The organism is Kaistia defluvii, from assembly GCF_026343955.1.
GTDB classification, from domain to species: domain Bacteria; phylum Pseudomonadota; class Alphaproteobacteria; order Rhizobiales; family Kaistiaceae; genus Kaistia; species Kaistia defluvii.
The window spans coordinates 1-57,093 of the sequence record NZ_JAPKNI010000002.1 but is presented as its reverse complement, the minus strand read 5'-3'; the positions used below and the strand labels follow the sequence as shown (position 1 = coordinate 57,093).

Genomic DNA, 57,093 nt, shown 5'->3' with positions numbered 1-57,093 from the left:
TCGCCGGAGTCACGCGCTCGGGCGTCTCGAACCGTGGATCGACGCCGCCGAAGAACACGTCATGCGGATGCTCTCGCAGCCCCTTGACCACTGCCTCCAGCCAACCTGGCGCCAGTTCCTCGTCGTCGTCGATGAAGGCGATGAAGGGCGAGGTGGTGGCGCGAATGCCGGCATTGCGCGCCACCGAGATGTTGGCGGGATGGGCCGCGACATAGCGGACCTCGAACGGGCTCGCCGCGTCCGCCGCCGCCACCACGGAGGCGGCCGAGCCGTCATCGCTGTTGTCGGCCACGACCACGGTGAGCCGGGTCCCGGAGGGTATGGCCTGCGCGCGGATGCTCGCCAGCGCCTTGCCGAGAAGGTCCTCGCGCCGATAGGTGCAGAGGACGATCGAGAGATCGATCGCCCCCGCCTCGGTCGTCCTCATGTTTTCCAAACCTGCTGCCCCCGCCATTGGCGCCTTCCTAGACCAACGCACTCAGCACGACCAGCATCGGTTGCGAAATCCCGCCCCCGCGACAGGACGAACAGGCAGAGCACCGCAACGTTGGAAAGCACCGTGCCGCGCATGAACAGGGTTGCCTCGGTCAGGTTGTGCAACAGATAGAGCCAGAGCAGCATCGCCAGGAAACCGATGGCGGCGCGCGCCGGCCGGCCCAGCGGCCCGGCGATCGCCTGCGCCGTGCCGGAGAGAGCCCCGGCGGCGACGATCAGCGCGGCCGCGATGGTCGCCGGCAGGCCGACATGCAGCCAGAGTTCCAGATAGCCGTTATGCGCCTGGTTGATCGTGCCGATCTCGACATCGCCGAGCCAGGTGCCCGGCTCCAGCCGCTGCAGCGGATCGGCGGCGAGGCCGACATCCCAGAACGCGCCATAGCCGTGTCCGAGCCAGAAGCGCTCCTTTGCCGAGCGCAGCGCGAAGGCCCAGAGCTCGTCGCGCCCGGTGAAGGAAGCGTCGCCCAGCGTGGCGGTCAACAGCGCATCGAGGTTGAAGTCGAAGACCGCGAATAGGCCAAGCATCGCGGTGACGGCGAGGAGCCCCAGCGCGATCATCAGCAGAACGAAGCGCGCGCCCAGCCATTCGGCACAGGCAAGCAAGGCCATCATCATCACCGCGACACCGGTCAATCCGATCGATGTCTTGGATTTGGTGACGACCAGGAAGAGCAGCGCCGGCAAAAGCATCAGAAGGCCGAGGCCAACGGAACGGGCCCGCGTCGCCCCCAATATCCAGGTCGCGCCGCAGACGACCGTGATCATGGCCACCAGCCCGGCGACGTTCTTCTGGGTATAGAGGCCGCGAACGCCGATATCGGTGATCGCGACGCCGGGCCAGAGCGCCGTGCCCACCAGATTGACCAGCATCACGCCGGTCAATCCGAGGAACCACCAGGTGTGAAACCGGCGAATATCCTGAAGGCTGGCCGCGATTCCGGCGGCGATCGTGGTCAGGAAGACAAGGAGCAGCGCCCGGCGGAGCGTCAGGCCGGGATAGTCTGACCAGGCCATGCTGGCCATGCAGAAGCCGGTGAAAGCGACAAGTGGCAGGTTGCGGATGAAGAGCCCGACTGCGGCCCGGTAATGAACGACGAGCGTGACAGTCGCGAGCAGGAAAAGCCCGAGGACGGCAAGGCGGTCGAGCGGGCTGCCCTCGACGCGATCGGCAACCGATGCATCGGCAAAGGGGCGGGTGCCGATGAAGGTGTAGAGCATGAAGCCAGCCAGCAGCACGCCGTGCAGGCTGTCGCCGGCCGCGCGGACCAGGCCGCGCGCATCCGCCGGATCTCGCAGGCTGGCCGGCATCGGCGCATCGCTCATCTCATCGGCTCCGAAACGCCAAGGTCGCACCCGTCACGCGGGCTTTGGACGTGGCTTCGGCCACGCCTGCATCGCCCGGTATGGACGGTGCGGCAAGTTCGTCTACCATGACCATCCGCTTGCCTTGCAATCATAGATTCGTAGGATCGGCGTCCAACAGTAAAGATCGCCCTACGGCGTGCCATACGGCCGGCCCGGACGCGATATCCATGCAGCGCAAGAAGGCTTCCGGGTGGGTAGTGTTTCCATCGTCATTCCCACCTTGAACCGGCCGAAGGCACTGCAGCGCGCCGTCGCGAGCGCGCTTGCCCAGTCGGATCTGGCCGAGATCGAGGTCGAGATCCTGGTGATCGACAATTCTTCCGATGGCAATGCGCGCGAGCTGGTGGAGGCGATGGCCGCCGGCGTCAACCAGCCATTGCGCTATATCTCCATGCCCGTGCCCGGCGTCGCGAATGCGCGCAATGCCGGCGTGGGCGCCGCGCAGGGGCGCTGGGTCGCCTTCCTCGACGACGACGAGGAAGCATCCGGGATCTGGCTCAGCCAGCATGTCGAGATCGCGCGCCGCAGCGGTGCCCAGGCGGTGTTCGGTCCTGTGTCGGCGAAGGCCGAAGGGGATCGCGAGATCGGGCCATTGGCGCCCTATTTCTCGCGCCATTTCGACCGGATGGATGGTGAGGACGTCACCGATCTCGCGCCCTATCTCGGCACCAACAATTCGATGTTCGAGCGCGCCAGCTGCCTGCAAGGCGAAGGCGGCCCGTTCGACACCAGCCTGAACGAGACGGGCGGCGAGGATACGCTGCTGCTGAAGCGCCTGGTCGACGAGGGCAAGCGCTTCGCCTGGTCGGCCGAGGCGAACGTGACCGAATGGGTGCCCGAACGCCGGCTCAACTGGGCCTATGTCCGCAAGCGCAAGTTCCTGAGCGGCCAGATCCGCGTGCTGACGCACCACAAGGCACAGCCGGTCGAGTGGAGCCGCATCGCCTTCTGGATGTGCGCCGGCATGGCGCAGATCGTCCTGCACGGCATCGCCGCCATCGCCACCGCGCCTTTCGATCGGATCCGGTCGGAAAAGGCGCGGGTGAAGGTGCGCGGCGGGCTGGGCAAAGTGTTGTGGATGCAGCGATTCCGACCGGCACTCTATGGATCGGGCCTGGTCTCGTGAGCCGACGGCACCGTGCAGGACCGACGCGGCGAACCCTGATGGCCGGCGGTCTGGCGGCCGGGCTGCTGGGCGCCTTGCCGGCCAGGGCCCAATCCGGCGGGCGATGGATGGTCCGCGTACAGGATGGCGGGCCGGGAACGCCGATCAACCCGCTGATCTACGGCTCGAACGAGATCGGCACGATGGACGGGGGCGCCCCCTCGTCCGAACTGGACCGGGCGGCCGGGGTGACCGCGCGCCGGCTCGGCGGCAATTTGATGACGACCTATAACTGGGTCAACAACGCCGCCAATTCCGGCAAGGACTACCATCAGGCCAATGGCCCCTTTTTGCTCAACGCCCTTGGCCTGGCGCAGAGCGAATGGCAGAAGCCGGCCGTGCTGATCGAGACGATGCACGAGACGTCGCTCGCCATGGGGGCGAAGAGCCTCGTCACCGTGCCGCTCGCCGGCTATGTCGCCGCCGACTTCGAGGGTCCGGTGCCGCCAGAGGCGAGCGCGCCCTCATCCCGTTTCGTGCCGACCCGCTGGGAGCCCGGCGCCAAGGCCGGCGATCCGGTGGTGCCGGCCGTCGCCGACATTCCACAACTGCTCGCCCGGCTGGTGGCGCGCTATGGCAGCGCCGCCAGCGAACGCGGCATCCATGCCTATGCGCTCGACAACGAACCCGGCCTCTGGGCGGAGACACATCCGCGTGTCGTCACCGCCAAGCCGACGATCCGAGCCTTTCTCGAACGCTCTCTGGCGGCGGCGCGCGCGATCAAGCGGGCCGATCCTGCGGCGCGCGTGTTCGGCCCGGTCAGTTGGGGCGCGTCCGAGATGGTCTCGTTCCAGGATGCGCCGGACTGGAACGACTACCGGCGTCATGGCAGCTTCCTCGCTGCCTATCTGGATGCGTTTCGCACGGCTTCCGAACAGGACGGCATCCGCCTGCTCGATGCGCTCGACGTCCACTGGTACCCCTACAGCAACCGGGGCGACCTGTTCCGCTCCGAAGATCCGGCATTGGCTGCAGCCCTGCTCGATGCCCCTCGATCGCTGACCGAAGCGGGCTTTCGCGAGGATAGCTGGGTCGTGCGGGCACTGGCCGATGCCGGCGGCGATCGCGAGGTCGGCCTGCCGCTGCTGCCGAGCCTGCGGCGCATCGCCGATCATGTTTTCCCCGGCACCGAACTGGCCGTGACCGAGTTCAACTATGGTGGCGCCGGCCAGATCGCGTCGGGACTGGCGCTGGCCGATGTGCTGGGCCGTTTCGGCCAGCAGGGCGTTTCCTTCGCCACCCACTGGGGCAGCCTCGACGGTTCGCTCGGTGACGCTTACCGGCTGTTTCGCAGCACCGATGCGACAGGCCGGCGCTTCGGCGACCGGGCGCTTCCCGTGACGATCGAAGGCACGCCGGATCTGGTCGCCTACGCCTCCAGCTTCCAAGACGGCAAGCCGGGCCTGCAGTTGATCGTCATCAACAAGTCGGATGCGTCCGCGACGGTCGATCTGCGCTTCGAAGTGGCGGAAACCCCGAACTGCCTGTCAGTCCTCGGCTTCGACGCGGCCAATCCCGCGACAATTGTCCTGACAGAAATCCCGATCCACTTCGATGGCGGCCTGCAGGTACTGCTGCCAGCGCGCTCGGCCCGCCGCTACAGCTTCGGCTGAGCGAACACCGTCCGCGCCAGGCCGTCCTCAAGCCCGATGCGGGCCTCGAGGCCAAGATTCGAAGCCGCCTGCGTGCTGTACACCGCATCGCGGCCAAAGATCGCCATCTCGGCGCGCGTCGGCGCGAGGGCCGTGCGCTTCGATCCCGCCAGGCCCAGGCGACGGCCGATCTTCGCCGCGACCGCCAGGAACTGGCGCAGGGCCAGCCCCGTCCCGCCAACCGCCGGCAGAGCGGGCGCGCCGATCCGCCGTGCGACAGCCGCGAAATAGTCATTCCAGGTTGGCGTCTCGGGACCGACGACGTTCAGCACCGTCAGCGGCGGCCAGCCGATGCTGGCGCCGGCGAGCAACGCATGCCCCGCCTCGACCACCAGCGCGCCGACATCCCCGACATGCACCAGCGGCGCCGGGCCGTCGGCCGCGCGGCCAAAATTGCCCCAGGCGCCGGCGGCGATCCGCTCGGCGAGCTTGTCGGTCCAGAACCGACTTCCGGTGCCATAGACGATGCCGGGCCGGAGAATCAGCACGCGCCGCTGCGGATGGGCCGGATCGCGCGCCCAGGCTCGAACCAGCGACTCGCACTGGACCTTGGCCCGCGCATAGGCGCCGAGCGAACCGATCGCCGGCATGCTTTCATCAATGACGCCCGTGCGGTCGCCATAGACGGCGATCGAGCTGAAATAGACCAGCGCCGGGACGTTGGCCTCGGTCATCGCCTGAAGCAGCAAACGGCATTGCGTCACCATGCCCGCCTCGTCGCCATAGGCGGCATGCACGACCATTTCGACATCGGCCACGGCGCCGCGGGTCTGTGCGAGATCGTCGAGGTCGCAGGGCGTGGGCACGATGCCTTCCGGCGAGGCCGCGCTGGAGGGAGATCGCCGCGTACCGGCGCGCACAGCATAGCCCCCCGCTGCCATGGAAGCGGTGACGACCGACCCGATGAAGCCCGTCGCGCCGGTTACCAGGGCGGAACGGCGCGTATCGGGATAAAGGGTCATCGGTTCAGGACTCCACGGTCGGGACTATGCGGGTGCTTGGCCGGACGATCGCCAGCAGGTTCCGGAATGCCGGACGAGCGAAGACGGCCAGGAGCACGGCATAGCAGACAACGCCGATCCCGATGGAAATAACCAGCGCGAGCGGACGATTTAGCCCCTGCAGGATGAGGTCGCTTCCGGCCACCACGAGGCCCATCGCCCCTGCCAGGCTCCATGCCGGCAGCAGGGCCCGAAAGCGCTCGCGCTGCGGCCAGGCCAGGTTGGGTGCGGGCAACCCTATCGCCAGGATCGACTGCACGGCATCGCCGACCAGGCGGGAGAGGCCGACGCTGATCGGACCGAGCGGGCTGGCAAGGACAAGTAGCAGCAGGGTTGCCCCGAAGCCGGACAGAGAGCCGAACAGGCTGAATTCCGGCCGCGCGCTGGCGGAAAGCGCCGTATAGACCAGCCGCGCCGGCAGCAGGATGGCGGCGCCGAGCGCCAAGCAGATGGCGATGTCGATCGCCCCGTCCCAGCCCGGTCCGGCGACGATCGGCAGCAGGATCGGCGTCACCGCCGCCATGCCGACAAACAGCGGCGCGATGACGAAGGCGGCGTTGGCGACGACGGGTTCGACCCGGTCGCGCAGCCGGCGCGGATCCGAACCGGCGCCGGCAAAATAGGAAAAGGCGAGGTTGTGCGACGTCGCGACGATGGCGCCGCGGATCGGTTCGATCAGCCGCATCGCCATGTTCACATAGCCGAGCACCGTGACGCCATAGAGCGCGCCCACGACGTTGTTGAAGGCGAGATAGGTGAGGTTATCAGCCAGCCGATCGAAGAAGGAGATGCGCGCGAAGCGGCCGATATGACCGAGATGCTCGAGCGACCAGCGCGGCAGGATCAGGAAGCCGAGCCGCCATTGCAGCAGGATGGCGCGGGCGACGACGACGAGCAGGCGCTGCCCGATCAGCGCCCAGACGCCGCCACCGGCAAAGGCGATCGCCAGCGACAGCGCGATTCCGATCGCGTGCCCGCCCAGGGTGGCGATGGCGACGTCGTTGAAGCGATGCAGCCGCCGCGCCAGCGCGGTAGCGATATCCGAATGGCCGCTGAAGAAGATCGACAGCATCGCGACCGGCAGCAGAACCCGCATCTCCGGCTCGCCATAGGCGTGCCCCAACCAGAATCCGCCCACCACGGACAGGGCGAACAGCCCCAGCGCCACCAGCCAGGCTACCGCCAGGGCCGCGCCGAGATGGAATTTTCGCAAGCCACGCCTTTGCGCCAGCGCCTCCTCGAACGGCGCCCCGACACAGACCGAGGCGACCGCGACGAGGGTCAGGACCAGTGCGCTGACGCCAAAATCGCGCGGCTCCAGCATGCGCGAAAGAATGACGGTACTGCCGGTGAGAAGCGCAAGCCGCCCGATCGCGTCGGCTCCCGCCCATCCGATCCAGCCGAGCAGACGCGGAGGCTTGGCAGACCCCTTGCCTTGGCTCATTGCAGGGCTCGTGGGGGCGAATGGCGCAGACGCAGGCTCATCGCGTCAGGACGGGAGCACGATTCCACCGGAAGCACCGGTGGAGCGACGAGAGAGGAAACGATCCGGATCGTCGCCAGGCGCTCTTGCCAAGGGCCCGAGCCGCCACATCGCCCGAAGAAGGATCCACGCCGCCGCAAGCATCATGCCCATCAAGGCGCCGAAAACCGCCCATGCCAACTGCCCCGTCAAGGATCTGCGCGCCTGGGGCGGCTGCGCAACGGAGACGATCCGGACCGAGCCAGGATCGATGCGCCCGAATTCGCTCGCCTGCAAGGCGCGCGTCTTGAAGGATTCGAGCAGCGTGCGGTTCGCCTCCACTTCCTGCTCCAGAGTCCGCATCTCGATCTTCGCCTGCTGCGTCTTGGCAACGGCATCGGAAAGCGAGGCGACCGAACGGGCGACGGCCTGCTCGGTCGTGCGGGCGCGCTCCAGATCGGCGCGCGCGGCGAAGCGGATGCGGTCGAGCTCGATCCGGATGCGCCGGCGGATAGCCTCGACCCTACCCTGCGCTTCAGTCAGCGCCGGATGGCGGTCGCCAAGGCGCGCGGCCAGCGCCGCCAGTTCGTCCTGCGCGGCGTTCTGCCGTTCGATCAGCAGGGTCAGCGACCGCGTGTCGTCATTGGCCCCCAGCATGGACAGATCGCCGCCGGAGGAATCGAGCTGTGCCGCCCGCGAGGTCGCCTGATCTAGGCGGATCTGCGCCGCACTCACCGCGTTGACCGCGTCGGCCAGTTTCTGTTCCACCACCAGCCGGTCACCGGTGCTGATCAGGCCATTGTCGATACGGAAAGCGTTGGCCCGGGTTTCGGCATCGCTCAGCCGCTTGCGCAGCGTGTCGAGGCGGGAAGTCAGTTCTTCGGTCAGGCGACGGGCGGCGGCCGCGCGGTTGGCTGAGTCTTCCTCGATATAGGCCTTGACCACCGCATTGGCCAAACGAGCCGCCGCGGCGGGCGTCCGGGCGGTCGCGGTAACGTCGATGACGAAGCTGCGCTCGGCGCGCTGGACGGTGATGGAACGCTGCAGCGCGGCCAGGGCGGCGGCATTGCCACCCTCCGCGTCCAGGCTCGGGCGCAGTGGCATCGGCTCGACCGGAATCGCTCCTGGTTCCGCCGCATCCTCCTCCGGCGCCAGCTCGTTCATCAGGCTTTCGTCACGCAGGACCTTCGACAGCACCCGCTCCGACGTCAGGATACGCATCTGGCTTTCCACGACGCCGATCTGGCTGTTCGCATCGAACTGCGCCGTCGAGAGATCGCCCGGAAAAACCGGTACGCCGCGCGGGTCGAGCAGGAACTGGGCGGTGGCGGAATAGCGCGGCGGCAGGAAGGACTTCGCAACAAAGCCGAGGCCGCCGAACACGATACCGGCGAGCAGGATCCACCCGATGCCACGACGTAAAGAGGCTGCCAGGACGGCAAGCGCCATCGGCCAGGGCCCCGCTTCGCTTGCCGAAGCCCCGTTGGCTGTTGCGTGGATACGGGGACCGTCAGCCATGAGTGCGGCGGCTCTTCCTCTGGGTTAGTCAGTCCGGCGCTCCGATCCGTCCCAGGGGACCGCCGAACTGCCGTGAAAACGCGAAGACGGACCATCGCCGGTTCCCTAGGGAGCAGCGATGCGAGCGCGCAGGGTAATTGGCGGGCGATTAATTTTCGGTTCAGGCACGGGCATAGCCTGCCCCGGCGCCGGCCAGTGCAGCCTCGACGTGTGCAGGGAAGCGCTTGCAATTCCGCCCGAGCACTATTTCAATAGAATACGCAGATTCCAGACAATTTCCGGCCATTCTCCGCCAGCCGAAGCGGGCGGAACCAGCAGCCTCTGCCACAGACCATACAGACGACCGCAAGCCAGTATTCGCATCGCATCTCGTGACGGCACGTCCCGCCGTCCGATGACGCGATACCGGGGGGCCATGGCAATGACAGGTCATCGCATCCGCATCCTGATCACCGGTGGATCCGGCTTCGTCGGCCGCCCGCTGGTTCGCCTGCTTTCTCGCGACCATGACGTTCTGGTGTATGACGCCCTGCGTTTCGGGCGAGACCGGTTCACCGAGCGCGAACGAGCCCGGATCGACCTGGTGGAGGGCGATGTCCGCGACCCTTCCGCCGTCGAACGAGCCGTCGGCGTCTTTGCGCCCGACGTGATCATCCATCTCGCCGCCGTCCATTTCATTCCGCACTGCGAACAGGACCCCGTCACGGCCATCACGGTCAACATCGCGGGCACGGTCAACCTGCTGTCGGCAGCGCCCAGGGGCTGCCGCTTCGTGCTGGCCAGCAGCGGCGCGGTCTATGGGCCCGACGATGTGCCGCATCGAGAGGATGTCTCGGTGCTGGAACCCAGCGATGTCTACGGACTGACCAAACTTCATGCGGAGGGATATCTGCAGCACTTCACGCGCGCCAAGGGTCTGGCCGGCGTGGCGGCGCGCCTGTTCAACGTGGTGGGACCGGGCGAGACCAATCCGCATCTCCTGCCCGAGATCGCATGGCAGCTGAAGGCAGGCCGGCGCGAGGTTCGCCTCGGCAATATCTGGCCGAAGCGCGACTACATCCATGTCGAGGACGCCGCCGCCGGCTTCGCCGCGCTGGCGCTTCAGGGCGACGTGGCGTCTGGCGAAACCCTGGCCGTCAATCTCGGGACCTCACGCCAGCACTCGGTGGCGGAGATCCTGCAATACATGCGTCAGGCGTCCGGTTTCGACTTTCGCGTCGTGACCGACCCTGCCCGCATCCGGGCCGTCGACCGGCCGTTTCTCGCCGCGGATATCGGCCGGATCGAAACACGCTTCGGCTGGCGCCCGAAACGGACGATCCGGGAGGCCGTGGAGGATCTCTGGCGCCACCCGGACATCCGCGCGGGGCTCTTCCTGCCGGACATTCCGGCTGCGGGAACGGCATGATGCGGATCGCACTGCTCACCGAGCTCTATCCGCCGAGCATCGGCGGCCAGGAACTCTTCTTCGAGGGCCTCGGCCGAACGCTGGTCCACCGGGGCCATAGCGTCGATGTCTTCTGCGTCGCCCATGCCGAGGGGCTGCCGGGGCGGGAGGTGGTCGATGGCGTCACCGTGCATCGCTTTCCCTCCGACCCCGACTACAAGACGCCACCAAGAGCCTGGATGAAGCGCGCCTGGCCGACGATTTTCCGCTACGCCATCTGGACGCGGGGCCGCCTGTCGGAGCGCGCGTACCATCTGGTCATCCTCAACCAATGGCCACTCTTGCACGTGGTGACGCTGCCGGCCGAGCATCGCCGCCAAGCCATCCTGCACTGGTGCGAAGTTCGCGACGGCCGCTTCTATGCGATGCTCCAGAAATGGCTGCCACGGCTGGTGCGATACAATGCGGCGATCAGCGACGCGGTCGCGGGCGCGATCGGAACGGCCTCCGGACGGCCCTTCTTCGTCCTGCCGAGCGGCCTCTCACTCGACGACTATCGCCCGGCGCCAAGATCTACCCGGAGCGGGATCCTGTCGCTCGGCCGCATCGTCGAACACAAGAACCTGCCCCTGCTTGTCGCGACCTTTGAACGGCTGAGGCGGGACGGCTATCCGGGCCGGCTGACCATCGCCGGCGATGGACCTGCCATGCCGGAAGTGCGCCGCGTTGTCGCCGCGTCGCCTGTGGCAGACGCTATCGCCCTTCCCGGCCCGGTGAGCGATGCCGAGAAGGCCAGGCTGCTGGCGCAACATGAGCTGTTCGCCATCGTCAGCCGCCGCGAGGGTTTTCCACGCGTGGTCGCCGAGGCCATGGCCAGCGGCCTTCCGGTCGTCACGGCCGGCTTTGCGGGCAACGGGACCAAGGATGTGCTGATGGCGGCAGGATGCGGTCTCGTCGCCGCGCCGGAACCAGCCGCCCTGGCCGACGCGGCCCGACGCGTGCTCGAGCAATGGCACGATCATGCCGACGCCGGTCGTCGTTTTGCCCAGGGCCTCGACTGGAACGCGATTGCCGCGCGGCTCGAAAGGCAGGTCGGATGGCAGGCCACGCCAGCCGGCGCAGCGCGAGAGGTCGCATCCAGCCATGCCAGCGGCTAGCTTCGTTCTGCGACGGCAAGCACTCGTCGTCCCCGCCGCCAATCTTTCGGTGCGAGCCATCGGGCTGGCGATGCGGCTCGGCCTGGTCGTCTATCTCGCCCGCTTTCTCGGCATGACCGAGGTCGGCCAGTTCGGCCTGATCCAGGGCGCGGCCAGCCTGACCCCGGTCGTGCTCGGCTGGGGCATCACTTATTATCTCGGCCGCGAACTGGTCGGCAAAACGCGGCTCGAGGCCGGCCGGCTGGTGCGCGACCGACTGCTGCTGACGATGGCGAGCGTCGCCGCCGCAGGCGCCTTGCTTGCAGCCCTGATGCTGACGGAGACGATCGAGGCGCCGGGCGCGCTGCCCTGGATCGCCGCCATTCTGTTTCTGGAAGCGCTCGCCTTTGATCTGCACTTCGCCCTGATCAGCGTCGGCAGGCCGATCACCGCCAATTTCCTGCTGTTCGTCCGGTCCGGGCTCTGGGTCTTTCCCGCCGCCGGGCTCGGTCTCGCCCTTCCCGCCTTGCGGACGCTCGACTTCGTGCTTCTATGCTGGACGCTGGCGCTGATCGCCAATTTCATCGCCCTGCTGCCGATTCTCGGCGCCTGGCCGCTCGCCGCCATAGCCCGGGCCCCCATCGACCGCGACTGGATCGCGGCACGGATGCGAGGCAGCAAGCTGATCTATCTGAACGATCTCGGCGTCGTCGGCATGGCCTATCTCGACCGCTATATCGTTCACTCGATGCTCGACCTCCGCGCCACCGGGATCTTCGTCCTGCACTGGGCGGTCGCCAACGCCGTGCATGTTCTCGTGACGGCGGCAACAGTGCAGGTTTCTCTCCCGGTGCTGGTGAGTGCCTACCGGCAAGGCGGCGACCGGCGATGGCGAATCGAACTGCGCACGCTGGGACTGCGGGTTTTGGCGATCGGCGCGCCGCTTTCCCTGCTGGTCTTTGCCGTCGCCGTCCTGGGCCTGCCCGGGCTCCCGGCCGAAGCATTGCCGTTCTCTGCGCCGCTGCTGGCGCTGATGCTGGCTTCTGCCGTGATCCGGCTGCTGGCCGACGCGTTGAACTACGGCCTCTACAGCCGCGGCCTCGACCGTTCACTGGCCTGCATCAATATCCTCGGCGCGGTCGTTGCCGTGCTACTCAGCCTCGCCCTTCTGCCCATGCTTGGGCTCGTCGGGGTGGGACTGGCGATGGTGTTGAATTCGACCTTGCTGCTGGTCGCGCGCGCGGTCGCCCTTTCCGCCCGCGACAGGATTCAACACGCGGAGCGCGCCGGTGGCTAACCGGATACGTCAACGCGTTCTTCACATCCTCCCGGATGGCAGCGCGGGCGGCGGCGCCACTGCGGTCCTCGGGCTCTGTCGCGATCTCGTGGCAACCGGAAACTGGGATGTCGGACTGGTTACCGCGCCCCGTTCGCCCGTCGCGGAGCAGGCAGAGAAGAGCGGCATCGCCTGCCTGCCGCTCGACTTCTTCACCTCCCGGCTTGACTTCCGCCTTGCCAGCCACCTGGCGCAGCAGATGGCGTATTTTCGCCCCGACCTTCTCCACGCCCATGGAGCCCGCGCCGGCCTGCCGTTCTGCCTGCCGTCTCTGTCGAAGACGGTGCCGCTCGCCTACACGGTGCATGGCTTTCACCACGCGAGGAAGTCGCTTCCGCTACGCCATCTGGGCCGTCTCGCCGAAAGGCGGATCTTCGCCCGGGCCGATGCCGTGGTGTTCGTGTCGGACGGCGACCAGATCCAGGCGAAGCGGGAACGGATCCTGTGCGCCGAACATGAGCGGCATTCGGTAATCGCCAATGGCATCGATCCCGCGGAATTCGAGGGCCTTGCCCCCTGTGAGGAGCGCTTCGATCTGGTGTTTGCCGGTCGCGCCCACCGGCAGAAGAATCCCTTCTTCATGGTCGAGATCATGGAAGCGTTGCGCGGTTCCGGCATCCGCCTGCGCATGATCTGCGGCGGCGCGCTGGAACCCTCCCTGCGGGCGCGGATCGCCGCCAGCCCGGCGCGCGACAGCATCGCTTTTTCCGGCGCCCTGCCCCGGCGCGACGTGCTGCGGGCGTTCCTGTCGGCCAAGCTCTATGTGCTTCCCTCGCTGTGGGAGGGGCTCCCGATCGCTCCGATCGAGGCGCTGTATTGCGGCTTACCGGTGATCGCCTCGAATGTTGGGGGAACGGACGAGGTGGTGATCGACGGCGTCAACGGGCGACTGATCGACCGGTTCGATGCGGCGACCTACGCGCATGCGATCCGCGACGTGCTGGGAAACGAAGCGCTTCGCATCCGTCTTGCCACGGAAGGAAAAAAGCGCGTGCAGGCCCACTTTCTTCGCGCCACCCATTCGGCCCGTCACCAGGATCTCTACAGATCCCTGATTCATTGCCCCGAGCATTCTGCCAATGGGAGATAGACGGACGACCCGCCTCACGATGGACATGCCATTGTGGCGAAAGACTGGGCCGATTTGATGGGGAGGAAGTACATTCCGCACCTTACGGAAGGTATCCGACAATTGCTCGCTAACGGCATTTCCAATACAGGTTGTGCCGCCTTCCTGTTTTCCGTCCGGAATTTGCCGCCCATGAACAGCAAGACGCCCGACGGCCGCCGGGATGCCACCAAGGCAAGAGGCCGCGACGCAACGCCCCTGCGATTGAGCGACGCCCCCAGGGCCATCGCTCGCACCGCCGTCTATGCCGGCCTGATCGCGGTCAGCATCCTTTTGTGGTGGGCCATCGGCAAGCTTGCCCTCGGCTGATCGTCAGGCGGGTGTCGGCCGTGTCGCGCTTTCGCGCCTGGCCGCCGCCGCCACGTCACAGCGGAAGCCCGCCACCAGACATTCGAGCGCGGCGCGCAAGGTCTCCGCCAGGGTGGCGTCGAACTCATGGCGCAACCAGTTGTCGAGCATGCCCGACATGAAACAGCGCAGCGTCATCGAGGCGGAGCAGGCGGTCCAGCCCCGTCCCAGTTGCCCATCCGCCTCGGCCGCCTCGAAGGCGCGACGGAAATTGGCATCCATGGCCTCATGCATCTCCTGCTGCCAGACCAACGCCTCCTGCATTTCGCCGACATACTCGCAGCGCGTAACGACGATCTTGTAGACCTTCCGGGTGTGATCGTCGGTCGCGAACAGTTCGATGACTTCCATCCCCCAGTCGAGGACGCTCCGGAGCGGCTCCGCACCGCCCTCGAACGCCCGGGCGACAACGGCGTCATGAATGCCGTGGACGCGCCGGATGATGGCGCCCAGCAATTCCTGCTTGTTGGCGAAATGCCAGTAGATCGCGCCCCGGGTGACACCGGCCTCGGCAGCGATCTTCTCCATGGAGGCACGGGAAACGCCGATCTCGACGAAAACGGTTTCGGCGGCATCCATGATGCGTTGCCGAGTTTCCTCAGACTCCGATTTCGTCCGCCTCATTCATACGGCTCCCTTTACATACAATGCTGTTTGTATATATGCTGTGCTGCAATAGATCCAGACATCTCTTTTTGCGGTGCAAAAGCATGCGTTTGTCGTTCCCCTCCCGTCGAACCATAGCCGTGCTGCTCACGGGCGCCAGTCTGCTGGCCCTGCCGGCATCGGCCATTGCCCAGGCGCCGGCCGCCCCGCCGCCGCCCAGCGTCGAACTGACCACCGTGAATGCCCGCGAGGTGCCGCTGCGCTACAGCTATGCCGGGCGCGTCTCCGCTTTCCGCGAAGTCCAGGTCCGGGCCCAGGTCGGCGGCATCCTGATGGAGCGCGCCTATGTCGAAGGCGCCAGGGTGAAGGCTGGCGACGTATTGTTCCGCGTCGACCCCAAGACCTATGAGGCGGAAGTCGCCCGGGCGGACGCGCAGTTGCAGACCGCGCAGGCTCAGCTTGCCCAGGCCACGCGCGACAAGGCCCGTGCGGTGGAACTGTTCGCCCGCCAGGTCGGATCGCAGAAGACGCGCGATGACGCGCTTTCCGCCGTCGACCTCGCCGAGGCCGCCGTGGCCGCCGCCAAGGCGCAGCTGAAGGCCGCCCAGATCAATCTCGACTATGCGACGGTCCGCGCCCCGATCGACGGCGTCACCAGTCTCGACGTGGTCCCGGAAGGTAGCCTGATCGGCGTCGGCACCACCGACAGCCTGCTGACCACCATCAGCCAGCTCGATCCGGTCTATGTGAACTTCTCCTTCACCGATGCGAACGCCGCCGAACTGCGCAGCATCACCGATGCCCAGAAGGCGCAATCGGGCGACGCCAAGCTGACGGCGACCATCACCTTTGGCGATGGCCGGGTCTACGACAAGCCGGGCGAGATAGACTTCACCTCGTCCAGCATCGATGTCCAGACCGGCACGATCCGCTCGCGCGCCGTGTTCCCCAATCCCGATCTCTATCTGATCCCGGGCCAATTCGTGCGGGTCACCATTTCGGGCATGTCGCTTGCCTCGGCGATCGTGGTTCCCGAAATCGCCGTGCTGCAGGGGCCACAGGGCAAGTTCGTCTACACCGTCGACGACAAGAACGTCGCCGCCATGGCGCCGGTCACCCTCGGCCAGTCGGTCGAGGGCGGCTGGATCGTCACCGAAGGGCTGAAATCGGGCGACCACGTCGTCACCTCCGGCGTGATCAAGGTCCGCCCCGGCGCGCCGGTCGCGGCTGCCAAGACGATCGTCCAGACTGCGCAGGCGAACTGATGAACCGCTTCTTCGTCGAACGGCCGGTCTTCGCCGCCGTCATCTCGATCGTCATCGTGCTGGCGGGCATCCTCGCCATGCGCGCGCTGCCGATCGCCCAGTATCCCGAGCTGACGCCGCCGCAGGTGGTCGTCACCGCAACCTATCCCGGCGCCAGCGCCGACGTATTGACCCAGACGGTCGCGGCGCCGCTCGAAGAGCAGATCAACGGCGTCGAAGACATGCTCTACATGCAGTCGATCAATTCGGGCTCCGGCTCGACGCGCCTGATCGTGACCTTCGCAACCGGCACGGATGCCGACCAGGCGACGATCAACGTCAACAACCGCGTCCAGCGCGCGCTTTCGGCGCTGCCCTCGGAGGTGCAGCGTCTGGGCGTCACCGTCAACAAGCAGTCGAGCTCGATCCTCGCGGTCATCGCGCTGACCTCCGACAATCCGCAATACGATTCCGTCTATCTCGCCAATTATGCGCTGCTGAACGTCATCGACGAACTGAAGCGCACGGCGGGTGTTGGCGAGGCGAACCTGTTCAGCCGCGAGAACTATGCCATGCGCGTCTGGCTGCGGCCGGACAAGCTGGCGCAGTTCGGCCTGACGACCGACGACGTCGCCACCGCCATCCGCGAACAGAACCAGCAATATGCCGCCGGCCGCGTCGGCGATCCGCCGACTGAAGGCAAGCTGACCTATTCCTACGCCGTGACCACCGACGGCCGCCTGCCCGATGCCGAAGCGTTCGGCGACATCATCCTGCGCTCGGATTCCAACGGATCGACGCTGCGGCTGCGCGACGTCGCCCGCATCGACCTCGGCGCGCAGGACTATGGCTTCAAGGCCATCCTGAACGGCCAGCCGACCGTGCCGATCGGCATTTATCTACAGCCGGGTGCCAACGCGCTGAACACGATCGAAGCGGTCAGGGCCAAGCTGGACGAGATCCAGACGCGGATGCCGGAAGGCGTCAGCTACAAGATCCCCTATGACACCACGCTGTTCGTGCAGGCCTCGATCGACGAGGTGATCAAGACCTTCATCGAGGCGCTGGTCCTCGTGGTGGTCGTTGTCTTCATCTTCCTGCAGAACTGGCGGGCGACGCTGATCCCGCTGATCGCCGTGCCGGTATCGATCCTCGGCACCTTCGCCGGCATGTATCTGCTCGGCTTCTCGATCAATCTGCTGACCCTGTTCGGCCTGGTGCTGGCGATCGGCATCGTGGTCGACGACGCCATCGTCGTGCTCGAAAACGTCGAGCGCATCATGACGACGGAGAAGCTGCCGCCGCGCGAGGCGACCATCAAGGCGATGGGCGAAGTGACGGGCCCCGTCATCGCCATCGTGCTGGTGCTCGTCTCCGTGTTCGTGCCGGTGGCCTTCATGGGCGGCCTGGCGGGCGAAATGTATCGCCAGTTCGCCATCACCATCGCCGTCTCCGTCACCCTCTCGGGCATCGTCGCCCTGACGCTGACGCCGGCGCTCTGCGCCCTGCTGCTGAAGCCGGGCCATCATGAGCCGATCCTGCCGTTCCGCCTGTTCAACCGCTTCTTCGACTGGCTAACCCGCGGCTACACGGCTGGCGTTCGCTTCTTCCTGAAGCGGGCCCTGCTCGGCATCGCGCTGTTTGCCATCATGGTCGGCGCGATGGGTTATCTGGCCATGAAGATCCCCGGCGCCCTCGTGCCGGAAGAAGACCAGGGCGTCATCCTGACAGTCGGCATCTTGCCTCCGGCAGCGGCGCTGTCGCGCACCAGCGACGTGATGTCGACGGTGAGCGACAACGTGTCGAAGCATCCGGCGGTCCAGAGCATCCTGGCCTTCTCGGGCTTCGACCTGCTCGCCGGCTCCAATTCGCCCAGCGCCGGCGCCGCCTTCGTCAAGCTGAAGGACTGGTCAGAGCGGACGACGCCGGATCTCGACGCCCGCGCCATGCCCGGCCAGGTGATGGGCATGAATGCCGGCATCCAGGACGGCATGGTGCTGGCCTTCAACCCGCCGCCGATCCAGGGTCTCAGCACGACGGGCGGCTTCGAACTCTACGTCCAGGACCGCGCCGGCGCGGGTACGCCGCAGTTGCTGGCGACGACCCAGGCGCTGGTCGAGGCGGCAGCCAAGCGGCCGGAACTCGCCGGTGTGCGCACGACGCTGGCTACCAACGTGCCGCAGTACAAGATCAACGTCGACCGCGAGAAGGCCAAGGCCCTCGGCGTGCCGCTGACCTCGATCTTCGCCACCATGCAGGCGACCTTCGGCAGCCTGTATGTCAACGACTTCACGCTCTATGGCCGCAACTTCCAGGTCAAGCTGCAGTCGGAGGCGAACTTCCGCGAGAAGCCGGAAGACCTGCGCCAGGTCTTCGTCCGGGCCGACAGCGGCAGCATGATCCCGCTTGATGCGCTGGTGCATGTCGACCGCACGATCGGTCCGGACCTGCTGGAACGCTTCAACAACTTCCCGGCGGCGAAGGTAATGGGCAATCCGGCGCCGGGCTATTCCTCCGGCCAGGCGCTCGCCGCCATCCGCGAGGTCGCGGCGGAGGCGCTGCCGCTCAACTATACGGTGGCGTGGACCGGCTCGGCCTATCAGGAAATCGCCACCGGCGGTTCGGGCCAGCAGGCGCTGATCTTCGGCATCATCATGGTGTTCCTGATCCTCGCCGCCCAGTACGAACGCTGGTCGCTGCCGCTCGCGGTCATCCTGGCGGTGCCGTTCGCCCTGTTTGGCGCTCTTCTCGCCATCTGGCTGCGCGGGCTCAGCAACGACGTCTATTTCCAGATCGGCCTGGTTACGCTGATCGGCCTTGCCGCGAAGAACGCGATCCTGATCGTCGAATTCGCGGTCATCAAGCGCGAGGAAGGCATGAGCGCCTTCGACGCGGCGCTGGAGGCGGCGCGCCTGCGCTTCCGTCCGATCATCATGACGTCGCTCGCCTTCATCCTGGGCGTGCTGCCGCTGGCGATCTCGACGGGCGCCGGCTCGGCCAGCCGGCATTCGATCGGCACCGGCGTCATCGGCGGCATGCTGGCGGCGACCTTCATCGCCATCTTCTTCATCCCGCTGTTCTACAAGCTGATCGGCGGCGGCAAGGACAAGAAGGTCGAGGCGACCGCACCCGTGGCTCCCACAGCTGCGCCCCACCAGGCCTGAGGCGTCAACGCCTCAAGCTGCCCAACAAAAAGGGGCGACGCCGTCGGCGTCGCCCCTTTTTCATGCCTGGATGCCGCTCCCATCGCGGCGCGGCGATCGCTCAGATGTAGCGCGGATAGGCGTCCGCGTCGGGCGCGTTGGCCCAACTCATCAGCGTCTGGCCGCCGTCGATCAGCAGTTCCGAGCCGGTGACGTGGCGCGCATCGTCGCTGGCGAGAAAAGCCACCACCGCCGCCACATCCTCCGGCTGGCCGATGCGGCGCAGCGGAATACGGTCGGAGAAGCGCTTGGTGCTCGCCTCGAAGGCGGCCTGGTCGGCGGCCGGCACGCCCAGCGTCGTCTGAATGACGCCCGGGCAGACAGCGTTGACGCGGATGCCATAGGGCGCGCAGTCAAGTGCCGCCACCTTGGTGAGGCCAACCACCGCATGCTTGCTGGCCGTATAGGGCGAACCGCCCGACAGCACATCCCAGCCGGCCATGGACGAGCCCATGTTGACGATCGCGCCGCCCTGCTTCTGGGCGATCATGATGCGAACCACGGCCTGCTGCACGATGAAGATGCCGCGCAGGTTGATGCGCAGCACGCGGTCCCACTCTTCCAGCGCCAGCTCGGGGATCGGCGCGGGGGTGCCGGAGATGCCGGCATTGTTGAACAGGATGTCGATCCGGCCGAAATGCTCGACGACGGCGGCAAGCGCCACGTCGACGGCCGCCGGATCAGTCACGTCCGCCGAAACGGCAAACGCCCGGTCGCCCAGTTCCGCCGCCAGCGCCGACGCGCGCGGGCCGTCCTGGTCGAGGATCGCCACGCCGCGCGCGCCATCCTCCAGGAAGCGTCGAACGGCAGCCTGGCCGATCGCGCCGGCTCCGCCCGTCACCAGGACGATCTTGTCCATGAACCTCGTCATGACGGTCTCCAATCAGCTTGTGGGATAGTCGCGCCAGGAATGACGGGGCTCGTAGCCCAGCGTCCGGCGCGCATTGTCGAGATCGAACGTGCTGGCGAAGCCCGGCATCGGGTTGCGCGTCACGTTCGGGAAGGCGCGCTCGGCCAGTTCCGCCGTCGGCTCGTCCATGTAGCTGTCGGCGGCGCTGATCATGACGCGGGCATGGCCTTCGACGGGCGCCTGCAGCGCCAGCAGGAAGGCTTCCGCCGCGTCGCGTGCGTCGATATAGGACCAGAGATCGCGGCCGGCATCGCCCGAGGCGCGGCGAGGACCGATCTGGCCGGCGAAGCCTTCGGGCGTCTGTACCCAGGGCATCCGCAGGCTGACGGCCGTGAACGCGCCGCGCGCGACCGCCGCCTGCACCATTTCCTCGCCAAGCCACTTCGAAAGCCCATAGGCATCCTGCGGGCCGGCCGGGTGATTGTCGTCGATCGGCAGATAGAGCTGCTTCGGCCAGTGGGTGAAGAACGGGTAGCCGAAAATGCTGAACGAAGAAGCGTAGACGAAGCGGGTCGCGCCCGAGAGCGCCGATGCCTCGATGACGTTGTAGGCCAGCGCCATGTTGGTCTGGAACACCTCCGCCGCCGCGCGCCCGGTCGGGCGCGGAATGGCCGCGATGTGGAAGACGGCGTCGGCATCGCGCACCAGCTGCAACGCGATGCCGAGATCGGTCAGGTCGGCGGTGACATGTCGCCAGCCGCTCCCGGCCGGTGGCGGCACGCTATCGACGCCGAGCACCTCGTAGCCGGCGGCAACGGCAGCCGCGGCGACATGCCGGCCGAGCAGGCCGCTGGAACCCGTGATGACGATCCGCATCAGTTTTGCACCTTCGGACGGGGCGGCAGCGCCTGGATGATGGCCTGCGCCAGCTTCAGATCTTCGAGACCGCCTTCAAGGCCGGTGCGCGGGGCGGTGCCATTCTCGATGCAATCGATGAAGTGGAGCCACTGCTGGCGGAACGCCGTGTCGGGCTTGCCGGGAAGGATGGTCTCGGACGGACCGTTGCCGCGCGGCTCGCGGATGGTCACGGTCGCGGCGGTGTTGCGGATGTACGGATTCTGGAAATCGACCCGCACTTCGTCATGTTTGCCATAGGCCGCGATCCATTCATCCCACCACTCATACTGCGCGCCGAACGAGACCTCTAACACGCACGGTACGCCATTGGCGAAATTGAGCAGCGCGAAAATGTGGTTGGGATCGACCGCCTTGGCGTATTCGACGCTTTCGGCGACGCCGAAGGCACCGCGCAGGACGGCGAGGTTATGGCTGCCGAGCATCAGCAGCATCAGATAGGTGTCCTTGTAGCCGGCATGGTCGGGACCCAGCGACGCCTCGATACGGGCATCCGCCAAAGCGCGACCGGCAGCAAGGCTGGCCGGATCGACGTCGCTGCCGCGAACCTGCGTATAGAGGCTCTGGTAGCGGTCGAAGCGGCCGGCGAAATTGTGCACGTGGATCTGCTTCAGCGCCTCGATCGAAGCCATGCGCTCGATGCCCAGCACATAGCCGGGATCATAGAGCTTCATGTAGCCGACGAGACCCAGCACGCCCTTGGCCCTGGCCTTCTCGACCAGCGGCGCGGCTTCCTCAGCGGTGAAGGCCAGCGGCTTCTCGACGGTGAAGTGCTTGCCGGCGGCGATCACGTCCTCGATGATCGGGCCATGGTCATAGGTGCAGATCACCACGACGTCGACGGCGGGATCGTTGATCAGATCGTGGTGGTCGGTGTAGCGGCCTGCGACGCCATAGGCATCGCCGAGGCTGTCGACCACCTGACGGGAGAGGTCACACAGGGCTGCGATCTCGAGTTCGGGCAGTTCCTTGATGATGGGAAGATGCATGAGCTGGGCAATCTCGCCGCAGCCCACGACGCCGACACCGATCTTACGCTTGGTCATTCTCAGGCCTTCACTGCGCCGGCGGTCAGGCCGGCAATAAACTGCCGCTGCATGAGCACGAACAGGAGGATCACCGGCAGGGTGGTGATCATCAACGCTGCGAAATAGAGGTTCCACAGGGAGTCGTACTGCTGGAAGAAATTGACCAGCCCGAGCGGGATGGTCTGCACCGCCGGCTGCCGCAGCAGCAGGAAGGCGAGGAAGAAGTCGTTCCAGACCTCGATGAAGCCGAAGATGATGATCAGCGCCATGCCGGGACGGGCGAGCGGCAGCATGATCCGCACCAGGATCGCCACCCGCCCTGCCCCGTCGACCCGCGCCGCGTCCTCCAGATCGAACGGCAGCGACAGGAAGAAGCTGCGCATGATGAAGATCGAAAGCGGCATGATCGACGCGGCATAGATGAAGGAAATGCCGATGGTCGAATTGATGATGCCGAGGTCGCGCGCCACCATGAAAAGCGGGATCGCCAGCACCTGCGGCGGCACCAGCATCGAGCCGACCACCAGGCCGGTGACGATGTTCCGACCCGGAAAGCGGAGCCGCGCCAACGCATAGCTGCAGGGCGTCACCACCAGGATCAGGATCGCCAGAGACAGCGCCGTCACCGTGACGCTGTTGACGATGCGCGTCCCCATCTCGGCCATCTGCCAGGCCTGGATGTAGTTGTCTAGAATCGGGCTGGTCGGCGGGCCCCAGACATTGTTGATCAGCTCGGACTTGGTCTTCAGCGAGCCGAAAAGCACCCAGAGCAGCGGGTACAGAGTCTGGAACAGGACGATCGCGAGGGCGGCATAGATGCCTATGCGCTCCAGCGCGGCGGTGAAGGCGCGGGAGGAATCGGGGGGGACGTCACGGGTGGAGGACATAGTCATCAGACCTTGAACCTCGTGCGGCCAAGCCAATAGACGAGAATGGCGCAGATGCCGCCGACCAGGACGAACAGCGCGTAGCCCATCGCCGCCGCATAGCCCATCTGGCTATTGGTGAAGGCCGCCTTGACCATGGCGGTGATCACGACCTCGGTGGCATGGTTGGGGCCGCCCTGCGTCAGCACATGAACGATGTCGAAATTGCGCACGAACGCGCCGGAGAGGCTGAGGATCGTGTTGATGAAGATCACCGGCACCATCAGCGGCAGCGTGATGTGCCAGAGCCGGCGGCGCGCATTGGCGCCATCGATCCGGGCCGCCTCATAGAGCTCGGACGGGATGGTCTGCAGACCGGCCAGATAGATCACGGCGTGGAAGCCGAGCCATTTCCAGACATCGACGACGATGACGGCATAGAGCGCGACATTGGCATCGCCGAGCCAGCTACGCTTCCAGGACGCCAGGCCCACGAATTCCAGCCCGGCATTGAGCAGGCCGAATACCGGATTGTAGATCCAGGCCCAGAGCAGGCCCGCGGCGACGAAGGAGATCGTCACCGGCACGAACACCGAGGCGCGGATGAAGCCTCGCAGGAAGGTGACGCGGTTCAGCAGCAGCGCCAGCGCCAGACCCAGAATGTTCTTGGCCAGGATGCTGACGATGACGAAGATGAAGCTGTTCTTCAGCGCGAGGAGAAAGACACCGTCCTTCATCAGCCGCCAATAGTTGCCGAGGCCGATGAAACGCGGGTCGGAAAAGCCGTCCCAGCGCTGGAACGAAAGCCAGAATCCGCTGACGAAGGGCCAGAGGAAGAACAGCGCGAACAGGATGCCGGCCGGCAACATCATCATCGCCGCGACAAACCCGTCGCTGCGTCCCAGCCGCCTCGCAAGCGAGACGTGCGGGATCGCGGGAGATTTCGAGGTCAACGCTGCCGGCACCGCCATGGCTTAAGCCCGCGCGTCGGGCGTGAGCACGAGGCCGAGCGTGTTCTTGAGATAATCGATGCTTTCGAGCGTGCTCTGCTCGGCGGTCTTCTGCGAGGCATCGAGTTCGACGATGGCGAGGCCAGCATAGTCGGCGTCGAGCAGCTCCTTGACGATCCCCTTCAGGTCGACGACGCCGGCGCCCAGTTCGCAGAAGGCGGCATAGCGGTCATAGCCCTTGAAGGCCGGATCGACCTTGGTGTCCTTCAAATGCATGTAGCGGATGGCGGAGATGTAGGTCTTCACCGCGTCGACCGGGTCGGAATAGGTCTGCGCCAGATGGGCCGGGTCGATGCAGAGGCCGGCGACGGAGGTGTCGAGCACGTCCATCAGGCGATCGAGCTGTTCGCGCGTCTCGACGAAGGTGTCGAGATGTGGGTGGTAGACCGTGTCGATGCCGAGATCCTTGGTGCGACGGCCGATATCCTCGAGCGAGCGGGCGAAATCGCGATAGTCCTGCGCGTCATGCGCATTGCCGGAAGCAACCGACGGTCCGCCGCCCAGCACCAGCACCGGCGCATCGAAACCCTTGAGCAGACGGGCGAGCGACAGCAGGACGTCACGCTCATATTCCCAGGCGACCGGATTGACGAAGACGGCGTTGACGTAGAGCGACGACAGGCGGATGCCGAGTTCGCTCTGCGCCTTCGACAGGATCGCATAGCGGCGCAGGATGTCGGTATCGGTGGTGACACCCATCGGCGCCTGGTGGCCGAGCTGCATGTATTTGCGCGCGAACTGATCCGACAGGCTGGTGAAGGCCAGGATCTCGAACCAGCCAAAGCCCTGATCCGCCAGGAACTTCAAGGCCGGCTGCAGCGGCAGCCCTTCGAGGTCCCAGCTGTTCAGATGATAGCCGATGGAGAAACGCTGCGGCTTGGCGCTCAGGGTGGTCATGATCTTGTCCTTGTCGATGATCCGTTTCGGGCGGCATGCGTCCGATCAACCGGCGAGCCCCGGCTTTCCGATGATGCCGGGGCTCGCTCGCGGGTTGGGAGACTTAGTCCTGCGGCGGCCAGTTGCCCTGGGCGACGAGGTCGTCATAGACGGCCTGCACGGCATCCGCCGCCTGCTGCGGGGTCAACTGCCCGCCCACGACGCCGGCGATCGACGACGAGACGGCCGTGGCGATTTCGGCCGGCCAGACCCAGTCGAGGAACTTGACCGTGTTGGGGAAAGCACTGGCGCGCAGGTCCTTGGCATAGGCGTCCTCGACGACCGGGACCCCCTTGACCGAGGTTGCCAGCGGCTGCTCGGGCTCGAGATAGAGCGTCGCGACCTCGGGCTGGGTCAGGTAGGCCATGAAGGCGACGGCCGGCGCAACCTTCTCGGGCGCAATCGTCGCCGACATGCACATGCCGTTGTCGGCGCCGCCGCCATGCTTCGGATCGCCAGGCGTGCCGGCCATTTTCGGGAAGGCGAAGGTGCCCCACTCGAAGTCATGCACGCTTTCCTGCAGCGACGGGACTTCCCACGTGCCGCCGTAGTACATGGCGCTCTTGCCGCTCGCGAAGGCCGAGCGCATGCCGTCCTGGTCGACGGCGAGCGAGTCCTTGGACAGGATTCCGTCATCCACCCATGTCTTGATCAGGTCGAAGGCGGCAACGCCGTCGGGATCGTTGAACTTCGCCTTGCCGTCCAGGATCGCCGTGGTGCGGCCGATCGGGTCACCGGAGGCCTGGGCGAAGGTCTCGAAGTACCACATCGGCCACATCGGCGTGTTGGAGCCCTGGTGCAGCAGCGGGATCATCCCGGCCGCGGCAAGCTTCGGCGCAGCGGCCTTCAGGTCCTCATAGCTCGGCGGCACCGGAATGCTGAGATCGGCGAAGACCTTCTTGTTGTAGAAGATCGCCGAGGTCGACATCGTCGTGATCGGCACGGCGTAGACTTCGCCGCGCACGGTGAAGGCGCCGATCGCCGGCTGGTCGAGATTGGCGGAAAACGCCTCGATCTCCTTGGTGATCGGACGAACCAGGCCGCGGCGGACATAGGCGCCGTTGGTGTAGAAGGCCGAGCACGCGATCAGGTCCATTTCCTGATTGGCGAGACGCGCGGTCATCAGGCGCTGGACATCGTTGGCCTGCGGGCCCTGGGCGTCCCACTCGACGGCCTTGACCTCGGGATGCGCCGCGAGGAAGCCAGAAATCACCTTGTCCTGGATGGCCTTCTGCACGTCGGGCGTCTGACGCGGGGCCAATTTATTGAGCGCCGAGCCGCCGAACACCTTGAGGGTGACACCCTCGGCGCTGGCAATCGACGGAGACAAGGCAGCCAGAACGGTCATGGCACTGGCTAGCATCAGGCGCGAAACGGTTAGCTTGCGAATGAGCATGGAAGTCCCTCCGATCAATGACGAGAACCGGTCCCCTCGACCGCTCCATTCATTGATAGTCATACAATAATCAGATCGAATCCCGGCCTTTGTCAATGCATCTGGAGGTGCGCAGCTCATTTTCGGAATCTGCATTAAAATCAGTCAGATAAGGTTTGGAGTTGATCGCATTTTGCCCAACTTGCCTTGGTTGACACGACGGGAGTAATATACTTACTAGCCAAATAAAGTTCTTGGAGCTGAGGGCTGGATGGATCGCTGCATGAACGCCGGCGATGCAGCGAAACCCGCATGGAGGATCATATGAGTGCTGACGTTTTCTCGGATCATCGCCATGGCGAGACCCTGACCCTCGACCCGGCCCGCACGGCGGTCATCGTCGTCGACATGATCAACGAATTCTGCAAGCCGGGCGGCGCCATGGTGCTGCCGGGCTACGAAAGACTGGTGCCGCAGCAACTCGAGGTGATCGAAGCTGCGCGTGCCGTCGGCGCACCGGTCTTCTGGGTCCATGACGTGCACCGCGCCAACATGCGCCGCGACCGCGAATGGGTGAAACGCACCCCGCATTGCGTCGAAGGCACGTGGGGCACGGAGATCATCGAGGACCTTGGCGCTCGCGCCGACGAGATCCACATCATCAAGCGCCGCTATTCGGCCTTCTTCCAGACCGATCTCGACATGACCCTGAAGGACATGCAGATCTCGCAGCTCGTCGTGTTCGGCGTCGTGACCAATATCTGCGTCCGCTCGACCGTGCATGACGCCTTCTTCATCGGCTATGACGTCGCCGTCCCGCAGGATTGCTGCGCCGCAACCGGCGCGCGCGAGCAGGAAAGCTCGCTCTATGATATCGCGACCCATTTCGGCGTTGTGACGAACGCCGCCGACGTGGTTGCATCCCTCAAGGATGGTCTTGCGCTGCGTCAGGTTTAAGGATTTTCTGAACGCCAAAGTGGCAAGGGGCTACACCTATTGATTGAAAACACGAGCCAGGACAGCGAGGCCAGTGACGAGCCCGTTGCAGGCACAAGCTATAGCCGGGCGCAGATCGACGACATGATCGCCGCGACCGGCTACGATCTGGATCACCATCCGGCCCATATCATCCGGAAGGTGCACCAGCGCGCCACGACCTGCTTCCAGCAGATCATGGCAGGCGAGGACCTGACGCCGACGCAGTTCGCAGCACTTGCCACCATTCTGCGGCACGGCGACGTTTCGCAGAACCATCTCGGCCGGTTGACCGCCATGGACCCGTCGACGATCAGCCTGGTGGTGCGCAAGCTCCGCAAGCTGGGGCTGGTGACGCGCGGCACGTCGAGTACCGACCAGCGGATGGTGATCATCACGCTGACGGACAAGGGCGTCGACTACACGCTCGACCGGCTGAGCAAGAGCAAGGAAGCCGGCACCCGGCTTCTGGCGCCGCTTTCCGCGGCCGAACAGGCGCTGCTGCTCGAATTGCTGCAGCGCATCAGCGACGACTGATCGACGCCTCGTCCCCGACCTGTTGCAGCAGCCAGCCGCGAAAGCGCATGAAGCCCTCTCTCTGCTGGCTGCGATGGGGATAAATCAGCGTGTAGGGTTGGTCGCCGACCAGGCGCCGCTCCGAAGCCAGCACCAGATCCCCGGCCGCCAGGGCGGCGCGGGCGAGGACTTCCGGCACCAGGGCGACGCCGAGACCGGCGATCGCCGCCTGGACCACCATGTCGAAATGCTGGAAGCGCGCGCCACGCAGGATGGCGCGGCTGTCAAGGCCGGCGTCGCGGAACCAGTCGAGCCAGAGCGTCGGCCGCGTCGATTGCTGCAGTAGCGGCATGTGCGACAATTCGGCGTCCTCGAGGACGCTCCTGCCCTCCAGAAGCGACGGCGCGGCGAGAACGACGAGTTGCTCCTCCATCAGCATGTCGGCATGGGCCCCCGGCGGGCGATGATCGCCACGCTGGATGGCAGCATCGAAGCCATCCGCCTCGAAATCGACCACGTCCAGCCGGGCGGAGATGTCGAAGGTGAGATTGGGCGCGACGCTTCGATAGGCCGCAAGTCGGGGCACCAGCCAGGTGCTGCCGAACGTCGGCAGCACGGCCAGCCGCAGCACGTCGGCATGGCCGCCGAACGCCATCACCGTCATCGCCGCCTGCTGCAGATCCTCCAGCAGCCGGTCGACATCCCGATGCAGCGCGCGGCCTGCGTCGGAGAGGACCAGCCTTTGCTTGACGCGGTGAAACAGGCGAACGCCGAGCCGCTCCTCCAGCGTACCGACCGAACGGCTGACGGCGCTTTGTGTCAGGTTGAGCGCATGCGCGGCACGCGTGGTTGCCCCCAGCCGCGCACAGGTCGAAAAGGCCTGAAGCTCTGTGATCGTAGGGATATAGCCTTCGCGCATGGCCACCGTTCGTCCTCTGGTTATGATCGGTACTCATCAACTTCGCTGAAAGCCTTGTTATCCCGCCAGGCCGCGATTTGCTAGTTTTTGGGAAACGCGCGGCGCCCTCGCCCCGCATGCCCCGACTGCAGAGGTGACAGCATGTCCGCATCGAACCCCACCCTGAAGGCCAAGGATCAACCGGCGCTGTCGCGCTTCGCCTGGGAAGACCCGTTCCATTTCGAGTCCCAGCTCGACGACGAGGAGCGGATGATCCGCGATACGGCCAAGGCCTTTGCCGTCGACCGGCTGATGCCCCGTGTGGAAAAAGCCTATCTGGACGAGGTTACCGACCCCGAGATCTTCCGCGAGATGGGCGAGATGGGCCTGCTGGGGGTCACCGTGCCGGCCGAATATGGCGGCGTCGGCGCCTCCTACGTTTCCTACGGGCTGGTGGCGCGCGAGGTCGAGCGGGTCGATTCCGGCTATCGCTCGATGATGAGCGTACAGTCGTCGCTGGTGATGTATCCGATCTATGCCTATGGCAGCGAAGCGCAGCGGCAGAAATACCTGCCGAAGCTCGCAACCGGCGAATGGATCGGCTGCTTCGGCCTGACCGAGCCCGACGCCGGCTCCGATCCCGGCGGCATGATCACCAATGCCCGGAAGACCGAGGGCGGCTACGTCCTGAACGGCGCCAAGACCTGGATCTCCAACTCGCCGATCGCCGACGTTTTCATCGTCTGGGCGAAGTCGGAAGCGCATGACGGCGCCATTCGCGGCTTCGTCCTGGAAAAGGGCATGAAGGGCCTCTCCGCCCCGAAGATCGGCGGCAAGCTCTCGCTGCGCGCCTCGATCACCGGCGAGATCGTGCTGGCCGATGTCGAGGTTTCCGAAGAGGCGCTTCTCCCCAACGTATCCGGACTGAAGGGGCCGTTCGGCTGCCTCAACCGCGCCCGCTACGGCATCTCCTGGGGCGTTCTGGGCGCTGCCGAGGATTGCTGGTTCCGCGCCCGCCAGTATGGCCTCGATCGCAAGCAGTTCGGCAAGCCGCTGGCCGGGATGCAGCTCTTCCAGAAGAAGCTCGCCGACATGCAGACGGAGATCGCGCTGGGCCTGCAGGCTTCGCTGCGCGTCGGCCGGCTATTCGACGAGGGCCAGGCGGCGCCCGAGATGGTGTCGCTGGTCAAGCGCAACAACTGCGGCAAGGCGCTCGACATCGCCCGCCAGGCGCGCGACATGCATGGCGGCAACGGCATCCAGATCGAGTACCACGTCATGCGCCACGCGCAGAACCTCGAGACCGTCAACACCTATGAGGGCACGCATGACGTGCACGCGCTGATCCTCGGCCGCGCCCAGACCGGCATCCAGGCCTTCTTCTGATGCAGGCGCTCGCGGGACTGAAGGTCATCGAACTGGCGCGCATCCTGGCTGGCCCCTGGGCCGGCCAAACGCTGGCCGATCTCGGCGCCGACGTCATCAAGGTCGAGAGCCCCGAGGGCGACGACACGCGCAGCTGGGGCCCGCCCTTCATCGAGAACGGCGGCGAGACGTCGGCCGCCTATTTCCATGCCTGCAATCGCGGCAAGCGCTCGATCGTCGCCGATTTCCGCACCCAGGAAGGCGCCGACCTCGTCCGCGCGCTGATCGCCGATGCCGACGTCGTCATCGAGAATTTCAAGGTCGGCGGCCTGCAAAAATACGGGCTCGACTATGCGAGCCTGAAGGCGATCAATCCGCGCCTCGTCTATTGCTCGATCACCGGTTTCGGCCAGACCGGGCCGTATCGCGAGCGCGCCGGCTACGACTTCCTCATCCAGGGCATGGCCGGGATCATGGATCTGACCGGCGATCCCGCCGGCGAGCCGCAGAAGATCGGCGTCGCCTTCTCCGACATTTTCACCGGCCTCTACAGCGTCATCGCCATCCAGGCGGCCTTGGCCCAGCGGGCGCGTACCGGGCTTGGCCAGCACATCGACATGGCGCTGCTCGACACCTCGGTCGGCGTGCTCGCCAACCAGGCGATGAACTTCCTCGCCACCGGCAAGCCGCCGCACCGGCTTGGCAACGCCCACCCCAACATTGCGCCCTACCAGACCTTTGCCGTCGCCGACGGCCATCTGATCCTGGCGGTCGGCAATGACGGCCAGTTCGGCCGTTTCGCCACCGTGATCGGCAAGCCGGAACTGGCCACCGACGCCCGCTTCCTGACCAATTCTCTCCGCGTCGCCAATCGCGCGGCGCTGACGGCGCTGATCGCGGACGAGCTTGCAAACTGGCAGCGCGATCCGCTGCTGGCGAAGCTCGACGTGGCGCATGTGCCGGCCGGCCCGATCAACACGCTCGAAGACGTGTTCACCGACGCGCAGGTCCTGGCGCGGGGCATGCAGATCGATATCGACGGAATTCCGGGCGTGCGTTCGCCGATCACCATGTCTGGCTCGGAACTGGCGCTGACCCGGCGCTCGCCGCGCCTGGGCGAACATGGCGACGAGATCCGGGCGGAGATCTCGGCAAAGGCCTGAGCCAGGCTCGGCCCCAAGCAAGACCCTCACCCAACCCTCTCCCGCCAGCGGGCGAGGGCGAGGGTCTAAACGAGCTGCGGACAGATCCGAGGGCGTCAGAAACGAGAAAGGCCGCTGTCGAAACAGCGGCCTTTCTCGTTTGGGAGCGATATCGGACCTTACTGGCCGATGTCTTCCTTGCGCATGCCGCCGACGCGGGCCAGCGGCCGGCCGGAATCGGTGACGGCGATCGCGACGACCATCTCGTGCTTCTTGGGAGCATCCGGAATGCGGACTTCCATGGCATCAAAGTGGCTGCGCACGCGCGCGTGGTCCTTGTGGCCGAGCGGGACGTCGATGACGGCGCCGATATTGGCGCGCTTCTTCGCCGACGGGATCAGCGCGTCGCCCTTGCCCAGCACCGCGCGGAACGGAGCGCCGAGCTTCGGGTGCATGATCGCCGCCGCATGCTCGAATTCGCCCTCTGCACCGACGATCACCGCCTTGCCGAAGCTCTCGACCTGGTCGCCGGGAATGCCCAGAAGCGCCACGGCCCGCCGGGGCAGGATGTCGCCGAGTTGCTCGCCCAGATCCATCAGTTCGCTCAGATCCTCGACATAGCGGCCCGAGGCTGAATTCGAGACGACCGCGACGGCCGACACCTTGCGGAAGGGCTGCGGCAGGACGACGTCGCCCTCGATCAGCGTCTCTTCCAGCGTCGTGACGATCTTGCGGATGACGGTCATCGCAGGCCGTCCTCGCCCTTGATGTCAGAGACGGCCAGACCGCCGACGCGGGCATGCACGCGCGAACCGGTGGTCATCGACAGGATCAGCACGATCTCGTCGGCGCGCGGCGCGTCCGGGACATTCACTTCGATGGCGTCGAAATGGCTGCGGACATAGGAGGCGTGGATATGGGTGATCGGGATGTCGATATTGGCGCCGACGCCGCCGACCTTCTTGGCCGAGGGAACGATCGCCTTGACGTCGCCGAGCAGCGCCCGCATCGCATGGCCGCCGGGCATGTGCCAGAGCGCGCCATGCTCGAGTTCACCGCCCTCGCCGACGATCGCACCCTTGCCATAGCCTTCGATGACCGACTTGTCGCCGCCGAGCGCATTGAGCAGGCGCGTCGACATTTCCAGGCCGAGCGGCTTCAGGTCTTCCATGAAGCCGGTGATGTCTTCCACATAACGGCCGGCATAGGGGTTCTTCACCACGGCCATGATCGTGCCGCGGCGGGGCGGATTGGCGGAAACGGGTCCACCCTCGTGAAAAATCTCCTCGATGCGGATGAGGAACTTCCGGACGACGACGTCGGTCATTTCAATCTCCTGAAGGGGTCAGTCGAGAGCGTCAGAGCGTTTTCAAGCGATGTGGGTGCCGGTTCGCGTGAAGAAAACGCGACCGGCCAAAGCTCTAGGTGCAGACAAAGGGCAGGCGCTCGGCCGGCGGCGTGTTGCGGCTGCGGCCGGAGCGGACGATGCCGTCGATGACGACCATGCCGACGCCGGGCAGATCGCCAAGCTGGATGCTGTCGAGCAGATCGCGGCCGGCCGAGTGCATCGCCTTGGCGAGGAACACGAAATCGGCGGGACGGCCTACTTCGATCAACCCGCTTTCCAGGCTGCGCATGCGTGCCGTATTGCCGGTGGCAAAGCACAGCGCGATCTCCGCCGGCACGTCGCCCAGCGACGACAGCAGCGAGATCATGCGCAGGATGCCGAGCGGCTGGACGCCGGAGCCGGCCGGGCCGTCGGTGCCGAGGATGACGCGCTCCATCTCGCCCATTTCGCGCGCGATGCGCAGCGCATAGAGCGCGGCGCGCTCATTGCCGTTGTGGACGATCTCGAGGCCGGCCTTGCAGCCTTCGCAGATGCAGCGGATTTCCAGATCCGGCAGGGCCGTGTGGCCACCATTGATGTGGCCGACGACATCGGTGCCCGCCGCCAGCACGACGTCGGCGCCGATCAGGCCCGAGCCCGGCACCGAGGGGCCGCCCGTGTGGATCGTCGACTGGATGCCGTATTTGCGCGCCCAGCCGACCATCTTGCCGGCCGTCTCGCCATCCTTGACGCTGCCGAGGCCGATCTCGCCGAGCAGGCGCACGCCAGCATCCGCCAGATCCTTGAAGTCCTGCTCGACCATGCCCTGCTCGATGATCGGAGCACCGGCATGAATCTTGACGCCACCGGGACGGAAATTGGTGAAGGTGCGCTGCGCGGCGATCGCCAGCGCCTTCAGGCCGACGATATCGGTCGGGCGGCCGGGCGTATGCACCTCACCAGCGGAAATCATGGTGGTGACGCCGCCATGCATGGTGCTGTCGATCCAGCCCAACTGGTTCTGGCGCGGCGTCCAGTCACCGGCAACGGGGTGGACGTGGCTGTCGATCAGCCCCGGAGCCAGCGCAGCCTGATTGGCGTCAATGACCTGGCTGGCGTCGTCGATGTCGACATCCTTCAGACGACCGATGGCCGCGATCCTGCCGTCGACGACGACAACCGTATCCGCGTCGAGGATCGGGTTTTCCATGGCGCCGCTAAGGACCATGCCGATATTGCGGATGACGAGTTTGCCCTTCGGCAGCGCCGAGACGGGATCGTGTGACATCGCTCTTCTCCATAACGCGAGATCGTCAAGCCTCCCTTCGTCAACTACACGCAAACTCATATGAGTTCAAACAATAATGATAAGGCAATCCCTATTAGCAACAGCGCTTTCGTGCTTTGCGTTTGGAGGACGACGGACGGAAAGCGAGAGACAAAGCCGGCATGAAATCGCATGTTTCGAGGCAGAAATGCCGCGTCAGGGCGAGGCGAGCGATCCGAGCGGGCGCAGGCATGCAAGCAGCCGCTCCGCCGCCGGCGACAGGCTCCTGCGCGATCGCGTGATGATGCAAAGCGTGCGCTTCAGAGAAAGATCGCGCAAGCCGACATGGCGGATTTGCGGGCTTTGAATCACCGAGGCCGCGAGCTTCGGCATCAGCGCCACGCCCATGCCCTGCGAGATCAGCGTGAGCTGCGCGATGGTGCCATGCGTGCGCAGCGTGCCGCGCCGGAATTCGGGCGGGATTTCAGGCGCGGCGGCGATCCGCTTGCCGATGCCGGTGCTCTCGTCGAGCGCGATAACGTCGGCTGCCGGGATCTCGGCGAGGTCGACCTCGGCGCGCCCGGCCAGCTTGTGATCGCGATGGCAGACCAGCACGAAAGGGTCGACATGGAACGGCTCGTAGTCGAGCTGGTCGGTCTCGTGCCAGCGTTCGGCCAGGCCAAAATCCACCACCCGGTCCAGCACCAGCGCCCCGATCCGTTCGGCGATGTCGTCATAGACGGTCACCTCGATCGCCGGATGGGCGGCATGGAAGGCACTGAGGGCCGGGGCGAGATGGAACAGCACCACAGACGGGGCGGCAGCCACCTTGACCGCGCCGCGCTCGATGCCGCCGACCCGGCGAAGATCGTCCAGCGCCATCTCGAAATCGGAGAGAACCCGGCGCGCCCCGGCCAGAAATTCCTCGCCGGCCTCGGTCGGCGTCACCGGCCGCGCCTCGCGATTGAACAGGCGCAGGCCGCAATCCGCCTCCAGCTGCTTGATCGTCTCGGTAAGCGCCGACGGGACAATACCGAGGCTGTCGGCGGCGCGGGTGAAGGATTGCTCCTGCGCGAGCGCCACGGCAGCGCGGAAATGCCGGATGCCGATGTTCGTTTTTTTCGAATGTTTTGTCATTTCATTCCAATGTTACGAAGCGGCTAGGCGTGGTTCAAGGGAGGCTCGAAAGGCTTCGCCATGATCCAATCCGTCCGTCCATTGACCGCCCCTCTCCCGGCCGAGCTCGCCAACTTCGCCGCGGCGCTGGTTGAGGCGGGCTTTGCCGGCGATGTCGCCTCCGACCACGCGGCGCGGGCCGCGATGGCCACCGACAACAGCGTCTACGAACTCGAACCCGACATCATCGTCGCGCCGAAAAGCGCTGCCGATGTCGAGATACTCATGGCCGTCGCCGACCGTCCCGCGTTCCGCCATCTCGCCGTGACGGCGCGGGGCGGCGGCACCGGCACCAATGGCCAGAGCCTCAATCGCGGCATCATCGTCAATTTCCAGCGCTTCATGACAGGGATCCTGGAACTGAACGCAGCCGAAGGCTGGGTCGATGTCGAGCCGGGCATCGTGCTGGACGAATTGAACGGCCTGATTGCGCATACCGGCCTGTTCTTCGCGCCGAACACCTCGACCTCGAACCGCTGCACCATCGGCGGCATGATCAGCACCGATGCTTCGGGCAAGGGCTCGCGGATCTATGGCAAGACCAGCGACAACGTCCTGGGCCTCGACCTGACGCTAAGCGGCGGCCGGACGATCCGCAGCCTCGAGCCACCGCCCGCCTGGGCCCAGTCCATGCTGGACGACATCGCCGATGCCTGCGACGCGGGCCGGCAGGCGTTGATCGACAACACGCCGCGCATCTCGCGGCGCTTCACCGGCTATGACCTCGAACGCGCGCGGCCGGCGCCGGACCGTCTCGAATGGTGGCGGCTGCTGCTCGGCGCCGAGGGGACGCTCGGCCTCGTCACGAAAATCCGCCTGAAGCTCACGCCGAAACCGGCGCACAAGCGGCTCGTCGTGGTCGCCTTCGACAGTTTCGCCGCCGCGCTGGCGGCCGGCGAGCCGATCCTCGCGCACGCGCCGCTGGCGATCGAGATCATGGACGACTGGGTGCAGCGGCTCGCCCGCGACGCCGGCCTGATGGACAGCCTGCCGGTCGCGCTTCGTGGGCATGCGGAGGCGCGGATTTCCTATCTCTTCGTCGAGTTCGTCGGCGAGGCGGAAGACGCCTTGGCGGACTTGGTCGCCCGCCTGATCGCCGACGCGGCACGGCTTCCCGGCGCCATCGGCAGCTATTGCGCCCGCGACGAAGCCGACAGCGCCAAGCTCTGGTCGACGCGCGCCGCCGCCGTCGGCCTGCTCGGAAAGCGCGAGGGCGCCCGCCGCCCAGTGGCCTTCGTCGAGGATTGCGTCGTGCCGGTCGAAAACCTCGTCGCGTTTGTCGACGGATTCGACGCGATCCTGAAAGGACATGGCCTGCGCTATGGCATTTACGGCCATATCGATGTCGGCTGCCTGCATGTCCGCCCGGCTCTCGATCTCGACGACCGAGCCGATCAGGCGACCTTCCAGGCGATTTCCGATGCTGTCTACGCGCTCTGCAAGCGGCATGGCGGCATCTTCTGGGGCGAACACGGCAAGGGGATTCGCGGCGCCTATTTGCCCGACTATGTCGGACCCGTCGCCTATGCCGCCTTCCAGCGGATCAAGCACGCCTTCGATCCGCTGGAGCGCTTCAATCCGGGCAAGCTGGTCACGGTCTCTCGCCGCCCGATCGGCATCGTCGATCTGCCATTTCGCCAGGGCAATGCCGTCGACGCCCCAGGCTTCGAGAAGGCGTTTCACTGCAACGGCAACGCGTCCTGCCTCACCTACAGCAGGACGGTGCCGATCTGCCCCTCCTTCAAGGCGACGCGCGATCTGCGCCAGTCGCCGAAGGGCCGGGCCGAGGCCGTGCGGAAATGGCGGCAGGCGCAGGAAGCCAACGACCCGGACCTGCCCGCGATCGGCCGCGACGCCTATGCAGCGCTCGACAGTTGCCTCGGCTGCAATGCCTGCGGCAGCGCCTGCCCGGTGCATGTCAGCGTTCCCACGCTGAAATCGCAGTTTCTCGCCGCCTATCACAATGACAATCGCCGGCCGCTGCGCGACCATGCGGCGGTCGCCGTCGAGGCCATGGCGCCGATGCTCGCCGCCCTGCGACCACTGGCACGACGGCTGATGCCCATGGCGGGCGTCATGGCGCGCGCCCTCGGCCTCATCGACCTGCCAGCGATCTCCGAGCGCGGCCTGCGCCAGCTTGGCCATCCGGTAGCCCGTCATACGGAGATCGGGACGGTCGCCACGGACGAGAAGACCGTTCTGGTGCTGGAGGATGCCTTTACCGCGACCTTCGATACGGCGGCCCTCGGGGCGGTATGCGACGGGCTGGCGGCGCTCGGCTACCGGCCCATCCTTGTCACCCTGCCGCCCGGCTCGAAGGCGGCGCATGTCAAAGGCATGCGCAAGCGCTTCGCCCGGCTGGCCGCCCGGCAGATCGACGCGTTGACGGAGCTTGAGAAGACCGGCCGCCCGATGATCGGAGTCGATCCCGCCTTCGTGCTCATGACCCGCGCCGAATTTCGCGAAGTGGCGCCATCCGTTCCGAAGATCCTGCTGGTGCAGGAATTCCTGCGCCAGCGGCTCGCTGCCGGTGATCCATGGCCGAAAGCTCTCGCCGCCGGGGGCGCGCCGAGGCTGATGGTCCATTGCACCGAGGCCTCTGCGGCGCCGCAGGCGCTCCGGCAATGGCAGGAAGTGTTCGCGGCGCTCGGCCTCCCGGTGCGGCCAACTCCGACCGGCTGTTGCGGCATGGCGGGCCTGTTCGGGCACGAGCAGCGCCAGCAGACCGTGAGCCGAACCCTGTTCGACGCTTCCTGGGCGCCGGCGCTGGCGGGCGAAGCGGCGGTGCTCGCCAGCGGCTTCTCGTGCCGCTGCCAGGTCGAGCGCCTTTCGGAAACCACGGCGCTGCACCCGATGGCTGCCATCGCCGCCGGGCTGAAGACCGGCTAGCGGCGCTTGGGCGCGGCGATCGAACCACGCAGCAGCACGTCGCTGCCGAGCATGATGCGGCGCGGCGGGCCATCAAGCCCCTTCAGGCGGTCAAGAAGCAGCCCGGCCGCCTGACGCCCGACCTCGACCATGTCGCGATCGATCACGGTGATCGGGGGGTAGACCAGTTCGCCCAGCAGCGCATCGTCGGCCCCGACGAAGGAGATATCGTCCGGGATCGACAGGCCGAGCAGCCGCACCGCCTTGAGCGCGCCATAGAAGATGTCGCTGCCGGCAGCGAGGATGGCGGTCGGCGGATTGGGTCCGGTCAGCAGGTCGTGCGTCTCCGCCATGCCGCGTTCGGCGCTCTGGGTCCGCGCGCGGATCAGCCAGTCGTCGATCGGCACGCCGGCCTTTTCCAACGCCCGCTTGAAGCCGACAACGCGGTCGCGCCCGGGCCGGATATTGTGCGAGGCGGTGATCAGGCCGATGCGCCGGTGGCCGAGTTGCAGCAACTGCTCGACCACGGTCTCGATCGGCTGCATGTGCTCGCTATAGACGACGTCGGCCTCGACCGGGATCTCGCGGTCCAGCACCACGACCGGCACACCCATGCGGGCGATTTCCTCGATCGTGCCCGTGGCCGTCTCGTCCGAGAGCGTCACGATCAGCCCGTCCATCTGGCGCTGCCGGGCCGCCTGCAGGAATTCGATCTCGCGCGCCGGCGAGCGGTTCGACGAGAAGGCGAACAGCATATAGCCCTCCGGTGCCAGCACGGTCTCCGCGCCCTGCGCGACGCGGGCGAAGACCTGGTTGGTCATGTCCGGGATCAGGAAGCCGATCGTCATGGTCTGGTTGGTGCGCATGGCGCGCGCCGCCGCATTCGGCTGGTAGCCGAGCTCGGCCATCGCCGCCAGCACGCGGGCCCGCGTTTCCGGCGCGACGCGCGGGCTTTCGCTGGCGACACGCGACACGGTTCCAATCGAGACGCCCGCCGTGGCCGCCACTTCGTGAATGGTCGGCTGACGCCGGCCGCCCGGCAACTTCCCTGACATAACGTTTACATCCCTAGCCTGTCTTCTGGCGGATCAGGGGCATGGACCGGCAATCGCATGCGCGTTTCCTCATTCGTGCAGGCTGCCATTGAGCCTATGCACAAGCAAGGATTATCGCACATTCTGATGTGAATTGATGGACTTCCAAACCTTGCCGGAGAGTTGTGTTGACGTTTACATCGTCCTGCCATTCTATGGATCAACTCGCCAACAGGGGCGGAAGACGCATGCCTGCGGACCGACCGATACCGCCGTAAAAGTGCCGGCGTCCCTGGGCGAGGTCGCGAAAGGGAGAGGAAACATGGATCCATTCAAACGTCGGCAACTCGGCCGCACCGATGTGATGCTGCCACAGATCGGCTTCGGCGCGGCACCGCTGGGCGAGTTGTTCACCAAGGTGTCCGACAGTGACGCGGAGGCGACGCTGAAGTCTGCCTGGGACGCCGGCGTGCGCTATTACGACACCGCCCCCTGGTATGGCCGGGGCCAGAGCGAGCACCGCGTCGGCCGTTTCCTCTACAAGCAGGACCGCAACGAGCTGATCCTCTCGACCAAGGTCGGCCGCATCCTGCGCGCGCCGATCCAGAAACCGGACCAGTTCGATACCGGCTTCTGGTCCGGCGGCCTGCATTTCGATCACTATTTCGACTACAGCTATGATGGCGTCATGCGCGCCTATGAAGACAGCCTCCAGCGCCTCGGCATGAACCGCATCGACACGCTGGTGATCCATGATCTCGACTGGTGGCACCGCGGCTCGGAACCCATGGTGCAGGCGGGCTTCGCCCAGCTCGCCAATGGCGGTTTTCGCGCGCTCGCCGATCTGAAGGCGGCCGGCCGCATCCGCGCCATCGGCGCCGGCATCAACGAACTCGGCCTGATCCCGCGCTTCCTCGAACTGTTCGACATGGATTTCTTCCTGCTGGCGCTGCGCTACACGCTGGGCGAACAGGAGACGTTGACGACGGAACTGCCGCTCTGCGTCGAGCGGAAAGTCGGCATCATCATCGGCGGCGTGTTCTCGTCCGGCCTCTATGCCACGGGCCCGGTGCCGGGCGCGAAGTACAACTATTTCGAGCCGACGCCGGACATCCTGGAAAAGGCGCGCCGCATCGCCGAGGTCTGCCAGCGCCACAACGTGCCGCTGCCGGCCGCGGCGCTGCAGTTCCCGCTGCACCATCCGGCCGTCACTTCCGTCATCCCCGGCGCGTTCAAGCCGGAACAGGTAACGACCAATCTCGACTATGTCCGGCTCGATATCCCTGGCGATCTCTGGGCCGAGCTGAAGCACGAAGGCCTGATCCGCGCCGACGCGCCGACGCCGTAGGGTTCGGGACTCGGCATTCCCCCTCTCCCGTCCACGGGAGAGGGGCAGAAAGATGCAACGCCCGCCGGGCTTCCCGACCGCCTAGACGACGGGGAGCGAACCGCCATCGATGCGGAATTCGGCCCCGGTGATCGACGCCGCGCGGTCGGAGGCCAGAAAGGCGATCAGCTCGGCGACTTCCGTCGGCGTGTTGGGTCGGCCGATCGGGATGCCGCCGATCGCCTTCATCAGCTCGGCGCGCGCGGTGTCAAAGTCCGACCCGGCCTTGTCCGCAAGCCGCTCGACCAGCGCCACCGACGACTCGGTTTCCGTCCAGCCCGGCGAAACCCGCACGACGCGAACGCCCCTGGGGCTGACCTCCTTGGACAGGCCCTTGCTGTAATTGGCCAGCGCGGCCTTGGCGGCGGCATATCCAAGCGTCGATTCGAACACCGGCGATTGCGCCTGGATCGACGTCACATGCACGATCACGCCGGAGCCCTGCTCCAGCATCGAAGGCAGCAGCGCGCGGTCGAGGCGAACGGCGGAAAAGAAGTTGAGGTTCATCTCCCTGGCCCACTCGCCTTCGTCCAGGGCGGCGAAGCCTCCGCCCGGTGCGTGCGAACCGCCCAGCGCGTGAACGACAATGTCAACGCCACCCAGCCGCGAGAGCACGGCCCCGGCGACGCTGGCACAGCCCTCGATCGTGGCGACGTCGGCCGCGATCGAGATCAATCGGTCGTCGGCACTTTCCGGGGCGGTCCGCGCCACGCCAAGCACGGTCGCGCCGCCTTCCCGAAACTTGAGCGCCGTCGCACGGCCGATGCCGCGACTGGCGCCGGTGACGAGGACACGCTTGCTGTGAAAATCGGACCCCATCAGCCGATTTCCAGCGAGCGGATCTCATCGCCCGCGAGGGCGAAGCGCTGCGTCAGCTGCACCGGCGAACCCGGGAACTCGCCACGGACCCGGACCGAGACGACATGAACGCCATCCTGTTCGCGGGCCCCCAGCACCTCGGTTTCGTGCTTGTATTGCGCATAGGCGTTGGCCGCCCAGGTCGCGATGGCGGCGCGTCCGGTCCGGACCGCGCCCTCGTCGCGCACCACGCCGTCAACGGCGAAGCCATGGGCGAGCGCTTCGAAATCATGGGCGGCGGCGGTCGAATAATAGGCGGTGACAGGATGGGGAAGTTTGTCGGTCATGGCTCACTCCGTTGCATGAAGCCAAGACATGCGAGTAGGCTGCAAAAATGACAAGAACCGACGAAAAAGTAAGGTACGAACCAAAAAGTAAGGTCGATGCCAGCGGCGCGCCCTACACGCCGCAGACCGCGGCGTCCGATGTCGCGGCGACGCTCGGTATTCTGGAGGGGCGCTGGAAGCTGCTCATCCTGTTCCATCTGTTCGACGGAAGGGAACACCGCTTCTCCGAGCTGGAGCGGGCCATGCCGGGCATCTCGCAGAAGATGCTCATCCAGCAGCTGCGGCAACTGGAGAGCGACGGCGTGGTTCGCCGCATCGTCCACCATCAGGTGCCGCCCAAGGTGGAGTATCGCCTGACCGAATGGGGCCAGGCGCTTTGTCCGGCGCTCGATGCGATCCTCGTCTGGGCGGCGGCCCGCGAAAGGCTGGCCGACGCCGGGACTGTCGCGGAGCCATCGCCTCAATAGGTGGCGCGGCCGCCCGAGAGGTCGAAGGTGGCGCCGGTGGTGAAGGAGTTTTCCTCCGACGACAGGAAGCAGATCATCGAGGCGGCTTCCGAAAGCTCCAGCATTCTGCCGCGCGGGATCTTCGCCAGGATATAGGCGAGGAATTCCGGCGCCTGGCTCAGCGCCATGGTCGTCTTGGCCACGGCCGGCGTCACGGCGTTGACCGAGATGTTCTGCGTCGCCAGTTCCTTGCCGAGCGATTTCGTCAGCGCCAGCACGCCCGCCTTGGTCGAGGAATAGGCGACCGCGTTCGGGTTGCCTTCCTTGCCGGCGACCGAGCTCACATTGACGATGCGGCCGTAATTGCGCGCGATCATGTGCGGGACGACGGCGCGGCAGCAATGGAAGGTGCCGGTCAGGCCGATATGGACGACGTCGCTGAAAGCCTGCGGCGGATATTCCCAGGTCGGGGCGTTCGGGCCGACGATGGCGGCATTGTTGATCAGGATGTCGATCTGGCCGAAATGGCCGATCACCGCCGCCGTCGCCGACTCGACCGAAGCCAGATCGCCGATGTCGACGGCGCGGCCCTCGACATTCGCGCTGCCGATCTCGGCAATCGTCTTCTCGAGCAGCGCGGAATCGCGGTCCCAGATCGAGACCTTGCCGCCCGAGGCGAGGATGCGCTCGGCGACGGTCCGGCCGATGCCCTGGCCGCCGCCGGTGACGATGGCGACGCGGTCCTTGAAATCATAGTGGTTCATGATGGCTTCCGTTGCGACGGCGGGGCCTCGAGGGGCTCGCCGCCGGTGCGAAGAGGTGGATATGACAATGCCCGCGACGGGCCGAAGCACGTCGCGGGCATCGAACGGAACCGACGGATCAGAAGTTGAAGTCGGCGATATTGGTCTTGTCGAAGGTGGTGAGATCGGCCTGCGTCTTGATCACGCTGTCCTTCTCGACCGTCACCTTGCCGAGGCCCGGCACTTCGAAGACGGTGCCTGCCTCGTTCTTGATCGTGCCGTTCTTGACGCCGACGGCGAAGTTGGCGGCGAGCAGCCCCTGATTGTAGGGGCTCCAGAGCTGGAACGCCTCGACCGTGCCGTTCTCGATGAAGCGGCGCATCTGGTTGGGCGTGCCGAGGCCGACGACCTTGACCTTGTCGGCCTTCTTGGCCGTCTCGACGACCTGGGCGGCGGCGGCAACGCCGACCGTCGTGGGCGAGATGATGCCCTTCAGGTTCGGGTAGTTGGCGAGCAGGGCCTCGGTCTCGGTGGTCGACTTCTGCGGATCGTCATCGCCGTAAGCGATGGTGACCAGCTTCATCTTGGCATATTTCGGATCCTTCTCGAGCGTATCCTTCATCGCTGCGATCCAGACATTCTGGTCGGGCGCGTCGGTGGTGGCCGAGAGGATGGCGATCTCGCCCTCATAGCCGATCTGCTTGCCGAGCAGTTCGACCTGCGACGGGCCGGTCTTGGTGAAATCGACCGGCAGGATGGCGGCGTCGCGGTGCGTCTCGTTGCCCGGCATGTCGGAATTGACCGACAGGATGATCGTGCCCTTGGCGCGGGCGCGGTCGAACACCTGGTTCAGCGCATCCGGGCTGTTGGGCGAGATGGCGACGACGTTGACGCCGCGCTGGATCTGCGCGGTGACGAACGGGATCTGCGAGGTGGCCTCGGCCGAGGCCGGAGCGACGGTGGTGAACTCGCAACCGAGCGTCTTGCAGCCGTCCTCGAAGCCCTTGATGATCGAATCGAAGTACGGGTTGCCCGTGTTCTTCGGGATGTAGACGATCGAGACCGGGTCGCCGGCATAGGCCGCGCCGGAGAGAAGCGTCGCACCGAGTGCGACGGCGAGCATCAGGTTCCTTCTCAGCATTTTCAGTTCCTCCCTGTTCGTGCTGTGTTTAGCTTCCCGTCAGCGCTGGCTACGGGCATAGATCGCGTTGGTGGCGATGATGGAGACGATGAGCAGCAGGCCCATGACGGTGAGCTGCGCATTGATGGCAATGTTGGCGACGGTCATGCCGGTGGCGATGATGACCAGCAGCCAGGCAGCCAGGAACGTTCCCAGGATCGAGCCGCGACCGCCGAAGATGTAGGTGCCGCCCAGCATGACGATCAGCACCATGGTCAGTTCGCCACCGGTGGCGAGGTCGTAGCGGACAGAGCCGAGGCGCGAGGCGACCATCAGGCCTGCGATCGAACTCACCAGCCCCGAGGCGATGAACAGGCCCATCTTGATGCGGCGGACCCGGATGCCGGCATGGATGGCGGCGATCTCGCTGGTGCCGATCTGGTAGATCTGGCGGCCATAGATGGTGATGCCGAGGAACAGGCCGAGCAGGATCGACGCGGCGATGAAAATCAGCACCGGCACCGGCACGATGCCCACCATGCGGTAGTCGATGCCGACGAACCACGACGGAAAGCCGCTGATCGACTTGTCGCCGGCCAGCACCTGCGCCAGGCCGCGGTAGAGAATCAACGTGCCGATGGTGACGATGATCGAGGGCAGCCGCAGCACCGTGACAAGCACGCCGTTGAAGGCGCCCATGACCAGGCCGGACAGCAGGCTGACGCCCATCGCGACCGGGATCGGCGCGCCGGCCTTGAAGGCGGTGCCGAACAGGCAGGCGGACAGCGCCATCTGCGCGGCGGGCGACAGGTCGATCTCGCCGGAGATGATGACGATGGTCAGGACCAGCGCCACGATCGCGAACTCGATGTAATAGGTCGAGCTTTCCAGGATGAAGCCGAGATCGGCAAAGAAGGGCGACAGCCGGGTCGCGACGATGGCCGCGATCACCAGCAGCAGCAGCGTCACCACTTCCGGCCGGATCAGCCAGACCTGCCAGCGCGGGCGGGGGGCCGCAGCCTCGCGAACGATCACGCGGGGCGGGGTGGCGGGAATCGGCGATTTCTCGATCGAGTTCATGCGCCACCTCGGGCAAGCAGGCCGCGCAGGCCGCCCTGGCGGACGGTGCGGTCGATGACGAGGGCGATCAGGATGATGCCTCCATAGATGGCGTTCTGCCAGAAGCCGGAGACGCCGAGGATCGGCAGCGCCACCTGCACCGAACCGAGCAGCAGGACGCCGAGCACGGTGCCGGCGACCGACCCGACGCCGCCATTGATCGAGACGCCGCCGATGACCACCGCCGCGATGACGGTGAATTCGAAGCCGACGCCGGTGATGCCCGGGTTCACATAGCCGAAGCGCGCCGCGTAGATCAGGCCGGCGAGGCCCGCCAGCGCGCCCGAGAGCGTGAAGACGAGGATGGTCACCGGCATGACGCGGATGCCGCGCAGGGGCGCTGCCACCGGATTGGAGCCGATCGCGTAGATCTGGCGGCCGATCTGGCTGTAGGTCAGGAAGAGCCAAGTGGCGAAGGCGACGCCAAAGGCGATGATCACGATCCACGGAATGTCGATCGGCGAGGTCTGCGCCATGCGGATCAGCGGCTCGGGAATGTCGTTCGGGTCGATCTGCTTCGAGCCCGACAGGATGAACAGCAGGCCGCGATAGAGGCTGAGCGTGCCGAGCGTGACGATGATCGAGGGCAGCTTGAATACCGTCACGACCAGGCCGTTGACGAAGCCGAGCGCCGCCCCCGACAGCACGCCGACGGCAAAGCCGACGAACAGCGGCAGTTCGGGGTGATCGCGAAACACCATGCCGGCGGCGATGGCCGAGAAGCCGAGGATCGAGCCGATCGACAGGTCGACGTGGCGGGCGACCAGCACCATCATCTGGCCCATCGCCGCGACCAGGATCAGCGGCACGGCGAGCAGCACGATGCGCAGCGTCTCGGTTGAAAAGAAGCGCGGCTGGATCAGGCTGACCACAGCCACGAACAGCACGAGCATGACGAAAATGCCGGCCTCGCGGGCGCGGAACAGGCGGGAGACTTGGTTCATGCCGCCGCTCCCGAGACCGTATGGCGGCCGGAACGCGGCACGGCGGCGTGCATGATCGTTTCCTGGCTCGCCTCGGCGCGCGGAATATCAGCCGTCAGCTTGCCTTCGGACATGACGAGGATGCGGTCGGACAAGGCGAGCAACTCGGGCAATTCGGAGGAAATCAACAGGATCGCGCGACCACCGGCGGCGAGTTCGCCGATCATGTCGTAGAACTCGGCCTTGACGCCGATGTCGATGCCGCGCGTCGGCTCGTCGAGGATTAGGATGTCCGGCTCGGCCAGCAGCCAGCGCGCGAGGATCGCCTTCTGCTGGTTGCCGCCCGAAAGCTCGCCGATCGGCTGGCGCACGGAAGCGAGCCGGATCGACAGCTTCTCGACCGATTCCTTCGCCAGCGCCTTCTCGACCGTCCGGCGGATGATGCCCTTGGGCGCGATCCGCTTCGGCACGGCGGCGGTGATGTTGGTCTCGACCGACAGCGAGCGGAAAATGCCGGCGATGGCGCGGTCTTCCGAGACCAGCGCGATGCCGAGCCCGATGGCGTCGGTCGGCTCCTTGATCGTCACCGGCTTGCCGTCGATCTCGATCACGCCGGAGGTCGCCGGCGCGACCCCGAATATGGCACGGGCGACATCGGTGCGGCCAGCTCCGACCAGCCCGCCGAGGCCGACGATCTCGCCCTTGCGGATATCGAAAGAGATGTTCTCGAACCGGCCCGGCAGGGTCAGCGCGCGCACCGAAAGGGCGACATCGCCGACATGGCTGGTACCGCGATGCAGGTAATCCGCCACGGGGCGGCCGATCATGCGGCGGATGATGTCGGCGTCGGTCAGGCTCGCCGTCGTCGCCGTCTCGATCTTGTCGCCATCGCGGAAGATCGTGACGCGATCGCAGATCGCGCGCACTTCCTCCAGCCGATGCGAGATGAAGATGATCGTCCGGCCCTCTTCGCGCAGCCGGCGGACAATCGTGAACAGGGTCTCGACCTCCTTCGGCGTCAGCGCGGCGGTCGGCTCGTCCATGATGATCAGCCGGCTGTCGGAGGCGAGCGCGCGGGCGATCTCGACCATCTGCTGGTCGGCGATCGACAGGCCGCGCATCGGCACCGTAACGTCGATCGGCACATTCAGCAGGCTCATCAGCCGGCGGGCTTCCTTGGCAAGCTCCGCCCAGCGAACGCGGCCGAGCGGCTTTCCGCCGACCTGGCCGATGACGAGGTTTTCCGCCACCGACAGGTCCGGAAACGAGATCGGCTCCTGGTGGATCAGCGTGATGCCGAGGCGCTGCGCGGCGATCGGCGATTGGATCTCGACCGGCTTGCCGCCGAGCTCGATCGTGCCGCGCGTCGGCCGGTGCACGCCGGCCAGGATCTTGGCGAAGGTCGACTTGCCGGCGCCGTTCTCGCCCAGCAAAGCGTGCACTTCGCCCGGCATCAGGTCGAGATCCACGTTCCGAAGAACCTCGACGCCGCCAAAGGATTTCGAAATGCCGCGCGCGGAGACGAGCGGCGCAGAACCTGTCATCGAGCCGTCTCCAGGCGATAGAAGCGGACGGCATTGTCGCGCCAGAATTTTTGACGCTCGATGTCGGTAGTGGAAGCGAGAACGTCGTCGAGGATGGACACCCAGCGGCGGAACTCGATCGCCTGCACGGCGACCGGCCAGTCGCCGCCGAACATCACGCGGTCGAAGCCGAAGGCGTCGATGGCGACCTGGACGTATCGCTTCAGTTCGTCCCCGGTCCAGTTGGCGTGATCTGCCTCGGTGGCGACGCCGGAGATCTTGCACGAGACATGCGGCAGCTCGGCCAGCTGATGCATCTGGCTCGCCCACGGCTCCATCACGCCGTCCTTGATCGCCGGCTTGCCGATGTGATCGAGGATCATCGGCACTTCCGGTATCTGCGCGGCGAATTTCAGCACATTCGCCATGTGGCGATGATCGACGCAGATGTCGAAGGAGAGACCGAAATCAGCAAGCGTGCGCACGCCCTCGATGAAATCGGGCCGCAGGCAGAAATCGAGATCCGGCTCGAACTGGATGATGCGACGGATGCCGCGCAGGATATCGTGGCGGGCCAGCCGCTCGACATCGGCGGCGACGGTGCGCCCCTTTTCGAGCGGCGCCCAGGCGACCATGCCTTTTATGCGCGGATCAACCTTGGCGAGGCCGGCGATCCATTCCGCCTCCTGCTCATACTGTGCGGGATCGACCTCGCATTGCAGGAACACCATGGCCTCGACGTCGAGCCCTTCCGTCGCCGCATCGTAGCGGTCGAGCCCATAGGCCTGGTCGAGCACGGGATTGCCGTCGAGCCAGGCATAGCGAAGCTTCTTCGGATCCCAGAGATGCAGATGCGTATCGACGATCGGACCGCGCGGCATCAGATGCCCCTCGCCCGGATTGCCACGACCATAGCTCCGCCGACCTTGCGCATGCGCTTCCCTCCCATCCACGGCATTCCTCAATGCCGCAAAGGCGCCTCCACCCAGCGCCTTTTCCTCATGTAAACGTCAACACGCCGTCTTGCCCGCGTCAAGCGGCATTCGTCCGCTGCTACCGGATTTTCAAGGGGAGCCGGTTGAGCGGGAGAACGTGAAACCCCTTATATTCCTTGAATTCTTGCCAACAGAGCGCCCCGCCAGAACTCCGACGGCAAGCTGGGCCAAGGTGGAAACGATGCTCATCCCGAACGGTTTCGGGAACCGCACGCGGCGATCCGCGGCACGCGAGCGGAAGAGACGGCCGCAGCGGCCGGCGTCAGGACGAAGCGGCACCGCCCCGCCTGCCGTCGACGGACTGACGGATCTCGGAGGCGGCCTCGCAATCCGGCCGATCGTTGGGAGAACGCCGCCTCATCCGACCCGCAAGCGCGGCCGACGGCGAACGGTCTCAGTGCTCGGGCGCCGCGGTCATCAGCGAGGTCGCCGGGGACTGCGATTGAAGGACATATCGCTCGAACTTCGCGAGAACGTCATGGATGATCTGCTCCTGCGATCTGCCCATGATGTCGTAGCCGCGGCTGCCATCCGCGAAGAAGGTGTGAGCCTCGTAGCGATAATTGGCCTTCGTCGCATCATAGGCGTTGAAGGCCGGCAGTTTGTGCTCCGCCCGCCGCACGCCGTAGATGAAGTTGCGGACATCATCGGCCGGGGCTGTCAGCGAGATGGTTCCGGTCTCGCGATCATACTCCACGGACGCCGCTCGCGAGCGAGCCTGCAACTCCTTCGCCACGGCATGCAGCGCTGGGCTGACCGCCGTTTCCAGGAACCGGTCGACGTCCCGGGCAACCGGCGCGCGCAGCAGCATCGCAAGCCGCTTCTGCCAGGCCATGCCCGAAGCGGGATAGGCCTGGGGAACCGTCGCGGCACGGGTCTGGCTGTTTGCGACGTCGGCCTTCATGCCCACGAACAGCGACCAGACCAGAACCAGCATGACGATGGAGAACGGGAGCGCCGTTGCGATGGTGGCGGATTGCAGCGCGGACAGGCCGCCACTGGCCAGCAGGACGGCGGCGACGATGCCGCTCAACATGCACCAGAAGACGCGCTGGAGGTAAGGCGTGTCGGTACGGCCGCCAGACGCGATCGTGTCCATGACGAGCGAACCTGAATCGGCCGACGTGACGAAGAAGATGACGATCAGCATCACGGCCAGGGCCGATGTCACGGCGGGGAATGGCAGATACTGGAAGAACTGGAACAGCGCCACGGACAGATCCGCCTGCACGTCCTTGGCCAAGGCGCCGCCCGCCACTCCGGAATCGATTTCGATCGCCGTGTTTCCAAACACCGTCATCCAGAAGAACGTAAAGCCCGCCGGCAGGAAGAGGACGGCGATCACGAATTCACGCACGGTTCGTCCGCGCGAGATCCGCGCGATGAACATGCCAACGAAGGGCGACCAGGAGATCCACCACGCCCAATAGAACAGCGTCCACTTGTCGATCCAGGGGCGCGGCTCATAGGCGTAGATATTGAAGGTGCGCAGCACGATGCTGTCGAGATACAGCCCGATGTTCTGCACGAAGTCGCGCATCAGCATTCCCGTAGGGCCGACGAGAAGCACGAACAGCATCAGGAGCACGGCGACCGACAGATTGAGTTCGCTCAGAATGCGGACCCCCTTGTCGAGCCCGCTGGTGACGGAGGCCGTGGCGATCATCGTGACGCCGACGACAAGCAGGATCTGGACGGAAAGCGATACCGGCACGCCGAGCAGGTAGTTCAAGCCGGCATTGATCTGCAGGACGCCGAAGCCCAGCGACGTCGCCAGTCCGAACATGGTTCCACAAACAGCGAACACGTCCACGGCATGGCCGATGGGACCGTGGATTCTCTCCTTCAGCAGCGGATACAGACCGGACCGGATCGTGAGCGGGAGATTGTAGCGATAGCCGAAATAGGCGAGCGAAAGGCCGACCACCGCATAGATGGCCCAGGCGTGAATCCCCCAGTGGAAGAAGGTGACGCTCATGGCTTCGCGCTTCGCGGCGATCGACAGCGGCACGGCTTCCGGCGGCGCCGCGAAATGCGTCATCGGCTCGCCAACGGCAAAATACATCAGGCCGATACCCATGCCGGCCGCGAACAGCATCGACAACCAGGAGAGAAAGCGGAAATCGGGCTCGGAATCGTCCGGCCCCAATTTCAGATCGCCAAACCGGCTGAAGGAAAGCAGAATCATGGCGATCAGAAAAATTCCGACCGCCAGAAGGTAGAGCCAGCCAAACCCGGACAATATGGCGGCCTGCATGCCGCTGAAAATCTCGTCAGCCTGCTGGGGGAAGACAACCCCGACACAAACGAACAGAGCGATAATCGTCGTAGATCCGAAGAATACTGGCGTATTGATGACAAATTTCGGCACGCGCGCGCCTCCGGATTGCTGCGAACTTGTGCAACCCAGATTAGACCAAGCCGCGCTCGCGATAAATCAAAAGATCCCGGGAGACCTGGTCAGCGATGGTCGCGATGCCTTCCAAAAAGGAACCGCAATCCACCCGGATTTCCGCGGGAAACGCGATAGAGAGACCCTCAGCGCCCCTTCATCAGCGCCATGAACTCGGCCTCGAAGCGGGGGCGGTCGACGGTCATGGCGACGTTGGCGTTGTGGAACGGGATCGCCGTGCGGCGGCGATCGGCGACCGTCGAGCCGCGCGTCAGCTCGCCGTTCAGCTCGATGTCGACATACATGCGCTCGAGGCCGACCAGGGTCGGATCCTCGGCGACGGCGACCGCCAGCGGATCGTGCAGGCCGCAGCCCTGGATGCCCGGATACATCGTCTTGTAGGCATCGACATAGAAGGACGTGATCTTCATCAGCGTCTGCGCCGCGTGATCGCCCTCGCGGGTGATCTCGTCCATCATGTCGGTCGAGAGCAGCGTCGTCATGGTGACGTCCATGCCGACCAGCGTGACGTTGGCGCCGGCCTGCAGCACGATGTGGGCGGCTTCCGGATCATTGGCGAAATTGGCATCGACCATCGGCGCGATCGGGCCATGGATGCCCGGATGCAGGATCGTCGAACCCATGACGACGATCTCCTTCACCAGCTTGGCGATTTCGGGCGCCTTGGTGATGGCGAGCGCGACATTGGTGATCGGGCCGACCGGGCAGAGCGTGATCTCGCCGGGGTTCTCCTTGATGACGCGGATCATCAAATCGATCGCGTGCTCGTCGGTTGCCTTGATCTTCGGCGCCGGCAATTCGACGTCGCCCAGCGCGTTGGAGCCATGGATATGGTCGGCCATGCGCTTGTAGGGGCGTATCAGCGAGCGGCCGACGCCCTGCGCCACCGGGATCTCCGGACGGCCGAGCAGTTCCAGGATCTTCAGCGTGTTCTCGGTCGCGATCACCGTGTCGGTGTTGCCGAAGGTGGTGGTCAGCGCCTCCAGCTGAATGCCCGGGCGGCGGACGGCATAGAAGATCGCCATGGCGTCGTCGACGCCGGTGTCGACGTCGAGGATCATGCGGCAGGTTTCGGTCATGGCGAAGTTCCTTGGAGGGTAGAATGGGTCAGGCGTGCGCGGTGATCGTCTCGGCCGCGCGGCGCTTCAGCCGCTTGCGATGGCTGAGCGCGAGCGCCAGCAGCGTCACGACATAGGGCACGACATCGGTCAGCTGGTTGGGCAGGCCCTGGCTCTGCAGGCGGACCGACAGCGCATCGGCGACGCCGAACAGCACGCAGGCGAGCGCCGCCCAGAGCGGATGATTGCGGCCGAGCATCACGGCGACGACGGCGATCCAGCCGCGGCCGGCGCTCATGTCCTCGGAAAAGATGCTGACCGTGCCGAGCGAAAGTTGCGCACCGCCAAGGCCGGTGAGGCCGCCGGCGAACAGCACGGTAGCCACGCGGTAGCGCGTCACGTCGATGCCCATGGTGCCGGCGGCACTCGCATCCTCACCGACGCCGCGCAGGCGCAGGCCCAGCGGGGTGCGGAACATCATGATCGTTACGGCGGCGGTCAGGATCCAGGCGAGCCACGTGATCGCAGTCTGGCGGGAGAAGATCCAGCCGATCCAGGGGATGGTGTTGATCGCGTCGATGCGGATCCTGGTCAGGCCGACAATGCCCGGATTGGAGAAGGTGCCCGAGACGCCGAACATCTGCCGCAGCAGATAGGCCGTGAGCCCGGCCGCGAGCAGGTTCATGCCGATGCAGATGACGACGCTGTCGCCTTTGAACACCGTCGCGCCATAGGCGAGGATCAGCGAGAACAGCACGGTGAAGACGATCGCAAACAGCACGCCGCCAAGCGCGCTGCCGGTGGCGTAGGAGCCGACGACGGCGGCGAAGGCGCCGACCAGCAGCTGGCCTTCCATCGCCATGTTGAACACGCCAACCCGGCCGCAAAGCGTGCCGGCGAGCGCCGCCAGCAGGATCGGCGTGATCGACTGAACCGCCGAATTGACCAGCGACGGCGTGATGAAGCTCATCAGGCTCATGACGACTTCCTGCCGACGCCGTGGCGGATCGCCAGGAACAGGATGATGACGGATTGCAGGATCATGGTCAGCACGCGCGGGATCGCGGTCTCGCGCTGCATGGCGAAGCCGCCCGTCTGCAGGCCCGCGAAAAACAGGCCGGCGCAGATCGCGCCGAGCGGTGCGCCACCGGCGAGCAGCGCCGCCATCAGGCCGGACCAGGTGTAGCCCGGGGTCAGCAGCGCGCCGTCCTGGTAGCGATAGAGCGAGCCGAGCACGAGGATGGCGCCGACGAGGCCGGCGATGGCGCCACTGGCAAACATTACGCGCACCTGCTGCGCCGCGAGGCGCACGCTGCCATAGCCGGCGAATTTGGCGTTCAGCCCGCGCATGCGCAGTTCATAGCCGCCCACCGTGCGACGGTCATAGAAGACGACGGCGACGGCGACGATCGCCATCAGGATCAGGCCGATGTTGAGCGGGCCGGAGATGACCGGCAGCCTTGCCGCGTCGGGGATCATCCGGGTCTGGGCGAGGCCCGTCGCCATGTCGCGCAGCGGGAAGCCGACGAGATAGGAGGCGATGCCGATCGCGGGATAGGAGAGCAGCAGGGTCGAGATCAGCATCGGGATGCCGAAGCGCGTCTCGCCCCAGGCGGCGAGCGACGCGTAGAGGCCCGAAGCGACCATGGCGCAGAGGATGGAGGCCGCGATCAGCAGCGGACCGGGCAGCGGCAGATAGAGCGCGGCCATCGCCGCGGCGAGGCCGCCAATGACCAGCTGGCCGTCGCCGCCGAGATTGACCATGCCCCCCCGCAGCGGCAGCGCGGCCACCAGCGTCATGCCGACCAGGGGCACGGCCCAGTTGAGCGTGTTCGGCCAGTTCGACGGCGCCAGGGCCCCGATCAGGATCTCGCGATAGGCGGCGATCGGATCACCGCCGGAAGCCAGCACCAGCAGTCCGCCGATCAGAATGCCGATGCCGATCGCCAGCGGCACGGCCGGGACACGCGGCAACCTTGGGGCCCGCAAACTACGCTCGCTCATGCGGCCTCCGTTCCGTCGCTCAGGTGAGCCTCGCCGACACGGCCGGCCATCAGCAGGCCGAGCGTTTCCTCGTCCGCCTCGGCGGCCGGGAGTTCGGCCAGGATGCGGCCGTCGAACATCACCAGCACGCGGTCGGAAAGTGCCAGGATCTCGGTCAGCTCGGCGGAGACCAGCAGCACCGCGCCGCCGCGATCGCGCTCGGCGACGAGCTGGGCGTGAATGAATTCGATCGCGCCGACATCGACGCCGCGCGTCGGCTGCTCGGCGATGAGAAGCGGCGCGGCATGCGAAAGCTCGCGCGCGACGACGACCTTCTGCAGATTGCCGCCCGACAGCGTGCCGACGGCGAGCTGCTCCGACCCGATCTTGACGCCAAAGCGATCGATCAGCTTTTTCGCATGCGCGGTGACGGCGCCGGCGTCGAGCAGGCGGCCGTTGGAAAGCGGCGGCTTGCGCTGGAATCCCATGGCCAGATTGTCGGCGGCGGAGGCGGCCAGCGCCGTGCCGGTCGTGGCGCGGTCTTCCGGGATATAGGCGAGGCCGGCGTCGCGGTGGCGCTCGACATCGAGCGCCGTCACGTCGGCGCCGTTTATGGCAACCTTGCCGCCATCCGGGATGCGCAAGCCGGTCAGCGCCTCGATCAGTTCGGTCTGGCCGTTGCCGGCAACGCCGGCAATGCCGACGATTTCTCCCGCGCGGATTGCGAGATCGACGCGGTCGACCACCGGCTTGCCGCCATCGGTGGCGACGGTAAGGCCGCGCGCCTCAAGCACCACGGCGCCCGGTTCGGACGGCCGCTTCTCGACGGTCAGGTTGACCGCGCGGCCCGTCATGGCGCGGATGATCTCGCGCGCGGAAGTCTCGGAAGTCACCATCCGATCGACCACCTTGCCGTCGCGCAGCACGGTGACGCGGTCGGTGATCGCCATCACCTCATGCAGCTTGTGGGTGACGAACAGGATGGTGCGGTCGTCGGCGGTCAGATTGCGGATGATGTCGAACAGGCCGTCGCGCTCCTGCGGCGTCAGCACGGCGGTCGGCTCGTCGAGGATCAGCACGCGGGCATCGCGATAGAGCGCCTTCAGAATCTCGACGCGCTGGCGCACGCCGACCGAAAGCTGGCCGACGACCGCATTCGGATCGACCTGCAGGCGATATCGATCGGCCAGCGCCGCGACGCGGCGGGCCGCCTCGCGTCGGTCGATGAAGCCGAAGCGGGTCGGCTCCATGCCATAGACGACGTTTTCCCAGACGGTCAGCGAATTGAACAGCTTGAACGCCTGGTGGACCATGCCCATGCCGGCGCCGATGGCATCCAGCGCCGAGCGATAGCGCATCTCGGCGCCGCGCAGAAAGATCTGCCCGGAATCGGGCGCCTGCATACCGTAGAGGATCGACATCAGCGTCGACTTGCCGGCGCCGTTCTCGCCCATCACGGCGTGAACCTCTCCGCTGAGCACGGAGAGGTCGATGTGGTCATTGGCGACGAGAGGCCCGTAGCGCTTGACGATGCTTCTGGCTTCGAGCTCGATCGTCGACATACCGAGGTCAGGCCGCCCTTACTTGGCGAGCTGCATCGGATCGGCGACCTTCACCGTTCCGGCAACGACCTCGTCGCGCAGCGCCTTCACCTTGGCGACAACGTCCGGCAGCTTGGCGATCAGGCAGCCCGATTCCTTGAGGCCCGGCTCCAGGCTGGTGAGCGTCATGCCGCCCTCGGCGAGGCCGTAGGTGGCGAAGGCCGGCTGGTCGCCCTTGAACAGGCCAGCGACACCCTTCTCGATGACGGTGTCGGTGCGCTTCTGGACATTGTCCATGATCAGGCCCGGCGCCTGCGGGCACTGGTTGGTGTCGACGCCGAAGGCGGCCGCGCCCGGCAGGTCTTCCATGGCCTTGAAGATGCCGCCATTCGAGCCCGCGCCGGCCGCCATGACACGATCGACATTGTCGGAGACCATGACGCTGGCGCGCTGCTGGCCGCGGGCCGGATCCGAGAACGGGTTGTTGCCGCCGATCCAGAGCGACGGGGCGATCTCGATCTCCGGCTTCACATGCTTGGCGCCCTCGTTGAAGGGGTCGGTGTAGCGATGGATGAAGGGGATATCGAGCGCGCCGATGGCGCCGACCTTGCCGGTCTCGCTGGTCAGCGCCGCCTCGGCGCCGGCCAGGAAAACGGCCTCATATTCGCGGAACACCGAGCAATGGATGTTGGCGACCGGGGTCTGCGGGCAGCTGTCGACCAGAAGGAACTTGGTGTCCGGATAGGCCTTGGCGACTTCCGGCAGCACGTCGTTGAACTCGAAGCCGACGGCGATCACCACCTTGGCGCCTTCCTTGGCGGCGGCGTCGAGGTTCTGGCGGATCGTGGTCGGGTCCGTGCTCTCATAGATCTTGGCGGTCGCGCCGGCGGCTTCCGCCGCCTTTTCCGTGCCGGCCTTGGCGAGCTTCAGGAAGTCGTTCACGCCGACCGGATTGGGCGAGACGAAGACGACCAGCGGCTTGGCATCCTGCGCCTGCGCCGTCGTCACCGCCATCAGCGCAGCCGCGCCAGCCAAAAGCCCCCGAAGCCTCATCTGCAATCTCCTGCATGTGGAATGGCCGCGAAGATATCGACTCGTTGATGGCGCCACAACTGCGATTGACCGCATATCGATCATGCCTATTCTGGACGCAGCCGATACCCTTGCGCGTCCAGTGACTTGCCCTGTGTACGGGTTGCCCCGCCCCTGCCGATGATTGGATTCTCGATGTCGAAATACGTCACCCACCGCCCCGAAAAGGCTCTCCCGCTGCGCAAGAGCCGGGTGTTTCCCGTGCATGCCGGCAAGGGCTTCATCGTCACCGGCGGATCGGGCGGCATCGGCAAGGCGATCGCGGAACTGCTGATCGCGCAGGAAGCGCGCGTCGTCATCGCCGATCTCCGCCAGGAAACGGTCGACGCCACGGTCGAGACGCTGGGCGGCGCGGCCGGCGGCTGCTTCGGCATCGCCATGGACGTCGCCTCGGAAGCTTCGGTCGCGGATGGCGTCGCCAAGGCGATCGACCTGCTCGGCCGCGTCGACGGCCTGGTCAATTGCGCGGCCATCGTGCTGCATTCCGACCCGCTGGCGATCTCGCGCGCCGACTGGCAGGAGCAGTTCGAGATTAATCTGTTCGGCGCCTATGACATTTCGCGGCTGGTCGCGGCCCACATGATTGAACATGACATCCAGGGCGCCATCGTCTCGATCGCTTCGGAAGCCGGCAAGAAGGGCCATGTCGAGTCGCTCGCCTACAGCGCTTCCAAGGCCGGCATGATCTCGATGACGCGCATGCTGTCCGAGGCGCTGGCTCCCTATGACATCAACGTCAATTGCGTCTGCCCGGGCGGCGTGGCGACGCCGATGCTGAAGGAAGTGTCGGAAGCCTATTCGGAATTCACCGCCGAGCCGGCGCCTGATATCTTCGACAAGATGCTGTCGGCGCAGTTGGTGCGCCATCTGCAGCCGGTGGAGGTGGCGCGCGTCACCTCCTTCCTGCTCGGCGACGACGCCATGCTGGTCCGCGGCCAGGCCGTCAACGCGGATGCGGGCGAGACGCCGTATTGAACGTCTGCTCGACAGAGACGAACTCGTCGAGAAGC

General features: G+C 66.0%; 50 protein-coding genes (1 of these 50 only partly in view). 17 read left to right on the top strand and 33 right to left on the bottom strand.

Translation table 11 applies throughout. From position 1 onward, the window contains the following. Both OSH10_RS04700 and OSH10_RS04695 read right to left on the bottom strand, forming a co-directional pair. On the bottom strand, positions 1–427 hold the beginning of the coding sequence (locus tag OSH10_RS04700; protein WP_266330450.1) for a glycosyltransferase family 2 protein. 557 nt of this gene lie to the left of the window's left edge; the window shows 427 of its 984 coding nt (coding positions 1–427); it begins with the start codon at positions 425–427; the stop codon falls past the left edge of the window. Next, the gene (locus tag OSH10_RS04695) at positions 424–1,818 is read right to left on the bottom strand and encodes an O-antigen ligase family protein (protein ID WP_266330449.1); all 1,395 of its coding nucleotides are present in this window, start codon (positions 1,816–1,818) and stop codon (positions 424–426) included. Before OSH10_RS04695 ends, OSH10_RS04700 begins: the two co-directional genes overlap by 4 nt. Positions 1,819–2,050: 232 nt before the next feature. Here OSH10_RS04695 and OSH10_RS04690 point away from each other — a divergent pair, with 232 nt between their 5' ends. Continuing rightward, on the top strand, positions 2,051–2,986 hold the full coding sequence (locus OSH10_RS04690; protein WP_266330448.1) for a glycosyltransferase family 2 protein: 936 nt from the start codon (positions 2,051–2,053) through the stop codon (positions 2,984–2,986). Between the two features lie 38 nt (positions 2,987–3,024). Continuing rightward, a complete protein-coding gene (locus tag OSH10_RS04685; RefSeq protein ID WP_266330447.1) occupies positions 3,025–4,638 on the top strand; it encodes a glycoside hydrolase family 44 protein in 1,614 nt (537 codons plus the stop codon). Here the strand turns inward: OSH10_RS04685 and OSH10_RS04680 are convergent. The 3 genes from OSH10_RS04680 to OSH10_RS04670 are packed head-to-tail and all read right to left on the bottom strand — an operon-like array spanning position 4,623 to position 8,589. Then, the gene (locus tag OSH10_RS04680; protein WP_266330446.1) at positions 4,623–5,639 is read right to left on the bottom strand and encodes an NAD-dependent epimerase/dehydratase family protein; all 1,017 of its coding nucleotides are present in this window, start codon (positions 5,637–5,639) and stop codon (positions 4,623–4,625) included. The genes OSH10_RS04685 and OSH10_RS04680 overlap by 16 nt on opposite strands. 4 nt (positions 5,640–5,643) lie before the next feature. Further along, positions 5,644–7,122: an oligosaccharide flippase family protein gene (locus tag OSH10_RS04675; RefSeq protein WP_266330445.1), complete on the bottom strand. Its 1,479-nt coding sequence runs from the start codon at positions 7,120–7,122 to the stop codon at positions 5,644–5,646. Between the two features lie 45 nt (positions 7,123–7,167). After that, positions 7,168–8,589, bottom strand: coding sequence for a GumC family protein (locus OSH10_RS04670; RefSeq protein WP_266330444.1), 1,422 nt, complete (start codon positions 8,587–8,589; stop codon positions 7,168–7,170). Positions 8,590–9,079: 490 nt separating this feature from the next. On the opposite strand from OSH10_RS04670, the gene OSH10_RS04665 reads away from it, so the two are divergent. The 5 genes from OSH10_RS04665 to OSH10_RS04645 are packed head-to-tail and all read left to right on the top strand — an operon-like array spanning position 9,080 to position 13,955. After that, the gene (locus OSH10_RS04665; protein ID WP_266330443.1) at positions 9,080–10,066 is read left to right on the top strand and encodes an NAD-dependent epimerase/dehydratase family protein; all 987 of its coding nucleotides are present in this window, start codon (positions 9,080–9,082) and stop codon (positions 10,064–10,066) included. Beyond that, entirely contained in the window at positions 10,063–11,202 is a 1,140-nt protein-coding gene (locus OSH10_RS04660) for a glycosyltransferase family 4 protein (protein WP_266330442.1), read from the top strand. Before OSH10_RS04665 ends, OSH10_RS04660 begins: the two co-directional genes overlap by 4 nt. Further along, positions 11,189–12,478: a lipopolysaccharide biosynthesis protein gene (locus tag OSH10_RS04655; protein ID WP_266330441.1), complete on the top strand. Its 1,290-nt coding sequence runs from the start codon at positions 11,189–11,191 to the stop codon at positions 12,476–12,478. Before OSH10_RS04660 ends, OSH10_RS04655 begins: the two co-directional genes overlap by 14 nt. Beyond that, entirely contained in the window at positions 12,471–13,607 is a 1,137-nt protein-coding gene (locus tag OSH10_RS04650) for a glycosyltransferase family 4 protein (protein ID WP_266330440.1), read from the top strand. The genes OSH10_RS04655 and OSH10_RS04650 overlap by 8 nt, the downstream gene beginning before the upstream one ends. Before the next feature lie 33 nt (positions 13,608–13,640). Then, complete coding sequence (locus OSH10_RS04645; RefSeq protein ID WP_266330439.1) at positions 13,641–13,955, top strand: hypothetical protein; 315 nt, start codon at positions 13,641–13,643, stop codon at positions 13,953–13,955. Positions 13,956–13,958: 3 nt separating this feature from the next. Here OSH10_RS04645 and OSH10_RS04640 read toward each other — a convergent pair whose 3' ends face one another. After that, positions 13,959–14,573, bottom strand: a complete 615-nt coding sequence (locus OSH10_RS04640) for a TetR family transcriptional regulator (protein WP_323181551.1) — start codon at positions 14,571–14,573, stop codon at positions 13,959–13,961. Between the two features lie 167 nt (positions 14,574–14,740). On the opposite strand from OSH10_RS04640, the gene OSH10_RS04630 reads away from it, so the two are divergent. Together OSH10_RS04630 and OSH10_RS04625 are read left to right on the top strand one after the other, a co-directional pair. Beyond that, entirely contained in the window at positions 14,741–15,865 is a 1,125-nt protein-coding gene (locus OSH10_RS04630) for an efflux RND transporter periplasmic adaptor subunit (RefSeq protein WP_266330438.1), read from the top strand. After that, entirely contained in the window at positions 15,865–19,008 is a 3,144-nt protein-coding gene (locus tag OSH10_RS04625) for an efflux RND transporter permease subunit (RefSeq protein ID WP_266330437.1), read from the top strand. The genes OSH10_RS04630 and OSH10_RS04625 overlap by 1 nt, the downstream gene beginning before the upstream one ends. A gap of 100 nt (positions 19,009–19,108) precedes the next feature. Here OSH10_RS04625 and OSH10_RS04620 read toward each other — a convergent pair whose 3' ends face one another. The 7 genes from OSH10_RS04620 to OSH10_RS04590 form a co-directional block, all read right to left on the bottom strand. Further along, positions 19,109–19,918 carry an SDR family NAD(P)-dependent oxidoreductase gene (locus OSH10_RS04620; protein WP_266330436.1) on the bottom strand — a complete coding sequence of 270 codons (810 nt, stop codon included), beginning with the start codon at positions 19,916–19,918 and terminating at the stop codon, positions 19,109–19,111. Positions 19,919–19,930: 12 nt separating this feature from the next. Further along, on the bottom strand, positions 19,931–20,773 hold the full coding sequence (locus OSH10_RS04615) for an NAD-dependent epimerase/dehydratase family protein (protein WP_266330435.1): 843 nt from the start codon (positions 20,771–20,773) through the stop codon (positions 19,931–19,933). After that, positions 20,773–21,858, bottom strand: coding sequence for a Gfo/Idh/MocA family protein (locus OSH10_RS04610; protein ID WP_266330434.1), 1,086 nt, complete (start codon positions 21,856–21,858; stop codon positions 20,773–20,775). Before OSH10_RS04610 ends, OSH10_RS04615 begins: the two co-directional genes overlap by 1 nt. Positions 21,859–21,860: 2 nt before the next feature. Further along, complete coding sequence (locus OSH10_RS04605; protein ID WP_266330433.1) at positions 21,861–22,733, bottom strand: carbohydrate ABC transporter permease; 873 nt, start codon at positions 22,731–22,733, stop codon at positions 21,861–21,863. Then, the gene (locus OSH10_RS04600; RefSeq protein ID WP_266330432.1) at positions 22,733–23,677 is read right to left on the bottom strand and encodes a carbohydrate ABC transporter permease; all 945 of its coding nucleotides are present in this window, start codon (positions 23,675–23,677) and stop codon (positions 22,733–22,735) included. The genes OSH10_RS04605 and OSH10_RS04600 overlap by 1 nt, the downstream gene beginning before the upstream one ends. Before the next feature lie 3 nt (positions 23,678–23,680). After that, positions 23,681–24,613, bottom strand: coding sequence for a sugar phosphate isomerase/epimerase family protein (locus OSH10_RS04595; protein WP_266330431.1), 933 nt, complete (start codon positions 24,611–24,613; stop codon positions 23,681–23,683). A gap of 103 nt (positions 24,614–24,716) precedes the next feature. Beyond that, on the bottom strand, positions 24,717–26,048 hold the full coding sequence (locus OSH10_RS04590) for an extracellular solute-binding protein (RefSeq protein WP_266330430.1): 1,332 nt from the start codon (positions 26,046–26,048) through the stop codon (positions 24,717–24,719). A 303-nt stretch (positions 26,049–26,351) separates the two neighbouring features. Here OSH10_RS04590 and OSH10_RS04585 point away from each other — a divergent pair, with 303 nt between their 5' ends. Together OSH10_RS04585 and OSH10_RS04580 are read left to right on the top strand one after the other, a co-directional pair. Further along, positions 26,352–26,984 carry a cysteine hydrolase family protein gene (locus OSH10_RS04585; protein ID WP_266330429.1) on the top strand — a complete coding sequence of 211 codons (633 nt, stop codon included), beginning with the start codon at positions 26,352–26,354 and terminating at the stop codon, positions 26,982–26,984. A gap of 39 nt (positions 26,985–27,023) precedes the next feature. Continuing rightward, positions 27,024–27,539: a MarR family winged helix-turn-helix transcriptional regulator gene (locus OSH10_RS04580; RefSeq protein ID WP_407660669.1), complete on the top strand. Its 516-nt coding sequence runs from the start codon at positions 27,024–27,026 to the stop codon at positions 27,537–27,539. On the opposite strand, the gene OSH10_RS04575 is transcribed toward OSH10_RS04580, so the two are convergent. Continuing rightward, entirely contained in the window at positions 27,526–28,437 is a 912-nt protein-coding gene (locus OSH10_RS04575) for a LysR substrate-binding domain-containing protein (RefSeq protein WP_266330428.1), read from the bottom strand. The two genes, OSH10_RS04580 and OSH10_RS04575, sit on opposite strands and share 14 nt — an antisense overlap. 186 nt (positions 28,438–28,623) lie before the next feature. On the opposite strand from OSH10_RS04575, the gene OSH10_RS04570 reads away from it, so the two are divergent. Together OSH10_RS04570 and OSH10_RS04565 are read left to right on the top strand one after the other, a co-directional pair. Next, positions 28,624–29,802, top strand: a complete 1,179-nt coding sequence (locus OSH10_RS04570) for an acyl-CoA dehydrogenase (RefSeq protein WP_266331102.1) — start codon at positions 28,624–28,626, stop codon at positions 29,800–29,802. Continuing rightward, the gene (locus tag OSH10_RS04565) at positions 29,802–30,944 is read left to right on the top strand and encodes a CaiB/BaiF CoA transferase family protein (RefSeq protein ID WP_266330427.1); all 1,143 of its coding nucleotides are present in this window, start codon (positions 29,802–29,804) and stop codon (positions 30,942–30,944) included. The genes OSH10_RS04570 and OSH10_RS04565 overlap by 1 nt, the downstream gene beginning before the upstream one ends. A gap of 158 nt (positions 30,945–31,102) precedes the next feature. On the opposite strand, the gene OSH10_RS04560 is transcribed toward OSH10_RS04565, so the two are convergent. The 4 genes from OSH10_RS04560 to OSH10_RS04545 all read right to left on the bottom strand — a co-directional run bounded on the left by OSH10_RS04560 (position 31,103) and on the right by OSH10_RS04545 (position 34,654). Next, on the bottom strand, positions 31,103–31,669 hold the full coding sequence (locus tag OSH10_RS04560; RefSeq protein ID WP_266330426.1) for an amino acid synthesis family protein: 567 nt from the start codon (positions 31,667–31,669) through the stop codon (positions 31,103–31,105). Continuing rightward, on the bottom strand, positions 31,666–32,250 hold the full coding sequence (locus OSH10_RS04555) for an amino acid synthesis family protein (RefSeq protein ID WP_266330425.1): 585 nt from the start codon (positions 32,248–32,250) through the stop codon (positions 31,666–31,668). The genes OSH10_RS04560 and OSH10_RS04555 overlap by 4 nt, the downstream gene beginning before the upstream one ends. 94 nt (positions 32,251–32,344) lie before the next feature. After that, positions 32,345–33,538: an amidohydrolase family protein gene (locus OSH10_RS04550; protein ID WP_266330424.1), complete on the bottom strand. Its 1,194-nt coding sequence runs from the start codon at positions 33,536–33,538 to the stop codon at positions 32,345–32,347. A gap of 195 nt (positions 33,539–33,733) precedes the next feature. Then, complete coding sequence (locus tag OSH10_RS04545; protein ID WP_266330423.1) at positions 33,734–34,654, bottom strand: LysR family transcriptional regulator; 921 nt, start codon at positions 34,652–34,654, stop codon at positions 33,734–33,736. A gap of 60 nt (positions 34,655–34,714) precedes the next feature. Here OSH10_RS04545 and OSH10_RS04540 point away from each other — a divergent pair, with 60 nt between their 5' ends. Continuing rightward, positions 34,715–37,582: an FAD-binding and (Fe-S)-binding domain-containing protein gene (locus tag OSH10_RS04540; RefSeq protein WP_266330422.1), complete on the top strand. Its 2,868-nt coding sequence runs from the start codon at positions 34,715–34,717 to the stop codon at positions 37,580–37,582. Here the strand turns inward: OSH10_RS04540 and OSH10_RS04535 are convergent. Further along, positions 37,579–38,616, bottom strand: a complete 1,038-nt coding sequence (locus OSH10_RS04535) for a LacI family DNA-binding transcriptional regulator (RefSeq protein ID WP_266330421.1) — start codon at positions 38,614–38,616, stop codon at positions 37,579–37,581. The genes OSH10_RS04540 and OSH10_RS04535 overlap by 4 nt on opposite strands. Before the next feature lie 301 nt (positions 38,617–38,917). Between OSH10_RS04535 and OSH10_RS04530 the strand changes: the two genes are divergently transcribed. Beyond that, positions 38,918–39,943, top strand: coding sequence for an aldo/keto reductase (locus OSH10_RS04530; protein ID WP_266330420.1), 1,026 nt, complete (start codon positions 38,918–38,920; stop codon positions 39,941–39,943). Between the two features lie 81 nt (positions 39,944–40,024). On the opposite strand, the gene OSH10_RS04525 is transcribed toward OSH10_RS04530, so the two are convergent. Further along, entirely contained in the window at positions 40,025–40,801 is a 777-nt protein-coding gene (locus OSH10_RS04525) for an SDR family oxidoreductase (RefSeq protein ID WP_266330419.1), read from the bottom strand. Further along, on the bottom strand, positions 40,801–41,127 hold the full coding sequence (locus tag OSH10_RS04520) for a nuclear transport factor 2 family protein (RefSeq protein WP_266330418.1): 327 nt from the start codon (positions 41,125–41,127) through the stop codon (positions 40,801–40,803). The genes OSH10_RS04525 and OSH10_RS04520 overlap by 1 nt, the downstream gene beginning before the upstream one ends. Positions 41,128–41,174: 47 nt before the next feature. Between OSH10_RS04520 and OSH10_RS04515 the strand changes: the two genes are divergently transcribed. Continuing rightward, positions 41,175–41,594, top strand: a complete 420-nt coding sequence (locus OSH10_RS04515; protein ID WP_266330417.1) for a winged helix-turn-helix transcriptional regulator — start codon at positions 41,175–41,177, stop codon at positions 41,592–41,594. Here the strand turns inward: OSH10_RS04515 and OSH10_RS04510 are convergent. The 12 genes from OSH10_RS04510 to OSH10_RS04455 form a co-directional block, all read right to left on the bottom strand. Then, entirely contained in the window at positions 41,588–42,337 is a 750-nt protein-coding gene (locus OSH10_RS04510; protein WP_266330415.1) for an SDR family NAD(P)-dependent oxidoreductase, read from the bottom strand. The two genes, OSH10_RS04515 and OSH10_RS04510, sit on opposite strands and share 7 nt — an antisense overlap. Before the next feature lie 118 nt (positions 42,338–42,455). Next, positions 42,456–43,457 carry a substrate-binding domain-containing protein gene (locus OSH10_RS04505; protein WP_266330414.1) on the bottom strand — a complete coding sequence of 334 codons (1,002 nt, stop codon included), beginning with the start codon at positions 43,455–43,457 and terminating at the stop codon, positions 42,456–42,458. A gap of 39 nt (positions 43,458–43,496) precedes the next feature. Further along, positions 43,497–44,516, bottom strand: a complete 1,020-nt coding sequence (locus tag OSH10_RS04500; protein ID WP_266330413.1) for an ABC transporter permease — start codon at positions 44,514–44,516, stop codon at positions 43,497–43,499. Continuing rightward, entirely contained in the window at positions 44,513–45,499 is a 987-nt protein-coding gene (locus OSH10_RS04495; protein ID WP_266330412.1) for an ABC transporter permease, read from the bottom strand. Before OSH10_RS04495 ends, OSH10_RS04500 begins: the two co-directional genes overlap by 4 nt. Continuing rightward, complete coding sequence (locus OSH10_RS04490) at positions 45,496–47,022, bottom strand: sugar ABC transporter ATP-binding protein (protein WP_266330411.1); 1,527 nt, start codon at positions 47,020–47,022, stop codon at positions 45,496–45,498. The genes OSH10_RS04495 and OSH10_RS04490 overlap by 4 nt, the downstream gene beginning before the upstream one ends. Then, on the bottom strand, positions 47,019–47,882 hold the full coding sequence (locus OSH10_RS04485; protein ID WP_266330410.1) for an amidohydrolase family protein: 864 nt from the start codon (positions 47,880–47,882) through the stop codon (positions 47,019–47,021). Before OSH10_RS04485 ends, OSH10_RS04490 begins: the two co-directional genes overlap by 4 nt. 508 nt (positions 47,883–48,390) lie before the next feature. Beyond that, a complete protein-coding gene (locus OSH10_RS04480; protein ID WP_266330409.1) occupies positions 48,391–50,367 on the bottom strand; it encodes a BCCT family transporter in 1,977 nt (658 codons plus the stop codon). Positions 50,368–50,534: 167 nt separating this feature from the next. Next, positions 50,535–51,488, bottom strand: a complete 954-nt coding sequence (locus tag OSH10_RS04475; RefSeq protein WP_266330408.1) for a nucleoside hydrolase — start codon at positions 51,486–51,488, stop codon at positions 50,535–50,537. A gap of 28 nt (positions 51,489–51,516) precedes the next feature. Then, entirely contained in the window at positions 51,517–52,446 is a 930-nt protein-coding gene (locus OSH10_RS04470; protein ID WP_266330406.1) for an ABC transporter permease, read from the bottom strand. Next, positions 52,443–53,471, bottom strand: coding sequence for an ABC transporter permease (locus OSH10_RS04465; protein WP_266330405.1), 1,029 nt, complete (start codon positions 53,469–53,471; stop codon positions 52,443–52,445). The genes OSH10_RS04470 and OSH10_RS04465 overlap by 4 nt, the downstream gene beginning before the upstream one ends. Further along, positions 53,468–55,012 carry an ABC transporter ATP-binding protein gene (locus tag OSH10_RS04460; protein ID WP_266330404.1) on the bottom strand — a complete coding sequence of 515 codons (1,545 nt, stop codon included), beginning with the start codon at positions 55,010–55,012 and terminating at the stop codon, positions 53,468–53,470. Before OSH10_RS04460 ends, OSH10_RS04465 begins: the two co-directional genes overlap by 4 nt. A gap of 18 nt (positions 55,013–55,030) precedes the next feature. Then, a complete protein-coding gene (locus OSH10_RS04455; RefSeq protein ID WP_266330403.1) occupies positions 55,031–56,044 on the bottom strand; it encodes a BMP family ABC transporter substrate-binding protein in 1,014 nt (337 codons plus the stop codon). 174 nt (positions 56,045–56,218) lie between these two features. Between OSH10_RS04455 and OSH10_RS04450 the strand changes: the two genes are divergently transcribed. Then, complete coding sequence (locus tag OSH10_RS04450) at positions 56,219–57,058, top strand: SDR family NAD(P)-dependent oxidoreductase (RefSeq protein WP_266330402.1); 840 nt, start codon at positions 56,219–56,221, stop codon at positions 57,056–57,058. The last annotated feature ends 35 nt before the right edge of the window (positions 57,059–57,093 follow it).

What these genes read in the sequence shown, in the direction of transcription:
- OSH10_RS04620 (WP_266330436.1), bottom strand. Translation starts at nt 19,918, where the DNA reads ATGACGAGGTTCATGGACAAGATCGTCCTGGTGACGGGCGGAGCCGGC.
- OSH10_RS04515 (WP_266330417.1), top strand. Translation starts at nt 41,175, where the DNA reads ATGACAAGAACCGACGAAAAAGTAAGGTACGAACCAAAAAGTAAGGTC.
- OSH10_RS04455 (WP_266330403.1), bottom strand. Translation starts at nt 56,044, where the DNA reads ATGAGGCTTCGGGGGCTTTTGGCTGGCGCGGCTGCGCTGATGGCGGTG.
- OSH10_RS04460 (WP_266330404.1), bottom strand. Translation starts at nt 55,012, where the DNA reads ATGTCGACGATCGAGCTCGAAGCCAGAAGCATCGTCAAGCGCTACGGG.
- OSH10_RS04685 (WP_266330447.1), top strand. Translation starts at nt 3,025, where the DNA reads ATGGCCGGCGGTCTGGCGGCCGGGCTGCTGGGCGCCTTGCCGGCCAGG.
- OSH10_RS04585 (WP_266330429.1), top strand. Translation starts at nt 26,352, where the DNA reads ATGAGTGCTGACGTTTTCTCGGATCATCGCCATGGCGAGACCCTGACC.
- OSH10_RS04555 (WP_266330425.1), bottom strand. Translation starts at nt 32,250, where the DNA reads ATGACCGACGTCGTCGTCCGGAAGTTCCTCATCCGCATCGAGGAGATT.
- OSH10_RS04695 (WP_266330449.1), bottom strand. Translation starts at nt 1,818, where the DNA reads ATGAGCGATGCGCCGATGCCGGCCAGCCTGCGAGATCCGGCGGATGCG.
- OSH10_RS04450 (WP_266330402.1), top strand. Translation starts at nt 56,219, where the DNA reads ATGTCGAAATACGTCACCCACCGCCCCGAAAAGGCTCTCCCGCTGCGC.
- OSH10_RS04590 (WP_266330430.1), bottom strand. Translation starts at nt 26,048, where the DNA reads ATGCTCATTCGCAAGCTAACCGTTTCGCGCCTGATGCTAGCCAGTGCC.
- OSH10_RS04670 (WP_266330444.1), bottom strand. Translation starts at nt 8,589, where the DNA reads ATGGCGCTTGCCGTCCTGGCAGCCTCTTTACGTCGTGGCATCGGGTGG.
- OSH10_RS04500 (WP_266330413.1), bottom strand. Translation starts at nt 44,516, where the DNA reads ATGAACTCGATCGAGAAATCGCCGATTCCCGCCACCCCGCCCCGCGTG.
- OSH10_RS04495 (WP_266330412.1), bottom strand. Translation starts at nt 45,499, where the DNA reads ATGAACCAAGTCTCCCGCCTGTTCCGCGCCCGCGAGGCCGGCATTTTC.
- OSH10_RS04625 (WP_266330437.1), top strand. Translation starts at nt 15,865, where the DNA reads ATGAACCGCTTCTTCGTCGAACGGCCGGTCTTCGCCGCCGTCATCTCG.
- OSH10_RS04665 (WP_266330443.1), top strand. Translation starts at nt 9,080, where the DNA reads ATGACAGGTCATCGCATCCGCATCCTGATCACCGGTGGATCCGGCTTC.
- OSH10_RS04640 (WP_323181551.1), bottom strand. Translation starts at nt 14,573, where the DNA reads ATGGATGCCGCCGAAACCGTTTTCGTCGAGATCGGCGTTTCCCGTGCC.
- OSH10_RS04675 (WP_266330445.1), bottom strand. Translation starts at nt 7,122, where the DNA reads ATGAGCCAAGGCAAGGGGTCTGCCAAGCCTCCGCGTCTGCTCGGCTGG.
- OSH10_RS04520 (WP_266330418.1), bottom strand. Translation starts at nt 41,127, where the DNA reads ATGACCGACAAACTTCCCCATCCTGTCACCGCCTATTATTCGACCGCC.
- OSH10_RS04565 (WP_266330427.1), top strand. Translation starts at nt 29,802, where the DNA reads ATGCAGGCGCTCGCGGGACTGAAGGTCATCGAACTGGCGCGCATCCTG.
- OSH10_RS04655 (WP_266330441.1), top strand. Translation starts at nt 11,189, where the DNA reads ATGCCAGCGGCTAGCTTCGTTCTGCGACGGCAAGCACTCGTCGTCCCC.
- OSH10_RS04510 (WP_266330415.1), bottom strand. Translation starts at nt 42,337, where the DNA reads ATGAACCACTATGATTTCAAGGACCGCGTCGCCATCGTCACCGGCGGC.
- OSH10_RS04600 (WP_266330432.1), bottom strand. Translation starts at nt 23,677, where the DNA reads ATGGCGGTGCCGGCAGCGTTGACCTCGAAATCTCCCGCGATCCCGCAC.
- OSH10_RS04465 (WP_266330405.1), bottom strand. Translation starts at nt 53,471, where the DNA reads ATGAGCGAGCGTAGTTTGCGGGCCCCAAGGTTGCCGCGTGTCCCGGCC.
- OSH10_RS04595 (WP_266330431.1), bottom strand. Translation starts at nt 24,613, where the DNA reads ATGACCACCCTGAGCGCCAAGCCGCAGCGTTTCTCCATCGGCTATCAT.
- OSH10_RS04550 (WP_266330424.1), bottom strand. Translation starts at nt 33,538, where the DNA reads ATGTCACACGATCCCGTCTCGGCGCTGCCGAAGGGCAAACTCGTCATC.
- OSH10_RS04535 (WP_266330421.1), bottom strand. Translation starts at nt 38,616, where the DNA reads ATGTCAGGGAAGTTGCCGGGCGGCCGGCGTCAGCCGACCATTCACGAA.
- OSH10_RS04560 (WP_266330426.1), bottom strand. Translation starts at nt 31,669, where the DNA reads ATGACCGTCATCCGCAAGATCGTCACGACGCTGGAAGAGACGCTGATC.
- OSH10_RS04540 (WP_266330422.1), top strand. Translation starts at nt 34,715, where the DNA reads ATGATCCAATCCGTCCGTCCATTGACCGCCCCTCTCCCGGCCGAGCTC.
- OSH10_RS04485 (WP_266330410.1), bottom strand. Translation starts at nt 47,882, where the DNA reads ATGCCGCGCGGTCCGATCGTCGATACGCATCTGCATCTCTGGGATCCG.
- OSH10_RS04660 (WP_266330442.1), top strand. Translation starts at nt 10,063, where the DNA reads ATGATGCGGATCGCACTGCTCACCGAGCTCTATCCGCCGAGCATCGGC.
- OSH10_RS04470 (WP_266330406.1), bottom strand. Translation starts at nt 52,446, where the DNA reads ATGAGCCTGATGAGCTTCATCACGCCGTCGCTGGTCAATTCGGCGGTT.
- OSH10_RS04475 (WP_266330408.1), bottom strand. Translation starts at nt 51,488, where the DNA reads ATGACCGAAACCTGCCGCATGATCCTCGACGTCGACACCGGCGTCGAC.
- OSH10_RS04525 (WP_266330419.1), bottom strand. Translation starts at nt 40,801, where the DNA reads ATGGGGTCCGATTTTCACAGCAAGCGTGTCCTCGTCACCGGCGCCAGT.
- OSH10_RS04575 (WP_266330428.1), bottom strand. Translation starts at nt 28,437, where the DNA reads ATGCGCGAAGGCTATATCCCTACGATCACAGAGCTTCAGGCCTTTTCG.
- OSH10_RS04610 (WP_266330434.1), bottom strand. Translation starts at nt 21,858, where the DNA reads ATGACCAAGCGTAAGATCGGTGTCGGCGTCGTGGGCTGCGGCGAGATT.
- OSH10_RS04545 (WP_266330423.1), bottom strand. Translation starts at nt 34,654, where the DNA reads ATGACAAAACATTCGAAAAAAACGAACATCGGCATCCGGCATTTCCGC.
- OSH10_RS04490 (WP_266330411.1), bottom strand. Translation starts at nt 47,022, where the DNA reads ATGACAGGTTCTGCGCCGCTCGTCTCCGCGCGCGGCATTTCGAAATCC.
- OSH10_RS04615 (WP_266330435.1), bottom strand. Translation starts at nt 20,773, where the DNA reads ATGCGGATCGTCATCACGGGTTCCAGCGGCCTGCTCGGCCGGCATGTC.
- OSH10_RS04530 (WP_266330420.1), top strand. Translation starts at nt 38,918, where the DNA reads ATGGATCCATTCAAACGTCGGCAACTCGGCCGCACCGATGTGATGCTG.
- OSH10_RS04605 (WP_266330433.1), bottom strand. Translation starts at nt 22,733, where the DNA reads ATGACTATGTCCTCCACCCGTGACGTCCCCCCCGATTCCTCCCGCGCC.
- OSH10_RS04505 (WP_266330414.1), bottom strand. Translation starts at nt 43,457, where the DNA reads ATGCTGAGAAGGAACCTGATGCTCGCCGTCGCACTCGGTGCGACGCTT.
- OSH10_RS04680 (WP_266330446.1), bottom strand. Translation starts at nt 5,639, where the DNA reads ATGACCCTTTATCCCGATACGCGCCGTTCCGCCCTGGTAACCGGCGCG.